This window comes from Accumulibacter sp. (genome assembly GCF_029255145.1).
Classification (GTDB): Bacteria; Pseudomonadota; Gammaproteobacteria; order Burkholderiales; family Rhodocyclaceae; genus Accumulibacter.
Map to the genome: position 1 here is coordinate 1 of NZ_JAPUVQ010000118.1, position 50768 is coordinate 50768.

45 protein-coding genes and 3 pseudogenes are annotated in these 50768 nt (G+C 64.8%); 13 read left to right on the forward strand and 35 right to left on the reverse strand.

All coding sequences use genetic code 11. The features are described 5' to 3' along the window. The first annotated feature begins 35 nt into the window (after nt 1-35). On the forward strand, nt 36-962 hold the full coding sequence (locus Q1L50_RS13540; protein ID WP_300339601.1) for a PEP-CTERM sorting domain-containing protein: 927 nt from the start codon (nt 36-38) through the stop codon (nt 960-962). Nucleotides 963-1467: 505 nt separating this feature from the next. Continuing rightward, nucleotides 1468-2805 carry an NYN domain-containing protein gene (locus Q1L50_RS13545; protein ID WP_300339602.1) on the forward strand — a complete coding sequence of 446 codons (1338 nt, stop codon included), beginning with the start codon at nt 1468-1470 and terminating at the stop codon, nt 2803-2805. A 98-nt stretch (nt 2806-2903) separates the two neighbouring features. Here the strand turns inward: Q1L50_RS13545 and panD are convergent, their stop codons facing one another. The 5 genes from panD to Q1L50_RS13570 all read right to left on the reverse strand — a co-directional run bounded on the left by panD (nt 2904) and on the right by Q1L50_RS13570 (nt 6950). Beyond that, the gene (gene panD, locus Q1L50_RS13550; RefSeq protein ID WP_300339604.1) at nt 2904-3287 is read right to left on the reverse strand and encodes an aspartate 1-decarboxylase; all 384 of its coding nucleotides are present in this window, start codon (nt 3285-3287) and stop codon (nt 2904-2906) included. 56 nt (nt 3288-3343) lie between these two features. Next, nucleotides 3344-4189: a pantoate--beta-alanine ligase gene (panC, locus tag Q1L50_RS13555; RefSeq protein WP_300339606.1), complete on the reverse strand. Its 846-nt coding sequence runs from the start codon at nt 4187-4189 to the stop codon at nt 3344-3346. A 132-nt stretch (nt 4190-4321) separates the two neighbouring features. Further along, nucleotides 4322-5134, reverse strand: coding sequence for a 3-methyl-2-oxobutanoate hydroxymethyltransferase (gene panB / locus Q1L50_RS13560; RefSeq protein WP_300339609.1), 813 nt, complete (start codon nt 5132-5134; stop codon nt 4322-4324). Between the two features lie 6 nt (nt 5135-5140). Continuing rightward, nucleotides 5141-5794 carry a deoxynucleoside kinase gene (locus Q1L50_RS13565; RefSeq protein ID WP_300339611.1) on the reverse strand — a complete coding sequence of 218 codons (654 nt, stop codon included), beginning with the start codon at nt 5792-5794 and terminating at the stop codon, nt 5141-5143. A 34-nt stretch (nt 5795-5828) separates the two neighbouring features. After that, nucleotides 5829-6950, reverse strand: coding sequence for a methyl-accepting chemotaxis protein (locus tag Q1L50_RS13570; RefSeq protein WP_300339613.1), 1122 nt, complete (start codon nt 6948-6950; stop codon nt 5829-5831). A gap of 343 nt (nt 6951-7293) precedes the next feature. On the opposite strand from Q1L50_RS13570, the gene Q1L50_RS13575 reads away from it, so the two are divergent. Then, nucleotides 7294-7491, forward strand: a complete 198-nt coding sequence (locus Q1L50_RS13575; protein WP_300339615.1) for a hypothetical protein — start codon at nt 7294-7296, stop codon at nt 7489-7491. Nucleotides 7492-7518: 27 nt separating this feature from the next. Here Q1L50_RS13575 and Q1L50_RS13580 read toward each other — a convergent pair whose 3' ends face one another. From Q1L50_RS13580 to Q1L50_RS13640, 13 genes and pseudogenes are all read right to left on the reverse strand, one after another. After that, complete coding sequence (locus Q1L50_RS13580; protein WP_300339617.1) at nt 7519-8289, reverse strand: pentapeptide repeat-containing protein; 771 nt, start codon at nt 8287-8289, stop codon at nt 7519-7521. Nucleotides 8290-8330: 41 nt separating this feature from the next. After that, on the reverse strand, nt 8331-9233 hold the full coding sequence (gene asd, locus Q1L50_RS13585) for an archaetidylserine decarboxylase (protein WP_300339619.1): 903 nt from the start codon (nt 9231-9233) through the stop codon (nt 8331-8333). A 141-nt stretch (nt 9234-9374) separates the two neighbouring features. Beyond that, a complete protein-coding gene (locus tag Q1L50_RS13590; RefSeq protein ID WP_300339621.1) occupies nt 9375-10430 on the reverse strand; it encodes a 2-oxoacid:ferredoxin oxidoreductase subunit beta in 1056 nt (351 codons plus the stop codon). 1 nt (nt 10431) lies between these two features. After that, nucleotides 10432-12270: a 2-oxoacid:acceptor oxidoreductase subunit alpha gene (locus Q1L50_RS13595; protein ID WP_300339623.1), complete on the reverse strand. Its 1839-nt coding sequence runs from the start codon at nt 12268-12270 to the stop codon at nt 10432-10434. Between the two features lie 138 nt (nt 12271-12408). Then, nucleotides 12409-14202: pseudogene (locus Q1L50_RS13600) on the reverse strand (FAD-dependent oxidoreductase); the annotation flags it as partial. Nucleotides 14203-14567: 365 nt separating this feature from the next. Further along, nucleotides 14568-14750 (reverse strand): annotated as a pseudogene (locus Q1L50_RS13605) (IS3 family transposase); the annotation flags it as partial. Between the two features lie 71 nt (nt 14751-14821). Then, on the reverse strand, nt 14822-15079 hold the full coding sequence (locus tag Q1L50_RS13610) for a MoaD/ThiS family protein (RefSeq protein WP_300339627.1): 258 nt from the start codon (nt 15077-15079) through the stop codon (nt 14822-14824). A gap of 12 nt (nt 15080-15091) precedes the next feature. Then, nucleotides 15092-16378 (reverse strand): glycosyl hydrolase, encoded by a 1287-nt coding sequence (locus Q1L50_RS13615; RefSeq protein ID WP_300339678.1) that lies wholly within the window; start codon nt 16376-16378, stop codon nt 15092-15094. A 76-nt stretch (nt 16379-16454) separates the two neighbouring features. Further along, entirely contained in the window at nt 16455-16823 is a 369-nt protein-coding gene (locus Q1L50_RS13620; RefSeq protein WP_300339629.1) for a YciI family protein, read from the reverse strand. Nucleotides 16824-16853: 30 nt separating this feature from the next. Beyond that, nucleotides 16854-17252 (reverse strand): VOC family protein, encoded by a 399-nt coding sequence (locus tag Q1L50_RS13625; protein WP_300339631.1) that lies wholly within the window; start codon nt 17250-17252, stop codon nt 16854-16856. Between the two features lie 150 nt (nt 17253-17402). Beyond that, nucleotides 17403-17833 (reverse strand): annotated as a pseudogene (locus tag Q1L50_RS13630) (YciI family protein). Between the two features lie 242 nt (nt 17834-18075). After that, nucleotides 18076-19368: an RNA polymerase sigma factor gene (locus tag Q1L50_RS13635; RefSeq protein ID WP_300339632.1), complete on the reverse strand. Its 1293-nt coding sequence runs from the start codon at nt 19366-19368 to the stop codon at nt 18076-18078. Between the two features lie 287 nt (nt 19369-19655). Next, complete coding sequence (locus tag Q1L50_RS13640) at nt 19656-21731, reverse strand: site-specific recombinase (protein WP_300339634.1); 2076 nt, start codon at nt 21729-21731, stop codon at nt 19656-19658. A gap of 87 nt (nt 21732-21818) precedes the next feature. Here Q1L50_RS13640 and yaaA point away from each other — a divergent pair, with 87 nt between their 5' ends. Beyond that, a complete protein-coding gene (yaaA, locus tag Q1L50_RS13645; protein ID WP_300339635.1) occupies nt 21819-22586 on the forward strand; it encodes a peroxide stress protein YaaA in 768 nt (255 codons plus the stop codon). 46 nt (nt 22587-22632) lie between these two features. Here the strand turns inward: yaaA and Q1L50_RS13650 are convergent, their stop codons facing one another. From Q1L50_RS13650 to Q1L50_RS13665, 4 genes are all read right to left on the reverse strand, one after another. Further along, on the reverse strand, nt 22633-23064 hold the full coding sequence (locus Q1L50_RS13650; RefSeq protein ID WP_300339637.1) for a putative toxin-antitoxin system toxin component, PIN family: 432 nt from the start codon (nt 23062-23064) through the stop codon (nt 22633-22635). 4 nt (nt 23065-23068) lie between these two features. Then, complete coding sequence (locus tag Q1L50_RS13655) at nt 23069-24202, reverse strand: NAD(P)/FAD-dependent oxidoreductase (RefSeq protein ID WP_300339639.1); 1134 nt, start codon at nt 24200-24202, stop codon at nt 23069-23071. 123 nt (nt 24203-24325) lie between these two features. Further along, nucleotides 24326-25813 carry a sensor histidine kinase gene (locus tag Q1L50_RS13660; protein ID WP_300339641.1) on the reverse strand — a complete coding sequence of 496 codons (1488 nt, stop codon included), beginning with the start codon at nt 25811-25813 and terminating at the stop codon, nt 24326-24328. Nucleotides 25814-25850: 37 nt separating this feature from the next. Then, nucleotides 25851-26534: a response regulator transcription factor gene (locus Q1L50_RS13665; protein ID WP_300339643.1), complete on the reverse strand. Its 684-nt coding sequence runs from the start codon at nt 26532-26534 to the stop codon at nt 25851-25853. Between the two features lie 328 nt (nt 26535-26862). Here Q1L50_RS13665 and Q1L50_RS13670 point away from each other — a divergent pair, with 328 nt between their 5' ends. The 6 genes from Q1L50_RS13670 to Q1L50_RS13695 all read left to right on the forward strand — a co-directional run bounded on the left by Q1L50_RS13670 (nt 26863) and on the right by Q1L50_RS13695 (nt 31192). Next, nucleotides 26863-27180 carry a DUF485 domain-containing protein gene (locus tag Q1L50_RS13670; RefSeq protein WP_300339645.1) on the forward strand — a complete coding sequence of 106 codons (318 nt, stop codon included), beginning with the start codon at nt 26863-26865 and terminating at the stop codon, nt 27178-27180. Further along, a complete protein-coding gene (locus tag Q1L50_RS13675) occupies nt 27177-28865 on the forward strand; it encodes a cation acetate symporter (protein ID WP_300339647.1) in 1689 nt (562 codons plus the stop codon). The genes Q1L50_RS13670 and Q1L50_RS13675 overlap by 4 nt, the downstream gene beginning before the upstream one ends. Before the next feature lie 217 nt (nt 28866-29082). After that, nucleotides 29083-29664 (forward strand): DUF1415 domain-containing protein, encoded by a 582-nt coding sequence (locus tag Q1L50_RS13680; RefSeq protein ID WP_300339679.1) that lies wholly within the window; start codon nt 29083-29085, stop codon nt 29662-29664. A 7-nt stretch (nt 29665-29671) separates the two neighbouring features. Continuing rightward, on the forward strand, nt 29672-30085 hold the full coding sequence (arfB, locus tag Q1L50_RS13685) for an alternative ribosome rescue aminoacyl-tRNA hydrolase ArfB (protein ID WP_300339649.1): 414 nt from the start codon (nt 29672-29674) through the stop codon (nt 30083-30085). 73 nt (nt 30086-30158) lie between these two features. After that, the gene (locus tag Q1L50_RS13690) at nt 30159-30698 is read left to right on the forward strand and encodes a DUF924 family protein (RefSeq protein ID WP_300339651.1); all 540 of its coding nucleotides are present in this window, start codon (nt 30159-30161) and stop codon (nt 30696-30698) included. A gap of 80 nt (nt 30699-30778) precedes the next feature. After that, on the forward strand, nt 30779-31192 hold the full coding sequence (locus tag Q1L50_RS13695) for a secondary thiamine-phosphate synthase enzyme YjbQ (protein ID WP_300339652.1): 414 nt from the start codon (nt 30779-30781) through the stop codon (nt 31190-31192). Between the two features lie 102 nt (nt 31193-31294). Here the strand turns inward: Q1L50_RS13695 and Q1L50_RS13700 are convergent, their stop codons facing one another. The 7 genes from Q1L50_RS13700 to Q1L50_RS13730 all read right to left on the reverse strand — a co-directional run bounded on the left by Q1L50_RS13700 (nt 31295) and on the right by Q1L50_RS13730 (nt 41226). Beyond that, nucleotides 31295-31513: a hypothetical protein gene (locus Q1L50_RS13700; RefSeq protein WP_300339654.1), complete on the reverse strand. Its 219-nt coding sequence runs from the start codon at nt 31511-31513 to the stop codon at nt 31295-31297. A gap of 203 nt (nt 31514-31716) precedes the next feature. Beyond that, the gene (locus Q1L50_RS13705) at nt 31717-34584 is read right to left on the reverse strand and encodes an Hsp70 family protein (protein WP_300339655.1); all 2868 of its coding nucleotides are present in this window, start codon (nt 34582-34584) and stop codon (nt 31717-31719) included. A 5-nt stretch (nt 34585-34589) separates the two neighbouring features. Then, the gene (locus Q1L50_RS13710; protein ID WP_300339681.1) at nt 34590-36437 is read right to left on the reverse strand and encodes an Hsp70 family protein; all 1848 of its coding nucleotides are present in this window, start codon (nt 36435-36437) and stop codon (nt 34590-34592) included. An 11-nt stretch (nt 36438-36448) separates the two neighbouring features. After that, nucleotides 36449-37009: a DUF2760 domain-containing protein gene (locus Q1L50_RS13715; RefSeq protein ID WP_300339683.1), complete on the reverse strand. Its 561-nt coding sequence runs from the start codon at nt 37007-37009 to the stop codon at nt 36449-36451. Nucleotides 37010-37518: 509 nt separating this feature from the next. Further along, on the reverse strand, nt 37519-38142 hold the full coding sequence (gene lolA / locus Q1L50_RS13720) for an outer membrane lipoprotein chaperone LolA (RefSeq protein ID WP_300339657.1): 624 nt from the start codon (nt 38140-38142) through the stop codon (nt 37519-37521). Continuing rightward, nucleotides 38142-40493 (reverse strand): DNA translocase FtsK, encoded by a 2352-nt coding sequence (locus tag Q1L50_RS13725; RefSeq protein WP_300339658.1) that lies wholly within the window; start codon nt 40491-40493, stop codon nt 38142-38144. The genes lolA and Q1L50_RS13725 overlap by 1 nt, the downstream gene beginning before the upstream one ends. 22 nt (nt 40494-40515) lie before the next feature. After that, a complete protein-coding gene (locus Q1L50_RS13730) occupies nt 40516-41226 on the reverse strand; it encodes a Crp/Fnr family transcriptional regulator (protein ID WP_300339660.1) in 711 nt (236 codons plus the stop codon). A gap of 163 nt (nt 41227-41389) precedes the next feature. Here Q1L50_RS13730 and trxB point away from each other — a divergent pair, with 163 nt between their 5' ends. Further along, a complete protein-coding gene (gene trxB, locus Q1L50_RS13735; protein WP_300339662.1) occupies nt 41390-42358 on the forward strand; it encodes a thioredoxin-disulfide reductase in 969 nt (322 codons plus the stop codon). 185 nt (nt 42359-42543) lie between these two features. Continuing rightward, the gene (locus tag Q1L50_RS13740) at nt 42544-43008 is read left to right on the forward strand and encodes a Smr/MutS family protein (RefSeq protein WP_300339664.1); all 465 of its coding nucleotides are present in this window, start codon (nt 42544-42546) and stop codon (nt 43006-43008) included. Between the two features lie 62 nt (nt 43009-43070). Here the strand turns inward: Q1L50_RS13740 and Q1L50_RS13745 are convergent, their stop codons facing one another. From Q1L50_RS13745 to Q1L50_RS13765, 5 genes are all read right to left on the reverse strand, one after another. Continuing rightward, nucleotides 43071-43409: a P-II family nitrogen regulator gene (locus Q1L50_RS13745; protein WP_300339666.1), complete on the reverse strand. Its 339-nt coding sequence runs from the start codon at nt 43407-43409 to the stop codon at nt 43071-43073. A gap of 75 nt (nt 43410-43484) precedes the next feature. Beyond that, a complete protein-coding gene (locus Q1L50_RS13750) occupies nt 43485-45095 on the reverse strand; it encodes an NAD+ synthase (protein WP_300339668.1) in 1611 nt (536 codons plus the stop codon). A gap of 74 nt (nt 45096-45169) precedes the next feature. Beyond that, complete coding sequence (ppa, locus tag Q1L50_RS13755) at nt 45170-45718, reverse strand: inorganic diphosphatase (RefSeq protein ID WP_300339670.1); 549 nt, start codon at nt 45716-45718, stop codon at nt 45170-45172. Between the two features lie 169 nt (nt 45719-45887). Continuing rightward, on the reverse strand, nt 45888-46736 hold the full coding sequence (locus Q1L50_RS13760) for an alpha/beta hydrolase (RefSeq protein WP_300339672.1): 849 nt from the start codon (nt 46734-46736) through the stop codon (nt 45888-45890). Nucleotides 46737-46935: 199 nt separating this feature from the next. After that, nucleotides 46936-47646, reverse strand: coding sequence for a glutathione S-transferase N-terminal domain-containing protein (locus Q1L50_RS13765; RefSeq protein ID WP_300339674.1), 711 nt, complete (start codon nt 47644-47646; stop codon nt 46936-46938). A 196-nt stretch (nt 47647-47842) separates the two neighbouring features. On the opposite strand from Q1L50_RS13765, the gene Q1L50_RS13770 reads away from it, so the two are divergent. Further along, entirely contained in the window at nt 47843-50167 is a 2325-nt protein-coding gene (locus Q1L50_RS13770) for an SUMF1/EgtB/PvdO family nonheme iron enzyme (protein ID WP_300339676.1), read from the forward strand. Nucleotides 50168-50188: 21 nt separating this feature from the next. Here Q1L50_RS13770 and Q1L50_RS13775 read toward each other — a convergent pair whose 3' ends face one another. Further along, nucleotides 50189-50704: an EAL domain-containing protein gene (locus Q1L50_RS13775; RefSeq protein ID WP_366145241.1), complete on the reverse strand. Its 516-nt coding sequence runs from the start codon at nt 50702-50704 to the stop codon at nt 50189-50191. Nucleotides 50705-50768: the final 64 nt, after the last annotated feature.

Consider the following 50768-nt stretch of genomic DNA (forward strand, 5'->3'; position numbering starts at 1 on the left):
GTCCGGTTCGATGAGCGGGATGTGGAAACGAAGCTATGGCCAGGCTACTTGGGCACCGTCAAACGAAAGGGACGGAAACAGACAAGCCGAACCTACGGCTATCGCGCCACATCTCGACTCTACCCGAGATCAGGAAATCTGAAGTTATTCAGGACACGGTGGACATGTTCGCTAACGGTCAATCCAACGTCAACAGCGCGGCGGCTGCCGGGAACCCGGGCTTTCGTGGCGGGTGGCGGTATACCCCTTCAACCGAACAGTCGGACGGGTCCACGGCTCAGTGGCCGGCGATTGGCATGTTGTTTGCGGAGCAGGTTCCCGGGGTCACCGTACCGCTGTTCGTCAAGGATGAATTGCGGTACTGGATCGACTATATCCAGTGCAGCAGCAACGGCGGTTCGGGTTACGACTCCCCCTGTGGCGGCGGCGCGCCGGTCAGCGAGTCGAAGACTGGCGGTCTGCTGGTCGAAATGGCCTTCACCGGCTACAACGGCAGCAGTAGCGGCGCAGCGGACCTCAGCGACAAGGCCGGCGCCCTGGCATATCTGGACGCCAACTGGCAAAATGGCCCTAACGGCTGGAATGGCAACATGGGTCAACCGTACGCAATGTGGTCGGTCTACAAGGGACTGGAATCGACCATCGGCCTGACCGGTTCTCAAATTACCAATTTCTTCTACACCGGCGCGAATCAGATAAAGGACGATCCCAACGATATCTGGAACTGGTGGGAGGATTACAGCCAGTACCTGGTAAACAGCCAGAATGCAGGCGATGGCAGTTGGCCGGGATACTACTATTGGCCACAGGATCTGGCGACCGCCTGGAACATCAATATCCTCAATGCCACTCAGGTCGGGCCCGGTCCCGACCCGAACCCGACTCCCGAGCCGGCGACGCTGTCTTTGTTGGGCTTGGCTCTGATTGGGCTGGCGGGGAGCTTGCGCCGCAAGAACGCCTGACGACCGACAGTTGAGCGGACACGAGTAGCTCCGGTCCCGGAGCTGCTTGCCACTTTCTCGGCCGGCCGCTCAGCCAGCACCGCACGCTGTTCCGCCGGAGGGGTGAAACCGGCCGAGACGCAACGGCTCCTTGGTGGGCTCCTTGGTGTTTTCCATCCGCGTTCGGAGACGGCCTGCGCCTTAAGAAATGGCACTCTGATGTCAAGCAGCGGCGACGCGGAGCCTGGCAAGCGGCCGCACGGCACTGCGCCAATTCGTCCGAGCTAACCTTTTCCTTGCTTCCTGCAGGCATTTGTTTACCATCCCGAAAGAACTTTAGGTTCCGACCTCGGCAAGTGTTCCGAGCGAACGTCGACTCCGGATCATTGGTCACTCGCCTGTCGCGGAGTTTCGGGCAGGCGCGAGTGCCGCAAGAGAAGACCATTCCGACGCTTTATACCGCCTTCCGGCGACATCAAGCCGCCACATCGAAGCGTGGCGCAGCCATCTGTGGAGAGAAAGAACCATGGCCGTAGCGCCCGAAACCGCCATCATGGCGCTCTATTGTGACTTCGAGAACGTCGCCCTTGGCGTTCGCGATGCGAAGTACGAAAAGTTCGACATCAAACCGGTACTGGAGAAGCTGTTGCTCAAGGGCAGCATCGTCGTCAAGAAAGCTTATTGCGACTGGGAGAGATACAAAGGCTTCAAGGCGGCGATGCACGAGGCCAACTTCGAGCTGATCGAAATACCGCACCTGCGTCAGTCAGGCAAGAACTCGGCCGACATCCGGCTGGTCGTCGATGCACTCGATCTGTGCTATACGAAGTCGCATGTCGACACCTTCGTGATCATCAGCGGCGATTCCGATTTCTCGCCGCTGGTTTCCAAGTTGCGCGAGAACGCCAAGTCGGTGATCGGCGTCGGGGTCAAGCAGTCAACTTCGGACCTGCTGATCGCCAACTGTGACGAGTTCATTTTCTATGACGATCTGGTGCGCGAGATCCAGCGTTCGGCGCGGCGCGATTCGAAGGAAGCGCAGCCGGTGGCCAGGCGCTCGCCCGAAGAGGATGCGCAGCGCAGGGATGAACTCGAGGCGCGCCGAACCAAGGCGGTCGAACTGGCGGTGGCCACCTTCGACGCGCTGGTCGGCGAGCGTGGCGACAGCAGCAAGATCTGGGCGTCGATGCTCAAGGAGGCGATCAAGCGGCGAAAGCCCGATTTCAACGAGTCGTATTACGGCTTCCGCGCTTTCGGCAACCTGCTCGAGGAAGCGCAGTCACGCGGCCTGCTCGAGATCGGTCGCGACGAAAAGTCGGGCACCTACGTTCATCGGAGCAATGGCGTTGGCGTGCGCGCCGAGTCTGTCGGCGAGCCGCTCACCGCGTCGGAGCCGGTGGCACCACTGATGACGGCAACCGAAGAGAGTGTCCTTGCCGACGGGCAGGCCGATCAGGCGGATGCGCGTCGCAAGGCGCCGGGCCGGCGGAAGGCGGTGGACAAGGGCGTCAAGCGACTCCGCGAGGCGAAGGTGCTCAAGGCAGCAGAAACGGCGGTCGAAAGCGCCGAGGTGGCGCCGGAAGCGGCGCCGGAAGCGGCGCCGGCGGGCGTAGATCTGTCGCCTGTGCCGAGCGATTTGCCAGAACCGTCTGAGCCAGCACGCTTTGTCGCGACGGTGGCGAGACCAGCGAGCGAGCCGCAGCCTGGCGCGCACGACGGGGCGGTCGCCGAGCCGGGCGACAGCGGCGACGATCCAGAGTCGAGCACCGGCGCTGTCGATGGTGAAGGGATAGCGCCGGCCAGGAAACCGGCGGCGCGCGCTCGCCGGCCACGCAAGCCTAAGGTGGTAGGGGACACGGTCTGATTCGTAGCTGCCGCGATTTCTCGTCGCGATCCACAGCGCGCTGAAAACGAAGAAGCCGCGACGCGAGTCGCGGCTTCTTCGTCAGCAGGCCGGTGCCTTCAGGCGGCTGCCTGCGTCGGGATCGTGCCGGCGACGCGGACAATCCGGTTCTGGGTATCGACGTAGATCAATTGCGGGGCGTACTTGGCGAGTTCGACTTCGTTATACACCGCGAAGCTGGCGATGATCAGGATGTCTCCCGGCGCGGCGCGGCGCGCTGCCGAGCCGTTCACCGAGATCACGCCCGATCCGCGCTCGGCGCGTAATGCGTAGGTTGTGAAGCGCTCGCCGTTATTCACGTTCCAGATGTCGATCTGTTCGTACTCACGAATGTTCGCCGTATCCAGGAGGTCCTCGTCGATCGCGCATGAACCTTCATAGTGGAGCTCGGCGTGCGTCGTGCTGACGCGGTGCAGCTTCGACTTCAGCATTGTCCTCTGCATGGAATCACCGGGGTTTTGAGTTGGGGAAGGGCATTGTAGCGGCTAATGGCTGCCTGTCAACGGCCACTGCCGGCATTGATTTCGACATTGTCGATGAGCCGCGCCGCTCCCAAACGGCTGGCTGCGAGGACCACCAGCGACTGCTCTGCCGGATGCCTGGGAGGTTGCAGGTCGGCCTGCCGACGAATGGCGACATAGTCTGTTTTCCAGCCATGCTGATCGAGTTCGGCTGCGGCTTCGCGTTCAAGCTGAGCAAACTCCCTTTCGCCGGCGCGCACCGCGCTGCAGATCCGCTGGAGGACGTGCTGCAGTCGTGGTGCCTCGGCACGCTCCGTGGCCGACAGGTAGGCGTTGCGCGAGGACAGTGCCAGACCATCGTCGGCGCGGACCGTCTCGCCGCCGACGATGGCGATCGGCAGAGCCATCTGGCGCGTCATATTGCGTAACACCAGCAGTTGCTGGTAATCCTTCTTGCCGAACAGCGCGACTTGTGGCTGCACAATGTTGAACAGCTTGAGTACCACCGTCGCTACCCCGCGAAAGTGCCCCGGACGGAACTCGCCGTCGAGCTGATGCTGGATCTGCGGCGGTTCGATGTAGTATTCCTGGGGCTCGGGGTAAAGCTCGGCCTCGTTGGGTGCGAACAGCAGGTCGACGCCGGCTGCGGCGAGCTTGTCGCAGTCGTCCTGAAAGGTGCGCGGATAGCGCTCGAAGTCGTCACTGGGCCCGAACTGCAGGCGATTGACAAAGATGCTGGCGACCACGGTGTCGCCATGCGCGCGCGCTTGCGTCATCAGCGCGATGTGGCCCGCGTGCAGGTTGCCCATTGTCGGCACCAGGACGATGCGAGGACGGTTCTTGAGCGCGAGGCGCAGGTCGGAGATCAAGGGGTGAATCTGCATGGTTTGCCGGACCTCTAGTGAAACTGCCGCGGGGCGATGCTCCGGGGGGAGCGGTCGGCGGGTGGTTGGTGCTGCATCAAGAAATGGTCGGTAAACGCTGGTTTCCGACCGTCGGCGCGGCGCTCCACTCGCTCAGTAGCAATGTTCCGGGCCCGGGAAGCTGCCGTCCTTGACGGCGCTGACGTAGGCGGCAATGGCTGCCGCGATCGATGGCTGGCCGGCCATGAAGTTCCTGACGAAGCGTGCCCTCCTGCCGGCCGAGATATCGAGCATGTCGTGCAGTACCAGTACCTGCCCCGAGCACGCCCGGCTGGCACCAATGCCGATCGTCGGGATCTCCAGCCGGTCGGTGAGTTCTACCGCCAGGGCCTCGGGGATGGCTTCGATGACGATCAAGGTGGCGCCGGCATCCTGTTGGGCGAGGGCGTCGGTAAGCAACCTGGCGGCGCCGGAGTCATCCTTGCCCTGGACGCGATAGCCGCCGATCTGGTGCACCGACTGTGGCGTCAGTCCCACATGCGCGCAGACCGGGATCCCGCGGGTAGTCAGGAAGCGGGTCGTTTCGGCCATCTCGACACCACCTTCGAGCTTGACCATCTGCGCGCCGCCGGCGATCAGCGCCACCGCATTGCGCAGCGCCTGCTGCGGACTCTCCTGGAAGCTGCCGAAAGGCATGTCGGCAATCACCAGCGGCCGGGCGCTGCCGCGGGCGACACTCGCGGTATGGTAGATGACATCAGCGAGTGTCACCGGCAGCGTCGAATCGTGGCCTTGCAAGACCATGCCGAGTGAGTCGCCGATCAGCAGCGCGTCGACGCCGGCGGCATCGCAGAGCTGCGCAAAGCTGGCATCGTAACAGGTGAGTACGGCGATCTTGTCGCCCTTGGCACGCATCCTGGCGAGGTCAAGGTGCGTCAGGCGGCGCGTCGCAACGTGAGTGGACATGGGTTTCTACTCTCCCCGGTTGAAATATTCGCGGTGTCCGCGCATCGCCTCGATGCGCTTGACGAGCAGCTGAAAGTCTTCGTCGGAGTCGACGAAATTGAGGTTTTCCGAGTTGACCACCATCACAGGCGCTGCGTCGTAGCTGTGAAAAAAATGCATGTAGCTCTCGGCCAGGACGGTGAGGTAAGCGTCGCCAATCCGTCGCTCCATGTCGACGCCGCGTTTGCGCACGCGGGCGATCAGCGTTTCCGGTCTGGCCTGCAGGTAGATCACCAGATCCGGCGTCGCGGCCGTTGGCGAGAGCTGTTCGTAGACCTTGCGGTAGAGCCCGTACTCTTCGTCGCTGAGGGTCAGCAGGGCGAACAGCGGATCTTTTTCGAGCAGGTAGTCGGCGACCACCGGACGGCTAGAGAGATCGGGTTGCGTGAGCTCGCGTAGCTTGTCGAGGCGCTGAAACAGGAAGAACAACTGCGTCTGCAGCGCAAAGCGCTGCTGATCCTGATAGAAGCGACTCAGGAATGGGTTCAGCTCGGGTTGCTCGAGCAGCAGTTGCGCGTCCACATGCGCACCCAGGCGTCGGGCGAGAGCGGTCTTGCCTGCGCCGATCGGTCCTTCGACGACGACGTGGCGGGCTACGGTAAGGGTATTGCGTGCTGACATGAAGAGGCGGCAAGAGGCGGCCAGGAGTGCCGGATCAGTGTTCGACGAAAAGGGTGTCTGGTCTGGCTTCGCCGTCCTGTGCCATCTCTTCCAGGCTCTGGAGCACGGTCATGCTGGCGGCTTCCATCTTTTCGACGGCGTCCACCCCGGTCGCAAGGTCGCCCCCGCGATACGCTTCGACGGCAGCGCGGCCAAACCGGTGAACATCCACGTGCGGCGCGTCGATTGCCTGGAAACCATCAAGTTTCGAGCAGCAGGTCTGGCCTTCGCCTTCGTAATACCATCTACCCAGCCGGCAGGCGGTGTGGTCGGGAACGTCAACGGCGTTCTTGCTGGAAGTGCCCATCAATACCTCGTAGATGTCGAACTTGAACAACAGATGATCGATCTTGGCCAACTCTACGAAGCTGCGCAGGGCAGCGACGCCGACGGTTCTTTCCACTTTGCTTGCCAGACTGGTAATGCCGCCGATGGCCACCGACGCCTGCTGCCCCTGGTCGCTGAACGAGTCTGATTGCTCGGCCAGCCCGTGGATACTCGCCTGCGCCGAGACAGTCTCGTCCTGAATGCGGGTCACCAGTCTTGAAATGTCGCTGGTGGCGTGCGTTGTGCGGTCGGCGAGCTTGCGGACCTCGTCGGCGACGACGGCAAAACCGCGGCCGGCTTCGCCCGCGCGGGCCGCTTCGATGGCTGCATTGAGCGCCAAAAGGTTGGTCTGGTCGGCGATTTCCTTGATTAGTTTGACGATCCCGCCGATCTGCTTGGTGTTGCCCTGTAGGCTGATGACCTTGTCTAGGGCGCTTCGTGAGTCAGCAGCGAGTTGGTTCAACTCGGTACTGATAGTGTGCACGGCCTGGCGACCGCTTGAGGCGATTGCCGCGGCGGCGACTGTCGCTTTCTTTTCGTCTCGCAGGCGATTGGCCAGCGCGGCGAGGGTCTGTTGTGACTTGGCAAGCGATTCGCGATACGACTGGAACGAGACAAACAGTCGCCGCAGTGCGCTGCTGGCTTGCGCAGCGGTGTTGGCAGCTTGCACGTACTCGTTGCGCTGAGTCTCAACTGAATTGAGCTGATCGCGCAGGCTCTGATTCTGCCTTTCCAGCTCCGTGACGCGCCGCTCGAGGGCACGAACTTTCTCGCCACTTCCGAAAATCACTGGGTTCTCCTGATTGCAAGAAGGTTGATGCCAGGGGCTGCGCGGCTGTCAAAACAGCCGCCGAAGTCAAACGGGCTCTAGGATACACAGAGCAAGGCCCGGATGGTCAGGTTTGAGCGCCTGCCGGGTGCAAAAAAGGGCGCCAACGAGCAGGCCTGGCCGGGAACCGGTGATCGGAGCCTTGCCTCAATCGTTCGCTGCCGACCGTCGCGACAAAGTTCTTGACACAGCAGTGCGGCTCGAGGGTCTGCGCGCGGTGCCGGTCGGCAAGCTGGTGCTCCCGCCTGGTCGACACCGATCGGCTGCTGGCGCGTTAGTCAGCCATAACTCCCTGGAGATTCACATGAAGACCTCGATTGTGGCGCTGGTCGTCATTGCCGGTTCGACCGGCTGTGTATTCGTTCCTGCCGAACCGGCCGTCTTTGCCGGCGGGCCGCGCGCCTATGGCGCCTATGCCTACCCGCCAGCAGCCGTTGTCGTTCCGGCCAGGCCCTACTATGGCCGGCACTACTGGAATCCCGGTTATCGTCGCCATGACTAGCCGCTTCCACCGGTCCGGAGTCGCTGTTCAGCGACCCCTGACCACGAAGGGTTCGGCAAGTGCGGCGCGCACCGAATCGTCGAGATTCCGCGCGTTGGCGAAGTTGGCGTCCCAGAGGTCGGCATTGGCAAAGTTCGCAGCGTCGAGGTTGGCGCCATTGAATACCGCGTGCCGCAAGGTTGCACCGGCTAGCCGGGTGCCCTTGAGCGTCGCGTTCGAGAAGTCGACCTGATCCATGGCCGCGCCAGTCAGGTCGGCTCCGGACAGGTCGGTGCCAACCAGGCGTGCATCTGAAAAGACGCCGCGCAGGGCGTAGCAGTCACGAATCGAGCCACCGGAAAGGTCAATACCTTCCATCAAGGTGTCCTTGAGGTAGGCACCGGAAAAGTCGGCCCGCTGGGCACTGGCGTTGATCAGGTTTGCGCCGAACAAATTGGCGCCACGCAGGGTGGCGCCGGCGAGCCTGGCGTCGTCGAAGGTGGCGTGAAACAGGTCCGCATCGCGCAGGTCTGCACCGGTCAGGTCGGCGCCGGCGAAATTCGCCCATTTGGCGTTGCTTCCATGCAGATCGGCGCCGCCGAGGTCCGCTTGTCGGAAGTCCGCACTCTCCATCTGGGCTCCGGCCAGGCGCGCGCCGCGCAAGTTCTTCCCGATCAGCTTCTGGCGTGAAAAATCGCACTGCGAGAGGTCGGTCGCCGCTTGCGGCGCCGCACAGTTGCCGGTCGGCAAGGCGTCCGCGACCGCGTCGGCAACGGTCGCGGCGAGAGACAGCACAGCGAGGACCTGGATGGACTTCATCAGGCTCGGCCTCCAAGCTGGAAAGATGGCCGATTCTATGCCTAACGTCGGCAAGCCGGTAGTTCTTCCGCCGGGTCCGGGATAACTTCTCGGGGCTGCGGAGGCCGGTTTGCCATGATTTCGCCCATCCGGATCGCACCGGCCGGCGCCCACTCTGAATTGAAGGTCAGAACGTCTTTCGGGAAGAGCATCACCACCGTCGAACCGAGCAGGAAGCGACCCATCTCCTCGCCTTTCCGGAGAATGATCTGCTGGCCCTGGTACGACCATTCGCGAATCTCACCGCCGCGCGGCGGGTTGACCCTGCCGTGCCAGACGGTCGCCATGCTGCCGACGATGGTGGCGCCAACCAGCGCCAGGACGAAGCTGCCGAAGCCTGCTTCGAAGACACAGACGACACGCTCATTGCGTGCGAAAAGCCCTGGAACTCCGCGTGCGGTGGCCGGGTTGACCGAGAACAGGTCGCCGGGAACATGGATCATTCGTGTCAGGCGCCCCGCCACCGGCATGTGAATCCGGTGGTAGTCGCGCGGGCTGAGGTAGAGCGTGGCGAAGGTGCCATCAGCAAAGCGAGCGGCCAGTTCGCGGTCGCCGCCGACCAGCGCTGTGGTCGAGTAGCGGTGGCCCTTGGCCTGGAAAATCTGATCGCGTTCGATGGCTCCGTACTGGCTGATCGCACCGTCCACCGGGCACAGGAAGTCGGCGTCGTCGAGTGGCCGCGCGTCGGCGCGCAGGGGGCGGGTGAAGAAGTCGTTGAAGCTCTTGTAGCTGGCCGGGTCGGGATCGACGGCTTCGCTCAGGTCGACGCCGTACCGTCGAATAAACCAGCGGATGACGGCGGTGGTCAACGCGCCCGCTTCGCTGCCGGCGAGCGATCCGGCGAGGGTGGTGAGAGCCTGTTTGGGTAGCAGGTACTGCGCCAGTACGGTGAGACGATCGGACACGATTGAGCCAGCTAGACGATGAGGCGCAATTATACCGGTTCGGCCTGGCCACGGCGCTGCGGCGAGAGCCGAGGTGCGCTCCCCGCTCCCGGAAAGTTCGAACGAGCAGGGCGGGGGCGGGCGATTACAGTGACATCAGCGCTAGCGCAAGGAGGCGTTGATCTGCTCGAGCACCGCCGACCCCGGGCACAATTCGGCAGCGCCCAGGGTGTTCAAGGGCTCGTCGACGGTGTCGAGCTGACGGTGCAGGTCGCAGGCGTCACTGTCGACGTAGAGCAGCCCGGTCACCACTTCGCCACGCGCAGCGTGCTCCTGAATGTAGGCCATGGCGCGGACGCGGTCGGTTGGGTCGTACTCGGCGTGCAGCTTGCGCAGGCGAATGAGCGACCCGTCATGCTGGCGAACTTCGATGACCTCGCCTTCACCGTATTCGGCGGTGATTTCCTCGCGGTGCGGCCAGAAATCGAGCCGGTTTACCGCCTCGTTGTGCTCGCGCACATAGTCATAACTCTTGGTGCTGCCGGAGTGGTTGTTGAAAGCGATGCATGGCGAAACGACGTCGATTACTGCCGCGCCGGGGTGCGCGAGTGCCGCGTGGATCAGCGGCACCAGTTGGGTCTTGTCGCCGGAGAAGCTGCGCGCCACGAACGTTGCGCCCATCACCAGTGCCAGGCTGGCAAGATCGATCGGTGTGTCGTTGTTGGCGAGCCCGCGCTTCGACTTCGACCCCTTGTCTGCGGTGGCCGAGAACTGGCCCTTGGTCAGCCCGTAGACGCCGTTGTTTTCGACGATGTAGGTCATGTTGACGCCACGGCGCAAGACGTGCGCGAACTGCCCGAGGCCAATCGACGCCGAGTCACCGTCGCCCGAAACGCCAAGGTAGATCAACTCGCGGTTGGCCAGGTTGGCACCGGTCAGTACCGATGGCATCCGTCCGTGCACGGTGTTGAAGCCATGCGAGTTGCCGAGGAAGTAGTCCGGGGTCTTCGATGAGCAGCCGATCCCCGACAGCTTGGCGACGCGGTGCGGCTCGATGTCGAGCTCCCAACAAGCCTGGATGATCGACGCCGAGATCGAGTCGTGGCCGCAGCCGGCACACAGCGTCGAGATTTTTCCCTCGTAGTCGCGGCGCGTATAGCCGACGCGGTTCTTGGCCAGCGTCGGATGGTGGAGTCTGGGTTTTGCGAGGTATGTCATGTCAAGCGACCCTGCCTTCCCGGAGCGGACGAACGTTGAGATGCGAAACCAGATCGCGAATTTCCTGGGTTATGAAGCGCGCGGTGATCGGTGTGCCGTCGTAGTGGCGCAAGGCGATCAGGCTCGCCGGATGGACTCCTGCCTCATTGACCAGCAGCGTCATCAGCTGCCCGTCGAAGTTCTGTTCGATAACGATCACCTTCGAATGCGACGCGACGAAGTCGGCGATCTCGTTCTGGAACGGGAAGGCACGCACGCGCAGGGCGTTGATGTAGATGCCATGCCCGGCCAGGGCGTCGAGTGCCTCGTGCATCGCTGGACTGGTCGAGCCGTAGAAGATGGCGCCAAAACGCGCCGGGTAGCGGGCGGCGGTGAGCACCGGCAGCGGCACCAGTGACTTGGCCGTCTCGAACTTCCGCTTCAGCCGCTGCATGTTGTAGACGTAATCGGCGCCGGCTTCGGAGTAGCCGGCGTAGGCGTTCTTGGTCGTGCCGCGGGTGAAGTAACCGCCTCTGGTAGGATGCGTTCCCGGATAAGTCCGGTAGGGAATGCCATCGCCGTCTACGTCAAGGTAGCGGCCGAAGTCTGCACCAGCGTCAAGCGCGTCGTGGCTCATCACTTTGCCGCGATCGTACTCGACGCTGTCGTCCCAGGTGAAGGGGCGACACAGCCGCTGGTTCATGCCGATGTCGAGGTCGCTCATGACGAAAATCGGCGTCTGCAGCCGTTCGGCGAGGTCGAGCGCCTGCGCTGACATCTCGAAGCACTCGTAGGGGTCCTCGGGGAACAGCAGGACGTGCCGGGTGTCGCCGTGCGACGCGTAGGCGCAGGAGAGCAGGTCGGATTGCTGGGTGCGTGTTGGCATGCCGGTCGACGGCCCACCGCGCTGGACGTTGATCAGCACCGCCGGAATTTCTGCAAAGTAGGCCAGGCCGATGAACTCGGACATCAGCGAGATTCCGGGCCCGGAGGTCGCGGTAAAGGAGCGCGCGCCGTTCCAGCCGGCGCCAATGACCATTCCGATCGACGCCAGTTCGTCCTCGGCCTGGACGATCGCACAGCGACGTCTGCCGGTCTCGGGGTCGACGCGCAGTTTCTGTGTGTAGCGCACGAAGGCCTCGGCAACCGACGATGAGGGGGTGATCGGGTACCACGCGCAGACCGTCGCGCCACCGTAGACGCAGCCCAGCGCGGCCGCGGTGTTGCCGTCGACGAAGATCTGGTCGCCAACCTTGTCGCGCCGCTCGACGCTCAGCCCGATCGGCTTGAGGTGCTCGCGCGCGTACTCCCGCCCCAGATTGAGGGCCTGGACGTTGGAATCGAGGAGCTTCTCCTTGCCCTTGAACTGTTCGCCGAAGAGCTTTTCGATCTCTTTGGGGTCAATGCCGAGAAGTTGCGCCAGGGCGCCGACGTAGATGATGTTCTTGAACAGCGTCCGCTGCCGCGGGTCGGCGTAGCTGTTGTTGCAGATCTCGGTGAGCGGCATGCCCAGGACATGGATGTCGTCGCGCGACTTGGCACGCGGCAGCGGCCTGGTACTGTCGTAGAAAAGATAGCCGCCGGGCTCGATCTCCCTGACATCCTGATCCCACGTTTGCGGGTTCATGGCGACCATCATGTCGACTCCGCCGCGGCGCCCGAGATAGCCATGCTCGGTGACGCGCACTTCGAACCAGGTTGGCAGCCCCTGGATGTTCGAGGGAAAGATGTTGCGCGGCGACACCGGCACGCCCATGCGCAGGATGGCGCGGGCGACGAGTTCGTTTGCCGACGCCGACCCCGAGCCGTTGATGTTGGCGAATTTGACGACGAAATCATTGACCGCTTCGATTTTCTGCATGGTCGTTCCTCAGGCGGCTTGCTGGTCGGGAGCCGGCGCTGGCTTCGGCTTTTGTTTTGCCTTTGGCTTGTGCTCGGGCGAAGGGGGGTGCGGTGGCTCGGGCAAGGGTGGCAGCGAGCCGGCATTGCGGCAGCCGGGTCCGGCGTGGGTCGTTTCGAACAGAAACTTCTGCATGTCCCACGCACCCGTCGGACAACGCTCCGCGCACAGTCCGCAGTGCAGGCAGACGTCCTCGTCCTTGACCATTACCCGCCCGGTTTTCAGCGAGTCCGAGACGTAGAGATCCTGCGTCAGGTTGAGCGCCGGTGCCAGCAGCCGTTGCCGCAGGTCCTCCTCGTCGGCGTTGGCGGTGAACGAAATGCAGTCCATCGGGCAGATGTCCATGCAGGCGTCGCACTCGATGCACAGCTTGGGCGCGAACACCGTCTGCACGTCACAGTTCAGACAGCGCTGCGCTTCCTGGAAAGCCAGTTGCGGGTCAAAACCGAGCTCGACTTCGATCTTGATGTTCTTCAGCGCCGCGCTGAGGTCGCGTAGGGGCACCCGCAGGCGGCGGTCGTCGGAGACGCTGTTGTCGTAGATCCACTGGTGGATGCCCATCTTCTGCGAGATCAGCGACGTTTGCGACGCGGGTCGGCTGGCGATGTCCTCGCCGTTCAGCATGCGGTCGATCGAGACCGCAGCCTCGTGGCCGTGTGCCACGGCCCAGATGATGTTCTTCGGCCCGAAGGCGGCGTCGCCGCCGAAGAACACGTTCGGGAGCGTCGATTGCATGGTGCTGGGGTCGATCGCCGGCAGTCCCCACTTGTCGAACTCGATGCCGATGTCGCGCTCGATCCACGGGAACGAGTTGTCCTGGCCGACGGCAACGAGCACCTCGTCGCAATCGAAGTGCGCGTCCGGTTCACCGGTGGGTACCAGGCTACGGCGGCCTTGTGCGTCGAAGACCGCGCGCACCTTCTCGAAGGTGGCGCCGGTGAGACGGCCGCCGATGTGCGTGAACGCCTTGGGGACCAGGTTGTTGAGAATCGGGATGCCTTCGTGCATCGCGTCCTCCTTTTCCCAGGGGCTCGCCTTCATCTGCTCGAAGCCCGAGCGGACGATGACCTTGACGTCTTCGCCGCCCAGCCGGCGAGACGAGCGGCAGCAGTCCATCGCCGTGTTGCCGCCGCCCAGCACGATTACCCGTTTGCTGATCGAGGTGGTATGGCCGAAAGCGACGCTGGCCAGCCAGTCGATCCCCAGGTGGATCGACTTGGCGGCCTCCTTGCGCCCGGGAATGTCGAGGTCGTGGCCGCGCGGCGCGCCCGAACCGACAAAGATCGCATCGTAGCCTTCGGCGAGCAGCTGCTTCAAGGAACTGACGTACTGGCCACTCCGGAAGTCGACGCCAAGGCCGAGCACATAACCCGTTTCCTCGTCGATAACTTCTTCAGGCAGCCTGAATTTCGGGATCTGGGTGCGCATCATGCCGCCGGCGAGGGCATCGCCATCGTAGATCACCACCTCGTAGCCGAGCGGTGCCAGGTCGCGGGCGACGGTGAGCGACGCCGGCCCGGCGCCGACGCAGGCGACGCGCTTGCCGTTTTTCTGCGCCGCCGGCGGTGGCAGGCGATGGCGGATGTCCTCCTTGTAATCGGCGGCGACACGCTTCAGCCGGCAGATGGCCACCGGTTCCCTGCGTTCGCGGCCATCGGCGGTCTCGTCCTCGACGCGGCTCCGGCGGCACGCTGGCTCGCACGGGCGGTCACAGGTGCGTCCGAGGATGCCGGGGAAGACGTTCGACACCCAGTTGACCATGTAGGCATCGCTGTAACGCCCGGCCGCAATCAAGCGGATGTACTCGGGAACGGGGGTGTGGGCCGGGCACGCCCACTGGCAGTCAACGACCTTGTGGAAGTAGTCGGGCGCGCCGATATTGGTGGGCTTCAAGGCAAGGGTATCCTTTCGTCGGTACGAGTTCGGGGCCACGACTGCCGAGCCCGAAAGAGGATCAATACTAGCGCGCCATGGCAGGCCTGAAAAGGGTTGTCTTTCAGTACGATCAATGTCGCCTGCCGGTGCGCCCGCTGCCTTACGCCCTTGCTCCGAAGGCGCCGTGCGGGGCAATGGCGGTACGGCCGCGCTTGTTCCCCGAGTTTTCCAATTCAGGTATGAGTCTGGAGGAGGGCGGGAGAGGGTGATGCGCTAAGCGGGTTGATCGGCCGCCGGATCGACCGGGTATAGTGGTCCCGGAAATCAGACAGTCGTTTACGCTGTGCTCCGTCATAGGGAGCACGAAGCGAGGAGTGAAGTAGCTTGCCTTCAAACAGCGTCTTGGCATTCTGCTGGCTGGCCTTCTTCCATTGCCCAACCTGCACAGGATGCACGCCGTATTCCCGCCCGGTTTCATAGATCGTCTTGACCCCGCGTACAGCCTCCAGATCAACCTCGGCCTTGAACTCCGGCGTATGTACCTTCCGTGTCGTTACTTCACTCATCGCTTCTCGCTCCTATGGTGGAGCACAGCGTAAACGACTGTCTGATTTCCGGGGACCACTTTTGTGCGGCATCAGCCGCCGCTCAGTGCTTGTACGATGATCAGCTCGCCGCTCGCGCGCAGTGGCCGCGAGAGTTCGCGCAACTGCTCACCGTCAAGGAAGAAGCGGATGTGCGGCCGCATCTGCTGCTGCTCGTCGATCATCCGGAAGCGAATTCCCGGATACCGCTGGTCGAGGTCGGCGAGGACGGCGGCAAGCGTCGTGCCGCTGGCCTCGACCTCGCCACGCTCGGTGTAGGAGCGCAGCGCGCTGGGAATGATGACCTTCATCGGGCGAGCGCGCTAGGCCGCTGTGGCGGCGTCGGCCGCTTCGGCCGCTGTCGTCGCTGCGCTGATTGTCCCTGTCTCGCTCATCTTGGCGATCGCGCTGGCCATGGCTTCTTCGACTCCCGGCATCCCATCAGCCGCTTCAGCAACCTCGACGGCATAGATTTCCGGCAGGTGGCGCGCGATGCACTGCCACCGCAGGCCTTCGTCGCGGCTCATCCACAGCTCGCCGCTGCTGGTGCCGAAGTACAGACCCACCGGGTCGAGCCGGTCGGCGGTCATTGCCTGCCGTTTCACGGTCCACCAGGCCTGGCTCGCCGGCAAGCCGGTGTCAAGACGCTGCCAGCTGGCGCCGCCGTCGCAGGTCGCGTAGACGGCGGGCATCCCATCGGGGCTGGTGCGCGGCCAGACCGAGGTGCCGTCCATCGGAAAGACCCAGGCGGTGTCGGCGTCGCGCGGGTGCACGGCCATCGGGAAGCCGACGTTGCCGACCGTTGGTGGCATGCTCGTGCCGATGTTCAACCATACCTCGGACGGCCGGTCGAGGCGGTAGATGCCGCAGTGGTTCTGCTGATAGAGACGATCGGGATTGCTCGGGCAAAGGCGGACGCAGTGCGGGTCGTGGACCGTCGGGTCGGTACGATCGAAGCCCTCGACCACGTCCAGCCCGTCGAGCAGCGGCTTGAAACTCCCGCCGCCGTCGACGCTCTCGTGCACGCCGCCGCCCGACATCGCCAGATATAGATGCCGGGAATCGCGTGGATCGACGATGATCGAGTGCAGCTTCGGACCGTCGGGCGTGCCATCCTGTGCGCTGCCCATCCATTTCCGGAATTGCGGGTCGTCGTTGATGGTCGAGAACGGTGCCCAGCTGAGGCCGCCGTCGTCGGAGCGAAACAGCCCCTGCGGCGATGTGCCGGCGTACCAGACGTCGGCCTCGTCGGCGTGTCCCGGCGTCAGCCAGAAGGTGTGATCGACGGTGCGGCCGGGCAAACCTTCGCTGTCGGAAGCCGGAGCGAAGGCGGGCGGGCGTGCGGCTTCCTTCCAGCTGCGCCCGAGATCGGTTGAGCGAAAGAGGGTCGGGCCGAGGTGGCCGGTCTTGGCCGCCGCGAGCAGGGTGCGTCCATCGCGCGGGTCGAGCACCAGGTGGCTGATGATGTGGCCGAGAAAGTGCGGGCCGTCGACCCGCCAGCTCTCGCGCGCCGGGTCGCCGTGATAGATCCACGCGCCCTTGCGCGTGGCGACCAGCAGCACCAGATGGCGCGAATCCGCCGTGCCGGCCGATCGGTGCTGCGCTTCCATGACTGTTTGTTCCTTGTTGTCCATCATCGCTTGCTCCTTCCCGCAGCTTGCTTGTTGATTGGTAAGTGTGTGCTGCTCAGCGCGCCCGGTGTTGCCCCTCGGCCTCGGCGACGCTTTCCCGAATTGGCCTGATTGGTCGTACTTCGATGCTGCCGACGCGCGCCGGCGGAATCCCGGCGGCGACCTGGATCGCTTCGTCGAGATCCCGGGCCTCGATCATGTAAAAGCCGGCAAGCTGCTCCTTGGTCTCGGCGAAGGGACCGTCGGTGACCCCCAGTTTGCCGTTGCGGACCCGCACCGTGGTCGCGCTGTGCACCGACTGCAAGGCCTCGGACGCGAGGCAGTGGCCGCTCTGCCGGATGGCCCGGTCGTAGGCGACGCATTCGTGGTCGGGCAGTTCGTCGAGGCGATTCTCGTCCAGATAGACCAGGCACAGGTATTTCATCTTCGGCTTCCCTTGGTCAGTGTTGGTCGGTCAGCAGGCGCCGCCCGCTTGCGCGTCGGCAGGCATCGAATGCAGGCCGAAGGTATTGCCTTCGGTATCGACCGCCAGGACGATGAAGCCGTACTCGTTGATCGACATTTTCTCCTGCTCGATGCGGCCCCCCGCCTCGCTGACGCGCGCCGCCTCGATCGCGCAGTCGTCGCAGGCGAAGTAGATCAGGACGCTGTTGCCGCCGGAGGCGACGCCGTCGATCCTGACCAGCGACCCGGCCGCGCCATATCGCTCCTTCTGCATCGGAAAGGCCCACATTTCGCCTGCCGGCGCGTTCAGTTTTTCGAGCTTGAGCTGCAGGACGGACTCATAGAATTTCTTCGCGCGGTCCATGTCCTGCACGTAGATTTCAAACCAACGGATGGGGTTGTGGGGCATCGTCGTTCTCCTTCGGGAATGAACTGCAGGACAATAGGTCGTGGCTGCACGGCGCTGCGCCTGGCAGGCGAGCCGTCGTCTGCCAGGCGCCCGGCCCCGTCAGGCATTGTTGTACGCCTGTCGCTGGACGGCGGTATCGAGCCTGGTCATCTACAATATGCCGCTGATCGCGCGCTGTGACTCGCCGATCTCGCGGAAGCGATCGATCGCCTCGCCGCAGGCGAAGTCTTCCCGCTCGAAGAACTGGCGCACTTCGATCTCGGTCTCCCGGCCCTCGCCGGCGGGATTGGATAGCGCATGCTCCAGCCGACTGCTTCTTTCCTGGATGTGACCTGGATGATGGTGTCGCCGGCGATCAGTTCCCTGGTCTCGGCGAAGGGTCCATAGACGAAGCTGCGCCGGTCGCCGGCGTAGCGGATTCGCCAGCCCTTGCTGCTCGCTTGCAGGCCCGAACCATCGACCAGGACGCCGGCGGCGGCCAGTTGCTCGTGATATTGCGCCATCGCCGTCAGCCGCGGCTCGCCTGGCATGACGCCGGCTTCGGTGTCGGCGGTCGCTTTGACAATGATCAGGTATCGCATGTGATGACTCCTGTGGGTGGCTGGCCGGAACACGCGAGCGGCCCAGCGCAAGCTGCGCCGTTGCTGGTCCGCCTGGGGATTCGCAAAGACTCCGCGACGCAGACGTTCGGACAGCAAGAAGCCTGTTCCTGCTCCCTGGTCGATCGGCCGGGCGTCGAATCGACACGCGGGCGAGATATTTTCGGTGGCCAGCGTTGCCGCGGCCCCGTGCGGGGATCGTGCCGTCCGATGATGCCGCTTCGTCAAGCACTCAATTCGCCCAGCCGTCGCTCCAGGAAACGCCGCTCGGGCGCCTGGCTGGTCAGGCTCAGCGCCCGCAGGTAGGCGGCTCGCGCGTCATCGTGTCGTCCCAGGCGGCGACAGAGGTCGGCACGGGCGGCGTGCGCGAGCCGGTAGTCGGCGAGTTCGCCGCGCGCCAGGATCGCGTCGATCAGCGTCAGCCCGGCGGCGGGCCCGTCGCGCATGGCCACCGCCACCGAACGGTTCAATTCGACCACCGGCGAGGGCTCGACCCGCAGCAGCACGTCGTACAAGCCGACGATCTCGCGCCAGTCGGTGGCGGCGGTGCTCGGCGCTTCGGCCAGCACCGCCGCGATCGCCGCCTGCAGCGCATACGGACCGAAGCGCCGCGAACTGAGCGCGTGCTCGACCAGCGCCACACCCTCGGCGATCTGTTCGCGCTCCCAGAGCGAGCGATCCTGGTCGTCGAGCAGAATCAGATCGCCGGTCGGCGAAGTGCGCGCCGCACGCCGCGACTCGTGCAGCAGCATCAAGGCCAGCAAGCCTTCGACCTCCGGCTCCGGCAACAACTCGCGCAGCAGGCGACCCAGACGGATGGCCTCGCCCGAGAGGTCGTGTCGGGTCAACGCTGCTCCAGACGATGCCGAGTAGCCCTCGTTGAACACCAGGTAAATAACCCGCAGCACGCTGTCCAGCCGGGCCGGGAGGTCGTCTGGCGACGGTTCCTGGTAGGGGATGCGCGCATCGCGGATCTTCGCCTTGGCGCGGACGATACGCTGCGCCAGCGTCGGAACCGGCGTCAGGAAGGCGTTGGCGATTTCCTCGGTGGTCAGGCCGCAGACCTCGCGCAAGGTCAGCGCCACCTGCCCGTCGGGCGATAGCGCCGGATGGCAACAGGTGAAAATCAGGCGCAGCCGATCGTCCTCGAGTTGCTGGTCGTCCGTCGGCGCCGTGGCATCGGAAAGCACCGCCAGCCGCTGCCCGGCCTCGTCCAGATCGTCGAGCGCTTCGAAGCGCGCGTTCCGGCGCAGCGCGTCAATGGCCTTGAAGCGACCGGTGGACACCAGCCAGGCGCGCGGACTGGCCGGCACGCCAGCTAACGGCCACTGCTCCAGCGCCGCTCTGAAAGCGTCCTGCAGCGCCTCTTCGGCAAGGTCGAAATCGCCGAGCAAACGAATCAGGGTGGCCAGCACACGGCGCGATTCGGCGCGAAAGACCGTGTCGATCAGCTCGCTTGTCTTCGCCGGCGCTGCGTCGATCGCTTCGCGCGGCTGCTCGGTCGGAGTAATGCTCATTAGCGTTCGGCCGAAAGAGTGGTCACAGGGAGCAGCATCGTCGTGGCGCAGTAGCCGTGGATTGGGTCAGCCCGGCGCACTTGGGCCAGCGTTCCGGGCCATCCACTGCGGGTCGTGGTGGGCAATACGGCCCATCGGCTGCTTGTCCCTGAGCACCGCTTTCCCTTGACGCTTGGTGACACGCACCAGCGCCGGAGTGTCGGTATCCGCGGTGGAGAAGGCCGGTCGCCAATGCGCGACTCCGTTCAATGCGATCGCGAAAGTCCGTTCGGATGACGTCTTGCACCTCACGCGCCACCTGTCCGGGGCGGCAGGAAGAAATCCATGGGCCGGCGCAGCAGATGTGCAAGGACCGATCGGCCCAGCGTCCTCCACTGCGCGTCGGAGACCTGCCGGGAGCGCAGCGCGACGTCCATGGCCAGCGCAAAACTGACACTCAGGTTGATGAAACCGATCATGCCGACACCCAGCGCTGCCCAGACGACGGCCGACAGGTGCGCCGAGAAATCCAGACCGACCAGGGCGACGCCGACGAAAGCCGACGAAAAGGCGACGTGACGGATGTCGATCGGCAGCCCCAGCAGGAGGCCGAACAAGGTCGTTCCCCCGAGCAGAACACCGAACAGGAAGTTGCCGGCCAGCGCGCCGAGGTTGTCGCCGACGTAGGTTGCAAAATGGCGGCGGCGCGATTCGCCGAACAGGCGCCTGGGCCAGTCGAGTTGCAGGATGCGCTCGGGAATCCGGTTGTAGGCCGCGTAGTTGTCATAGTAGCCGCTGATCAACCCGGAGATGAACAGGCAGACGCCGGCAATCGCTGCGTAGAAGACGGCGCCGCCGTGCACCGGACTTTGTGCTTCGAGCAGGTAGAGCGCTTCCTCGGGACTGGCGAAAGGCGTGCCGCCAATTTTGAAAACGGTCCAGGCGATCAGGGCCGCGAGCGGGATGGCGATGCCGATATTGCCGAGAATGGCGACGATCTGGCTGCGGCAGGTGCGTGCGATCAGGTCGGTCATGGCCTCGATATTGCGTAACTTGCCGCCGGCTTCCTCGATGCTGGCGGCAATGGTGTTGGCGGTCATTGCCGGCTGTTTGGTGGATACCGTGCCATGCAGGATGTGGATCAGGCAGAAGCCGAGTCCATAGTTGAGACAGAAGAGGATTGCACCGGTCAGCGGCGGCATCTGGGTTCCGACCAGCAGCAGCTTCAGGCAGGCCATGAAGGCAATGACACCGCCGCCAATCATCGCCGAGCGCGCCATCGACCAGTATTCGCGGGGGGTGTTGGTGATGTAGTGGTCGCCACGGTGGCTGGCGTTATCGGTCACCCGCAGGGCGATCAGCTCGGTGTTCTGGCGCATGTGCTTGCGCAGGTTGTCACGCAGGCATTCATCGCAAGTCAGCTGCATCGACAGCTTGACGATCGGCGGGTACGCGGCGACGCCGCTGCGGTCGTTCTGCACTCCCTCCAGGATGTCCAGGAGCTGCTCGCTGCGGCGCAGCAGTTGCCGCAGACGCTGCAGGTGATAGGTCAGGCGGATGCTGGTGCCGTCTCGGGCCGCCGTGTTGCGAACCCGCTCGATCACGTCCTGGCACTGGCCAAACAGGACTCGCAGGTGCCGCTCATCGGCGTCGCCAGGTGCTTTGCCCCAGTGCTCCGGGGTGGCCTTGAGGTAGGCGGTCATCTCGACGTTCTGGGCGAGGAAAGGCGACTCGTAGGTTTCGAGCGAAGGTTCCAGGCGCAGCAGTTCGGGCTCGACACCGCCGGCGGCTATCCAGTACGAGAGCACGCGCAGCGAGCGCAGGATCTCTGCCGCCGCCGGCGGCATCGTCTCGCTGGCCGCAACTTCGTCGAAACGCATGGCCGTAATCAGTTCCAGCCAGGCGTCCTCGCCGACGCCGCCCACCCAGTGCCGGTCACTGGCCTGGTGGTACATCCTGCGCAGGACCGTGCGCAACAATCCGCGGTCGAGCACTTCGGGCAGCAGTTTGTGGCCGATGCGGCGCACCAGTTCGGCGACGAAACCGGTATTCGGCAGGATTCCGGTCACCGTGTACAACTCGATGTGACGGTGTGTCTGCGCCAGTTTCGTGATCGCGTCGCGCAAGGCCGCCCGCAGCTCGGGGCGGTCGCGCAGGATCTCGCTGAGCCTCGCCATATGCAGCCGGGCAGTATCGATGTCGTGCGCGTCGGCGGGGCGAATTTCGTCGATCAGTTGCGTGAGCAAGCGCGTCGTGTTGGCGTTCGGATCGGCAAGTTGGCAGAGCAGTTGTTCCATGGTGATGGTGCCTTTGCCGAGTTCTTTCCGGATGGATGGGTCGAGCTGCGCTTGCGGCGCGCGCAGGCTGCGGCGAATCGGAGGCAAGGGTCGTGCCTCTGTCGCGCCGTCGTTTACAATCGCGGCATACTAGCAAACATTCGTGCCGGGAATCCCCCTGGCTGGAGCACGCCGATGATCATCGTTCTTTCACCCGCCAAAGCGCTCGATTACCAGACGCCGCAGACGCTTCACGAGCATTCGCAACCTCTTTTCCTCGACCAGTCACAGGCTCTGATCGAGCGTCTGCGCGAGTTGTCGCCATCCGAACTGGCTAGTCTGATGAAGATCAGTGACCGGCTCGCGGTGCTCAACGTTACCCGCTACGCCGAGTGGGCGCAGCCGTTCACGTTGGATAACGCCCGGCAGGCGATATTGGCTTTTGACGGCGACGTCTACGCTGGCGTCGACGCCGCGACGCTGTCGGCGGCGGACCGGCAGTTCGCGCAGCAGCGTCTGCGTATCCTCTCGGGGCTCTACGGCGTGTTGCGTCCGCTCGATCTGATGCAGCCGTATCGGCTGGAGATGGGCAGCCGTCTGACAAGCCCGCGCGGCAAGGACCTCTATGCCTTCTGGGGCGACCGGATCACCGAAGCCCTTGACGCGGCGCTGCGCGAAGCGGCCGCGCCGGCCTTGCTCAATCTGGCTTCGGAGGAGTACTTCAAGGCGGTCACGCCGAAGAACCTGTCGGTGCCGGTCATTCAGCCGGTTTTCCAGGATTGGGGCAATGGCAAGTTCCGCGTTGTGAGCTTCTTCGCGAAGCGCGCCCGGGGCCTGATGGCGCGCTTCGCGATCATCAATCGGCTGGTCGAACCGGCCGGCCTGAAGGACTTCACGACCGCCGGCTACGCCTATGCGGCGGACGCGTCAAGTGACAAGGTCTGGGTCTTTCGGCGCCGCTAGGAAGCGGCCAGCAGTCGCCACCCGACGCGGCCGCTGGCGGCGCCGCTCAGCGGCTGGCGAGCCGGGCGCACGCCGCGGCGGCGGTGAGAATCGCACAAGGCGGCGGTGGACGCCGACGGCTGGCGAGTCGGAGCAACTGCCGGTCACGAGTAAGCAGCATGTCGGCGCGGCAACGGACAGCGAGGATCAGGAATTTCTGGTCGTCGGCGTCGCGACAACGAGGGAGCGGGTAATCTTCGTCGGTGTCGGCGTCGCAGATCGTGACCAGGCGACGGTAGGCGTCGATCAGCGTCGCCCGGGCTGCGCCGTCAAGAGCCAGTCGCGTGTAGGCGGAGACCCGCCGCAGCTCGTCGAGGCAAGACCGATCGCTGAAACACTGCAGCGCGCCGTCGACGATCGCTCGGCGCAGGGCCAGCGTCTGCGGGTCAGCAAAGTGCAGCAGGTCGAGAACCACATTGGTGTCGAGAACCGCGCGCATGCGCTCAGCGGCGATGCAGCGCGGCGGCCACCTGGTCGGCGATCGCCAGGCACGCGGTCAGCCCCGGCGACTCGATGCCAAAAAGGTTGACCAGACCGGGAACGCCGTGTTGCGCCGGCCCCTGGATCACGAAATCGCCTGCCGGCTGCCCTGGGCCGGCGATCTTCGGTCGGATGCCGGCGTATGCTGGGGTCAGTGCATCGTCCGGCAAGGCTGGCCAGTAGCGGCGGATCTTGGCGTAGAAAGCATCGGCGCGCGCCGGGTCGACGCGGTAATCGAAGTCGCCGGCTGGCGGATTCGGACACCGCGTTGCCAGCCATTCGACATCCGGGCCGAAGCGCGCCTGGCCGGCAAGATCGAGCGTCAGATGAACCCCCAGACCGCCAGCCTCCGGCAACGGATACACCAGCCGCGCGAAGGGTGCGCGGCCAGCGAGCGCGTAGTAGCTGCCTTTGGCGTGGAAGCTTGCCGGGATCAGGGCGCTCGGAAAACCGCGCAGCGCCGCGGCAACCTGCGGTGCCCACAAGCCGGCGGCGTTGATCACCATCGCCGCCTTGAAGCGCAGGCTCTCGGCACCGCCGCTTTCCAGCACCATCCCGCCCGTTGCGATCGACCCGCCGTGCAGTGGACTGCGCAGCGCCAGCGCGGCGCCGTCGAGCTCGGCGTCACCGAGCAGCGCGCGCATCAGAGCGTGACTGTCGATAATTCCGGTAGACGGCGAGAGCAGGGCGGCGGTGCAAGTCAGTTCGGGTTCGAGCGTTCGGGCGTCGGCGGCGGTCAGGAGCTGCAGGTCGTCGACGCCGTTTCCCTCGCCCTGCCGGTACAGGGCGGCCAGCTGCTCCGCCTGGGACGCGGAGGTGGCGACGATCAGCTTGCCGCAGCGTCGGTGAGCGATGCCGTGGGCGCTGCAGAAGGCGTAGAGCCGGTGCCGGCCAGCGACACACAAACGCGCCTTGAGCGAGCCGCGCGGGTAGTACAGGCCGGCGTGGACGACCTCGCTGTTACGCGCGCTGGTCTCGCATCCGAAGGCGGCGTTGCGCTCGAGAATCACCGTCTCGATCCCTCGCCGCGCCAGCGCGCGTGCGCAAGCCAGGCCGACCACGCCGGCTCCAATCACTACCGCTGCGATACTCTCCATGGTCTGCTCTCCGGCTACCGATGGCGAATTCTGATCATGGCACGAGCAGTCGCTCCGTTCATCGCGGCGGCCGGGATCGGGCAGCGCGGCTGCTGAACGGCACCGCCGCTGTCCTTTCCTCGGTCAGGCCGCTGCCTCGTGAAGCGATGCCGGCGACGCCGTTGCCGGCAAGCGGACCTGCACGCAGGTGCCGGTGCCGTCGGCGGCGCTGGCAATGGTTATTGAGCCGCGGTGACCGGCAACGATCTGTCGAGCGATCGGCAAACCGAGACCGCTGCCGGGAGCCGTTGCATCGGGCAAGCGGTGAAATCTCTCGAATACCCGTTCGCGCTCGTGCTCCGGAATGCCGGGACCGTTATCGCTGACGTCAATCTCAACGACCTCGCCGACGAGTTCGCAGCGCAGGGTGACCTGGCCTCCGGCCGGAGTGTACTTGAGTGCGTTGTCGACCAGGTTGGCGACCAGTTCCCTGAGCAGCGTCGGATCGCCGGGGATTGTCGCCGCTTCGCGTTGCATGCCAAAGTCGATTCTTTTTTCATCGGCGATGCGCAACCAGTCTTCCAGCATTTCATCGATCAGCTTCGCCAGATCGACCGACGATGGATTGGCCGCCAGAGGTTGACCAGCCTCGGCGCGAGCCAACGCCAGTAACTGGTTGGCCAGTCGAGTGACGCGTTTGACGGACTTGCGCAGATTGTTGGCCGCCGTCTTGTCGGTCTGCTCGCCATGCAGCAATTCGATCTGCACCTGGAGACCCGCGAGCGGCGTGCGCAACTGATGCGCGGCATCCTGCAGAAACTCCCTTTGCGCGGCGTTGGCTTCTCGCAAACGCGCCAGAAGGGCATTCAGAGCGCGTACCACCTCGCGAATTTCGAGCGGCACCTGGCGCAAGTCTACCGGAGCCAGGTCCTGCCCGGAACGTCCGGCGAGCTGCGCTTCGAGCTGATACAGCGATCCCAGGCTGAAGGTAATCCCGTAGCGTACGACCGCTGCCACGGCAGCCAGCACCAGCAGTACCGCAAGGCCAAAACCAAACAGCAGGTCGCGAATCGCGCCGCGGCGCTTGCCGAGCGTTTCAGCGACGGTGACGTATACGCCATGGCCGTCGACCAGCGGGTGGAAGCGCACGCCGCGTATGGCTTCGCCACGGAAGTGCCCGTCAAAGAATGAAAAGACCGGTTCAGCAGCATTCGGGCGACGGTCGTCCGTCGGCGGCGGTTGCGGCGGAAGGCTCGACAAGCCGGCCGAAACATCACTGGCCGGAACTTCTGGCGGTGGCAGATCGGCGTCGCCGGCGATGATTCGGCCAGAGTCGTCGCGAACGCGGAAGTAGATGTGGTCTACCGTGTCCGTGCGTAGCAGTGCTTCTGCCTCGGCAGTCAGACCGATCGTGACCTGGCCATTTTCGACCCGCGCCCGGTTGACGATGCCATTGGCAAGGTTCAGCAGGCTTTGATCGTAGGCGGTGCTGACCACTCTTTCCGCCACCCCATAGCCGACCACCCCGCCGGTGAACAGCGCGGCCAGGATCGGGGCGGCCAGCGCTCGCAGCAGGCTGCGCCGGAGGCTGGTGCCGGCCTCGTTTGCCGTGCTGCCGCTAGCCCCCGTCAACTCCGCGGCCCGGGGTCCAGCCGCGGAGTTTGTGGCGCTACTCGTTCGCATGGTGCTGCGTCCTGCCGGTGGCGGGATGGGTGATTTCCAGGCGGTAGCCGAAGCCGCGCACGGTGCGGATATTCAGACCCGCCGCTTCCAGCCGCCGGCGCAGGCGATAGACGTACACTTCCAGGGCATTGACGCTGCCGTCGCCTTGCAGCCGTTCCTTGGGTACCGTGTGTCCGTCGGCCTCGGCGAGTACGCTGAGCAGATCCCATTCCCGGCTGGAAAGGATCAAGGGCTGCTCGGCCAGCGAGGCGTGGCGACCCGCCATGTCCATCGACAGCGGGCCGAACTCGATGCGGCGGGCAATGGCGTTGGCGCCACGACGGGTGGTCGCCCGCATGCGCGCGGTCAGTTCGGCCAGTTCGAAGGGCTTTGACAGATAGTCGTCCGCGCCGAGGTCCAGACCGTAGATTCGATCATCGAGCGCATCGCGTGCGGTAATCATGATCACTGGCAGCGACTGGCGGCGTTCGCGGATTCGGCGAACGATCTCATAGCCGCCGAGTCCCGGGAGGCCGACATCGACTAGAACGAAATCGAATTTTCTCTCCTGCAGCAAGCGATCCGCGGCCATGCCATCAGACTCGACGACCACGCTGTCGCCTTGCCCGGCCAGGAACGAGGCAATGCCATCGGAGAGTTCCTTGTCGTCTTCTATCAACAGGATCAGCATCAAGCACCTCAATCGTCAAGTTGGTGTCAGTGAATGCAGCGGACGATGTCGTCGAAGGTGCTGCGGCATGGATTGTACCCGGCGGCCACCTTCAAGATCAGGTCGCGATTCGAGCCCGCAGCGTTATGCGCGGGGCCGCTTGTCGTAACCGCGCTAAAAACATGCTGCCGGTAAGACCTCATTCAGCATCTAGCAAGACTCATGTAAGCATATGTTATTAAAAGACAAAGTTTTCATGTTGTAAGCGCGGCGTAAGTTCGTCGCCCTACCGTGGCCTCCGCAGCCATCCTGAGTGGCTCGACAAACCGTCCCTTTGCGAGGAGGCAAAATGAAAGAAGACGATCTGGTTGCGCGCATAGTCGCCAACCCCAAGTACGAAAGACTGGTGCGCACGCGCTCCCGATACAGCATCATCATGACCATCCTGGTGATGGTGATCTATTACGGCTACATCCTGCTGATCGCCTTCGACAAGGAGTTTCTGGCGCAGAAGATGGGCGCCGGCATGGTGACCTCGATCGGTATCCCGATGGGCGTTGGCGTGATCGTCCTGACGATCCTAATCACCAACATCTACGTTCGTCGAGCCAATAGCGAGTTTGACACGCTGAACGGCGAAATCATCAACGAGGCCAACAGACCATGATGGCGAAAACCATACGTAACAGTCCAGCGATCCTGCTCGGCTGCCTGATCGCCGGAGTGGCCGTGGCTGCCGGTGGCGACCTCGGCACGACCGTCAAGCAGGCAACCAACTGGACCGCCATCGCCATGTTTGGCGCTTTCGTCATCCTGACCCTGTTCATTACCAAGTGGGCGGCCAGCAGAACCAAGACCGCCGCGGATTTCTATACCGCCGGTGGCGGGATTACCGGTTTCCAGAACGGTCTGGCGATTGCCGGCGACTACATGTCCGCCGCGTCCTTCCTCGGTATTTCCGGTCTGGTGTTCGCCAACGGCTTTGACGGCCTGATCTTTTCGATCGGCTGGCTGGTCGGTTGGCCGGTGATCACCTTCCTGATGGCGGAGCGCTTGCGAAATCTCGGCAAGTTCACCTTTGCCGACGTCGCTTCCTACCGTTTTGCGCAAACCCCGACGCGCGTCTTTGCGGCGTGCGGGACACTGGTCGTCGTGGCGTTCTACATGATCGCGCAGATGGTCGGCGCCGGTCAGTTGATCAAGGTGCTGTTCGGCCTCGAGTATACCTACGCGGTGATGATCGTCGGCGTGCTGATGATGTGCTACGTGCTGTTCGGCGGCATGACGGCCACCACCTGGGTTCAGATCATCAAGGCGATCATGCTGCTCTTCGGTGCCAGCTTCATGGCCCTGGCCGTGCTCTGGCAGTTCAACTTCAACCCCGAGGCGCTGTTTGCCAAGGCCGTCGAAATCCACAGCAAGCACGACGCGATCATGGGACCGGGCGCGCTGATCAAGGATCCGATCTCGGCAATTTCGGTCGGCATGACCTTGATGTTCGGCACGGCGGGCCTGCCGCACATCCTGATGCGTTTCTTTACCGTGCCTAGCGCCAAGGAAGCCCGCAAGTCGGTCGGCTGGGCAACGACCTGGATCGGCTATTTCTACATCCTGACCTTCATCATCGGTTTTGGCGCGGTGGTCATGCTCACGCAGGCGCCCGAGCTGTACTACGTCGATGGTGATCTGGCCAAGGGTCTGAAGGGTGGCGGCAACATGGCCGCCATCCACCTCGCCAACGCCGTCGGCGGCAACGTCTTTCTCGGCTTTATCTCGGCAGTGGCCTTTGCCACCATCCTGGCGGTGGTGTCAGGTCTGACGCTATCCGGTGCTTCCGCGGTGTCGCACGACCTCTACGCAACGGTGTTCAAGAAAGGGCAAACTGACTCGGCACACGAATTGCGAGTGTCCAAGATCACCACCATTTGCCTGGGCATCGTCGCCGTTCTTCTTGGTATCGCCTTTGAGAAGCAGAACGTTGCCTACATGGTGATGCTGGCTTTCGCCATCGCCTGCTCGGCCAACTTCCCGGTCCTTTTCATGTCGGTGCTGTGGAAGGATTGCACGACCAAGGGTGCCGTTGCCGGCGGGGTAGTTGGCTTGCTCAGCTCGGTGATCCTGACCATCGTCTCGGCTTCGGTGTGGGAAGCGGTGATCGGCAATCCGAAGGGTTCCGCGCTGTTCCCGTATTCGTCGCCGGGCCTGTTCTCGATGTCGGCGGCGTTCCTGACCATCTACCTGGTTTCCAAGATGGACAACAGCGCGCAGGCGCAACTCGAGCGCTCGCTCTACCCGGCTCAGCGGGTGCGTTCGGAAACCGGTCTCGGCGCAGCAGGTGCTTCCGGCCACTAGCCAGGCTGTATCCGCCAGTTCAACGGCAAAACGGCCCGCGGTCTCGCGGGCCGTTTTTCTTGTTCGCCAGACGGCAGTCATCGCGCCTTGCGCCAGAGTCCAAGGCGTACGTTGCGCGGCGGTACCTGGGTCCCAAGACCAGGCTTTGCCTGCTTCGCCGGTAATCGCTACACTTCGGATGCCCGCAGCACGACTGCCAACGACCGCCTTGCCGACCATGAACTCACCAACACCCAGCCACCAGGCAGTGATCGCAGCGACGCGCCGGTGGCTGGAACGCGCGGTGATCGGCCTCAACCTCTGTCCCTTCGCCAAAGGCGTTCATGTCAAGGAACAGCTCCGTTATGTGGTGAGCGACGCTCCGGACGAGGAGACCCTGCTCGCCGACCTCGAGCGCGAACTGCACATGCTGCTGGCGGCGCCGCCGGCCGAGGTTGACACCACGCTGCTCATCCATCCCGCAGTGCTCACCGCTTTCGAGGACTTCGCCGCGTTTCTCGACGTGGTCAATGTGGTGCTCAGAACGCAAGGACTCGAGGGCATTCTGCAGGTCGCCAGCTTCCACCCGGATTACGCCTTTGCCGGCACCGATCCGGACGACATCACCAATTGTACCAATCGCTCGCCTTTCCCGACCCTGCACCTGCTGCGCGAGGACAGCCTGGACCGGGCGGTGGCGGCGTTCCCGGACGCCGCGGCGATCTACGAGCGCAACCTGCGAACGCTCCGCGAGCTGGGCCGCGATGGCTGGCAGGCGCTCGGCGTCGGCGCGCCGCTGCCAACGGCGCGAAGCAAGTAGCTTGCAGATGCCGGCGCTGGCCACCCGCATCGAGTTGCGCGAGGAAGAGGTCGAGTTGATCGCCATCCGCGCGCAGGGCGCTGGCGGCCAGAACGTCAACAAGGTCTCGAACGCCATCCACCTGCGCTTCGCCATCGGTGCCTCGTCGCTGCCCGAAGAGATCAAGCAGCGCTTGCTGCAAACGCGCGATCAGCGGATCAGCGCCGATGGTGTGGTGATCATCAAGGCGCAGGCGCACCGCAGCCTTGAACGCAATCGTCTCGATGCCCTGACCCGCCTGCGCGAACTGATCGCCCGGGCAGCGTTCACCCCGACGCCGCGGCGAGCGACCCGGCCGACGCGCGGTTCGCAACTGCGGCGGGTCGACGACAAGGTGCGGCGCGGGACGGTGAAGCTGCTGCGCGGGAGGGTTGACGAGTAATGCGAGGGTTGATCCTGATAGTGGAGCGACTGACGATGTTGATTCTTTCCCGTTCGACTGCCGGGTCGTGGCGATGACCGCCGCCGCGGTTCTCGGCTTCTGGTTCGACGAGGCGACGCCGGCGCAATGGTGGTCGAAGTCGGACCCTTTCGACCGTCTGATCGAGGCGCGTTTTGGCGCCCTGCACGCGGCCGCGCTGCGTTGCGAGTTGTACCACTGGCGCAGCAATGCCGACGGGAGGCTGGCCGAGGTGATCGTCCTCGATCAGTTTTCGCGCAACATCTTTCGCGATCGTCCACAGGCCTTCGCCGCCGACTCGATGGCTTTGCTGCTCGCCCAGGAAGCGGTAGCCGCCGGTGCCGACCGTGCGTTCGACCCGACGCGCCGCGCTTTCCTGTACATGCCCTACATGCACAGCGAGTCGCCGCTGATTCACTCTGTGGCCAGCAAGCTGTTCGCCGCGCCGGGGATGACCGGGAACCTCGAATTCGAACGGCGGCATCAAGCGATCATCGAGCGCTTTGGGCGTTATCCGCACCGCAACGCGATTCTCGGTCGAGCTTCGACGCCGGCCGAGCTTGAGTTCCTGAAGACGCCTGGATCGGCGTTCTAGACAGGCGGCGACGCCGTCTGCCGCGAGGCGCGAACGCGACTTTGACGGTCAGGCGGGGCTTGAAAAACTTGGAGGCACGCATGGCTTTTCAGCAGAGTTTCGAGCTTCACAGTCGCGGTCGCGGGACCGTCGAGATCACTGCCGAAGTCGCGCGGGTGGTCCGCGCGTCGGGCATAGAGGTCGGCCTGGCCAACGTCTTTGTCCAGCACACCAGCTGTTCGGTGGTCCTGACCGAGAACGCCGACCCCTCGGTGCGGCGCGATCTGGAAACCCTGGCGGCCCGCTGGGCGCCCGATGGCGACGCGGCCTATCAGCACGACAGCGAGGGTGACGACGACATGGCCGCGCACGGGCGTAACATCCTGGTCGGCGCTTCGCTGAACGTGCCGGTCGGCAGCGGCGCCTTGCGACTGGGCACCTGGCAAGGAATCTACCTTTGGGAGCATCGGACGATCGCCCATCGGCGCCGGGTGGTGGTCACCGTCATTGCTTGACTGGCGGGCCCGTCGGTGACCCGGCCGTTGGCCGGCGAAGTCCGGCAGCGAATCAAGGCGCAGATGGCGATTCGCGGCAATCGCTGGGCGGCTGGCGGGCGCTTACTTGAGGGGGATGATCAGCTTGTCCCAGCCGGAGCCTTCCTCGTCCGGTTTGCTCTTTCGGTTGCTGCCAAGCGCGGCCAGGCGCGCTTCCATCTCAGCAATTGATTGGTCGGTAAACTGAAGTCGACGACGATCGCTGCCGCAGCGACGTTCAGCCTGATCGGTCGGTCGGTCGAGCTGCCGCTGGCGGCGGTCTGGTCCTCTTTGCGTGCGCATTGCTTACTCCTCTTAGATCGCCGGCTGCGTGCCGCATGGCAACGCAGCCAGCCAGCTCCGGAAGACACTTGCCGCCCGCCTGCAACAAGCGCTGAGGTGGGCACAAGCCATCGGCAAGTGGCTCCGGCGACTGATTCATGGGCATTATGCGGAAAAGGTCAGCGGAAGGCCAATGCAGCGGATTTATGAACATCATTTGCGGCTTATGAAGCACCGCCGCGGGCTGCCAGCGCGCTTCCGGCTTCGGTCACCAGCCGCAGGCCGGCCGGCAAGGCCTCGCCGAAGGCGCGGCGTTCGTCGGCCTTGTCCAGCGCGACGGCGGTCCGGATCTGTTCGCTCCAGCCGGGCGAGGCATTGATCGCTGCCAGGCGGTCGAGTACCGCTTCGCGGAGCGTATCGGGGAGGTCGCGCGAACGGTCGCCGGTCAGGCGGGTGATTTGCGTCGCCGCGAAAGCGGCCGGCTCGACCTTCTTCCAGTCGACCGCCAGCAGCGCTTCCAGCCAGCGGCCAGCGACATCGGCCGGCACCACCTGGTGAGCGCTGCCGTACAGCGCTTGACGCGCGCCGATTCGCCCGAGCGCCCACCAGCCGAGCGGTTTCTCGGCGCTTCTGCGCAACCTGTCGAGCAGCCAGTCGCCGACCTCGATCTTGCGTTCGACCGGCAGCCTTTCGAGCGAGGCAGCCAGGCGCAGCATGTCGTCGTGACTGCCAGCGATCGGTGCCGGCTGACGGTTGCGGGTCTTCACCGTCGCTTTCGCCGGCTCGCTCTGCAGCGGCGGCAGCAGTTCCGCGAGCAGCGTTTCCTGGGTCGCCTGCGGCAAACCGCCGGCCGCGCGACGCCACAGGGTCCACCATTCGGACCAGTTCTGACTCTCGCCGACGTACTGGATGCCCGGCGCCAGCAGCTCGGACAGTTGCTCGATTCGCCAGTCGTCGAGCGCGTCACCGAGCCCCGGACGCAGGCAATAGCCGGCCAGATTGAGCCACAGCCGTTCGTGCTCCGGCGAGCGGCGGCGGCGGCGCGCGCGCTGCAGCAGCGCGTCGAAGAGCGCGCGCAGCAGCGGCATTTCCCAGTCCTCGCGCTTGCCCAGCAGGTGTTCGAGGTGGCCACGCAGGTGCCGGACCTCCTTGCCATCCACCGCCTGCGAGCGTCCACCAAAAATGTGCTCGATAGCTTTCACGGCGTCGGCGAAGCGCGGTGGCAGGACCTCGGACGAGGCGCTCGCCGTGCTGCCGTCGCCGCGCAGCTGGAATTCGAGCAACCAGCGGCGGGCTGCGTCGTCGATGCTGACGCAGTGGATCTCCAGGCTGCCGACTTCGGTGATGGCGGTGATCAGCCGTACCCGCACTTCGCGCTGGCTGCTGCCGGCGAGGCCTTGCACGACGGTGGCGATCGGTGGCAGGCGGACGAACTCCTCGTCGTCCAGGGCGGCCATCTCGCCGGGCAGATAGGCGGTGTCGGCGACCGACGAAGCCAGGTGAAAGCGCACCGGCTGGCCAAGTCGCAAGCTGAAGGCGCGGTCCGGCAGGTGGATTTCGTGACCTTCCTCGATTCCCCGTGGCAGGATGCAGATGCCGCGTCGCTCCCTGCTGCCATCATCGAGAACCAGGAAGTAGCTGCGCGCCGAGCCGCCACCGATGCGTCGGCCGTGCCCCTGTCGAACCAGCGCGTAGGCGACCGCACCGCGCGCCACGGCGATATCGGGATGGTCGTTGCGTAGCAGCCGCAAGGGCGCTTCGCGCCAGTCGCCGAGGGTGCTTTGCAGGCGTTCGGCAAGCGCTTCGGCGCGAAACACGCCGCCGTTGAACAGCAGCGTATCGGGAACCGGCAGTCGCTGCCGGTCGTCTGCTGCGTCGCCTTCCTGCTGCTGCTCGCCGCGCTGTTCGGCCAGAGCCCGGCGCGCGGCCTGCGCATGCCGTTTGAGAAACGCCGCTAGATGGCGGGTAATCGCCGGGTCGGCGGGGTAGGGCAGGCCGAACTCGACGATCGCCGCCCGCCGCTGCTGCACCGGCTGATCCGCGGTGACGCGTGGCAAGAAGCCGTCGACCAGCAGTTGCCGGACCTCATCGCGCTGCAGTTCGATGGTGCGCGCGCTGCCGATCAGCCGCGAGCCGCTGCCGAGCAGCGTCAGCAGTAGCGATGCCGGCGCATCGGCCGCCAGCAGTTGCTCCTTGGCCGCCCGGCAGCGCGCCGTCAATTGCGAGAAGCGCGCCGCCGACAACCTGCCGTCGCCGGCCGGTAGCCGCGACTCGACGAGATGGGCGAGCGCCAGGTCCATGTTGTCGCCACCGAGCATCAGGTGGTCGCCGACGCCGATCCGCGTCAGTTCGGTTTCGCCGTCCTTGATCGCCACCTGGATCAGCGTCAGGTCGGTGGTGCCGCCGCCGATGTCGCAGACCATCAGCAGCCGCGTTTCGGCGAGTTCGTCGGCCAGGTTCTGCTGATGGCGGAACAGCCAGTCGTAGAACGCCGCCTGCGGTTCCTCAAGCAGGCGCAGCTTCGCCAGGCCAGCCTGCCGCGCGGCTTCCAGGGTCAAGGCCCGCGCACCCTCGTCGAAGGACGCGGGGACGGTCAAAATCAGCTGCTGCTGTTCGAGCGGTGCGTTGGGGAAGCGGTGCAGCCAGGCCGCGCGCAGATGCGCCAGGTAGCTGGCGCTGGCGGTTACCGGCGAAACCTTGGCAACATCGTCAGCGGCGCCCCACGGCAGGATCGGCGCCATCCGGTCGACCGCCGCGTGCGACAGCCAGCTCTTGGCGCTGGTCACCAGACGCCCCGGCACCTGCGTGCCGAGGTCCAGCGCGAAGCGGCCGGTGACCACCGGCTCGCCGCCGTCCCGGGAAGTCTCCGCCGCGTCGACAGGCCACGGCAGTTGCAGGTCGCCGGGGCTGATTTCGCCCGCCGCCGGATGGAAACGGACCGACGGCAGCAGCGGCCTCGCGGCAACCTCGCCGGCAGCGACCAGTTGCTCGATCTCGAACAGCTCGACCTTGCGGCTGCACGGTGCCGCGTAGGCGACGACGGTATTGCTGGTCCCGAGATCGATGCCGACGATGTACTGCTGTTGCTTCACGCCGCTCAGTCCGCGGCGCCGCCGCGGGCGTCAAACTCGACCTTCCAGCGCTCGGGACCGTCGTGCGGCAGCGCTTCGAGTTCGAGCGTGCCGGCCTCGGTGATGCGTGCGTGCAGCCGGACGCGGACCACCTCGCCGGCGGCACGGCCTTCGCTGGGCAGCGTCGTCTGGATCTCGTCGAGTTCCTGCAACTCGTCGGGCTGCCAGTCGTCGAGCAGGGTGCCGACCTGATCCTGACGGCGAACCGACGAGCCGAAGAAGCGAAAGCGCACCTGCTCGCCGACCACCAGCCCGAATTCTTGCGCCGGCAGGGCGGCGTCGCTGCCTTCTTCCATGCCGAAAGGCGCCAGGCACAGCGCCTGCACCGGCGGTTGCATGCCGGGTACGGCGGGCATCACCGATTCGACCGCCACGTAATACGAGCGCGCCGTGCCGCCACGGATGCGAACGCCCTGGCCGCGGCGCACATAGCCGTAATACGCGCCGCCCCGGGCCACCGCCAGATCGAGGTCGGCGCCTTCGAGCCGGCGCGCGGCCGGTGCACCCTCGGCGGTCAGCCAGGAGTTGATCGCCGTCAGCATGCGCTCGGCGAGCAGCTCGGACTTGAAGACGCCGCCGTTGAACAGCACCGCCGTCGGATGCAGGAAGCTGGCGCCGTCCGGCAAGGCGCCACTGAAGCCTTCGAGGTCGGCGGTGGCCGCCACCTGGCGGGCCAGGAAAGCGGCCAGGTGGCGCGTCACCGCGGCGTCCTGGGCGTAGGGCAGGCCGAGCTGCGTCAGGGCACCGCGGCCGCGGCCCTGTGGACGGTCGGCGATCGCTGCCGGTGGGAAGAAACCGTCGAGCAGGGTGGTCGTGAGTTCCGCCCGCGTCAGCTCGCTGCGTACCGAGCCGCCGATCAGCCTGGCGCCGCGGCTGGCGATCAGTAGCGGCACTTCGTTGACCGCCTGGTCGTTGAGCAGCGTTTCCTTGGCTGAACGGCACGAATGCGTCAGCGCCCGCAATTGCCAGGGTTCGACCTTGATCCCCTGCGAACCGAGTTTGCTGGCGACGGTGAAGGCCAGCGCCAGGTCCATGTTGTCGCCACCGAGCAGGATATGCTCGCCAACCGCGACCCGGTGCAGTTCGAGAACCCCGTCGCGTTCGAGGACAGCGATCAGCGAGAAGTCGCTGGTGCCGCCGCCGACGTCGACGACCAGAATGATCTCGCCCGGGTGTACCTGCTTGCGCCAGCCGCCGGCGCTCTTGTGGATCCAGCTGTAGAGCGCCGCCTGCGGTTCCTCGAGCAGGATCATCTGCTCGCAGCCGGCGCTCTTGGCGGCCTCGGCGGTCAATTCGCGGGCCGCCGGGTCGAAGGACGCGGGAATGGTGACGACGACCTGCTGCTCGACGAAAGGCGCCTCGGGATGGGCGTGGTCCCAGGCCGCGCGTAGATGCGCCAGATAGCGCCGCGAAGCTTCGAGCGGTGAGACGCGCGCCACTTCCGGCGGCGCGTCGTTGGGCAGGATCGCCGCGCGCCGGTCGACACCGGCGTGGCAGAGCCAGCTCTTGGCGCTGGAAACCAGCCGGATCGGCGTTGCCGCGCCGCGGCTGCGCGCCATTTCGCCGACCGCGTAATCCTGCTCGGCGGTCCACGGCAGACCCAGGTCGCCGGGCGCAAGTTCGCTGGCGTGCGGCAGATAGATGAACGACGGCAGCAGGCCAGGCGCTTCGACCGAAGCCGGCGCGGTCAGCTGTGGAATCGGCAACACGCCCAACACCACCTGCTCGCCGTCGCTGCTGCCGATGTCGACCCAGGACAGCGCGCAATGGGTGGTTCCGAGGTCGATGCCGATCGAGAATCTTGCTTCGTTTATTGAGGATTCGCTCATAGTTCCACCTCGGCCGGCGCGACGATGTGCAGATCATGGCTGCCGGCAAGCTTCGGCAGGCGCGTCTCGACGACCCGCCAGCCGCGGTGCGTGATGCTGCCCCTGAAGGGCGGCTGACCGACGACGTTGCCGGTGATGCGAATCGCCGCGGCGTCGAAACCTTCCGCCAGGGTAAGCGTGCTGCCTTCGGTTTCCTCGCGGATCGGCGCGATGCTGAAGTTTTCGCTGAGCACCTTGCGACAGCCTTCGTGCACCAGACGGGCGGCAGCGCCGACGTCGGCATCCGGATAGGCCGCGACGTCTTCCTGGATGAAGTCGATGAAGCGCGCCTCCCTTTGCAGCAGGCCGAGCAGTTGCAGCGCGCCGTCGGGCGCCGCTTCCCGGAGCGGCGGTGCGCTGGGCTTGCTCGCCGGCTCGACTTCGGGGGCCGCGCCCGGCTGCGTTCCGCAGCGCACAGCGCGCACGCGGCCGGCAAAGTCGGCGTTGCCAAGGATTCGGAAGAAGCTTCCGCAGGCTATGGCGATCCTGCTGAAGAACGATGGATGGTCTGGTTCCATGAAATGGTCCTTGAAATGATTCTGGTGTTGGCCGCCGAAGCGGCCGGATGACGTGCTCAAGGCCCGCTCGCGGCAGCGCCAGCGAAGGCTGCTGCGGCGGGCGGGGCCTTGTTCGAAGAGGGGGCGTTCCCGGACCAGTGACGGGAAGTCGTTCTGGCTTGCGCATGGTAGTCATGGCCGCAGCGATATGCAACGGCGGCCGGGAGCGGCGATCAGACCGGCAGCGGCGCACCGCAGACCCGCCAGCCTCGCTTGTTGCAGTGCAATATATAGCATTTCGCAAGATTCGGGTAGGGGCGCTGCACCCGCCGGCCGGCGATGCGGCGTTGGCCTTGTCGATCAAGCCGCGAAGGAGCAGCGCTGGCCTGGCCAGCAGCGGCGTCAAGCGCGGCACGCTGGTGATAAGCGGCCGCAGGAGCAAGCGTAGCCGCCGAGGATGTCACGGTGCGGCGTCGACCAAGGCGCGCCACGCGGGCCAGCCATGGTGTCGACGAAACGTTGTTCGTCGCTTACTCGCCAAGCACGTCGGTATGCGCTGGCGGCGTGAAGCGGAACAACGAGGCGGCCACTTGCGGATTGCGTTCGAGGTGGGCGAAAACCAGCGAGCTGGTCTGGCCGAGGCTGTCGAGCAGTTCCATCGCCCGCAGGTCGTTGCCCGAAAAGCCGAGGAGAACCTTCGCGAAGCCACTGTCGGGTGTCCTGGGGATGGCCTCCACCCAGTCCAGGCCGTCGCGCGCGCCCGCTTCGCGCAGGGTGAAATCCTTGTCGATCCGGCTGTCACCGGCGAGCAGCGCGGCCGGCGTGCCGCCCAGCGCGGCGCCTGCCTTGCGGACGGTGACCTGGCGGAGGTCCGGGTCGTGGATCCAGATCTTTTCGCCGTCGCCAACCAGCAGCTGAGCGTACGGCTTGTCGATCTGCCAGCGGAACTTGCCAGGGCGCGAGATGATCATCACGCCGCTCGACACCTGCGGCTTGCGTCCGTTCCGGGCGACGACGGTCTGCGTGAAGTCGGCGCGGACGGTCCGGGTGGTGTCGAGGAACTGGTGCAACTTGTCGATCGCCTGGGCGTGCGCGATCCCGGCACTCAGCAGACCAACTGCGGCGAAGAACTGCAGGCACGCCACCGGCCGCATCAGTCTTCTTCCTTGCGGGCCAGGACTTCACGACCGCCACGGGCGTCCATGGCCGAAACGAGACCGGCCTTTTCCATCGCTTCGATCAGTCGTGCCGACCGGTTGTAGCCGATGCGCAGGTGGCGTTGGACCAGCGAAATCGATGCGCGGCGATTCTTCAGGACCACTTCGACGGCCTGATCGTAGACCGGATCGGCCTCGCCGTCGGGATCGAGTCCGCCGTTCTCGCCACGGCCGCCGCCTTCGGCGTCATCGATGCCGCCAGCGCTACCGGTGAGCACGCCCTCGAGGTACTCCGGCTTGCCCGCCTTCTTCAGATGGTCGACCACCCGGTGCACCTCCTCGTCGGCGACGAAGGCGCCGTGTACGCGCGTCGGATAACCGGTTCCCGGCGACAGGTAGAGCATGTCGCCCTGACCGAGCAGCGCTTCGGCGCCCATTTGATCGAGAATGGTTCGCGAATCGATCTTCGACGACACCTGGAACGAGATGCGGGTCGGGATGTTGGCCTTGATCAGACCGGTGATGACGTCGACCGACGGCCGCTGTGTGGCCAGGATCAGGTGAATTCCAGAGGCGCGCGCCTTCTGTGCCAGGCGGGCGATCAGTTGCTCGACGGTCTTGCCAGCCACCATCATCAGGTCGGCGAGTTCGTCGATGACCACCACGATGTACGGCAGGAGCGCCAGCGGCTCCGGGGTGTCGGGGGTCAGCGAAACCGGGTTGGGAATTTTTTCACCGTTCTTCTCGGCATCGCGGATGCGATGATTCAGACCGGTCAGGTTGCGCACGCCGATCGCCGACATCAGCTTGTAGCGCTTGTCCATCTCTCCGACGCACCAGTTGAGGGCGTTGGCGGCCTGCTTCATGTCGACCACCACCGGCGCCAGCAGGTGCGGGATGCCCTCATAAATCGACAGTTCGAGCATCTTCGGGTCGACCAGAATCAGCCGCACCTGGTCGGGCCCGGCCTTGTAGAGCAGCGACAGGATCATCGCGTTGATGCCCACCGACTTGCCCGAGCCGGTGGTGCCCGCAACCAGCAGGTGTGGCATCTTCGCCAGGTCTACGACCAGCGGCTGGCCGCCGATATCCTTGCCGAGAGTCATCGTCAGCGGCGAGTTCAGGTCGTGGTATTCCTTGCTGGCGATGATCTCCAGCAGCCGCACCATCTGCCTTTTCGGATTCGGCAGTTCGAGGGCCATCGCCGACTTGCCGGGGATCGTTTCGACGACCCGCACCGAGATCAGTGACAGCGAGCGCGCCAGGTCCTTCGCCAGGTTGAGGATCTGCGCTCCCTTGACGCCGACTGCCGGCTCGAACTCATAGCGGGTGATCACCGGCCCCGGGTAGGCCGCGGTGACGGTTACCTGCACCCCGAAGTCGGCCAGTTTGCGCTCGATCAGACGCGAGTTGTACTCCAGGGTTTCCGGGCTGACGCGCTCACTCTGCAAGGGCGCCGGTTCCAGTAGATGCAGTGGCGGCAGGATGCCGCCGCTGATCGCCTCGGGAAACAGCGGCACCTGCCGCTCACGGTCGATGCGCTTCTCGACTTTTGGCGGCAGTGGCGGCGCGCTGACTACCGGTTCGCGCCTTTCGATCAGGATCGGCTCGTGCGTTTCGCCGCGCTTCTTCTCGACCTCCACCACGGCCTCGCGCTCACGGGCCACCTCGCGGCCGATGCGGCGGTCCTGCCAGCGCTCGAAGACGCCGTGGACAGCCAGGATCGCGCTTTCGAACAGTCCACCGACACCTTCGGCGGCCGAGATCCAGGAAACCCCCGCGAAAATGCTCCAGCCTAGCGCCAGCAAGGCAAACAGCGCCAGTGTCGCGCCGGTATAACCGAGATTGCGCACCGTGAACGCAGCGAGTTCGATGCCGATCATGCCACCGGGACCGATTGGCGTCGCCGCCTTGAGCGTGTAGAAGCGCAAGGTTTCGAGGCCGCTGCTGGCGACGATCAGTACCATGAAGCCAGCCAGGGCGATGTATCGAGGGCGCCGGTCGGCGGGCCGCGGGCTGTCGAGGCGACGGTAACCCCACCACACGAAGGCCAGCAGCAGAACGACCCACCACCAGGCGGAAAGGCCGAAGATGTACAGCAGCAGGTCGGCCAGCCAGGCGCCGCTGCGACCGGTCGGGTTATGCAGGCTGGTGGTGTAGACCGCGTGCGACCAGCCCGGGTCGTCGCGACTGTAACCCCACAGGGCGAGCGCGAGAAAGCTGGCGACAACGATCAGAATCAGCCAGCGCGATTCCTCCAGGAGCACCGCGATCTTTTCGGGCAGCGGACTTGTTGGCGCTCGTGACGGGTACGAAAAGCGGCCGGCAATCTTGTTCAGCAAAGCCATCAGCGGGGTCGCAATCGGTGAGCTATGGTTTGGCCGCGGCCGCCGTCGGGGAAGGCACGCGCTTCTCGAGGATGACAATCCGGCCCTCTTCAACGCGGAAGTATCCCTGATTTTCCAGGTCCTTCATCACCCGGCTGACCATCTCGCGCGAGGCACCGATCATCTTGGCGATATCCTGCTTGGTGAGGCGCCGTCGGATGACGCGCTCGCCGCGTTCGTCTTCGGAGAAATCGATCAGCAGCTTGGCGACGCGGCCATAGACGTCCATCAGCGCCAGACTCTCGATGTTGCGGTCCGCTTCGCGCAAACGCTGGACCAGACTCTTCATGATGTTCAGGCAGAGATCGAAGTTCTCTGCCAGGCAGCGCTTGAAGTCGTTCTTGGTGATCACCAGCAATTCGCAGGTCTCGGTGGCCATCACGTCGGCTGAACGAGGGCTGCCGTCGATCAGCCCCATTTCGCCGAAGAACTCTCCGGGGCCGAGCAGGGTCAGAATCACTTCGCGTCCTTCTTCGTCGCTGTTCAGCACCTTGGCGCCACCGCTGATCAGGACGTAGAGCGAATCGGTGCTGTCGCCGGCACGCACGATGGTCGTCTGGCGCGCGACCCGGCGATGAAAGGCAACCTTCGCGATCTGTTCGAGTTGGGCGTCCGGGACCCCGGCAAAGATCGGAATGCTGTGCAGCAAAGTCAGGCTTGGTCCCCTCCTGGGTTGCTCGACCTGAGTGTTCATGAGGCATTCCTTCATCAAGTGAAGTTATTTCTATCAAGGGCTTGGGCGGCGATTATAAGGCACTTTGCAGCTTTCAAGAGCAAACCAGGCACAAACTTGCCGCTGGGAGGGCTGGCGTTGCCGGTTATAATTTTTTCATCACCCACCATCAGAGCACCTCAACATGACCCAAGCTACTCGCCACTGCCGCCTCCTGATCCTGGGCTCGGGCCCTGCCGGCTACACGGCAGCGGTTTACGCGGCGCGCGCCAACCTGAAACCGGTTCTGATCACTGGCATCGCTCAGGGTGGGCAGTTGACGACCACGACCGACGTCGACAACTGGCCGGCCGATGCGCAGGGTGTGCAGGGTCCGGAGTTGATGCAGCGTTTTGAAGAGCACGCCCGCCGCTTCGATACCGAGATCGTCTTCGATCACATCCACACCGCCAGACTGACCGAAAAACCGTTCACGCTGGTCGGCGATTCGGGTACCTACACCTGCGACGCGCTGATCATCAGCACCGGCGCTTCGGCACAGTATCTGGGCCTGCCGTCGGAGGAAGAATTCGCCGGCCGCGGCGTTTCGGCCTGCGCGACCTGCGATGGCTTCTTTTATCGCGACCAGCCGGTGGCGGTCATCGGTGGCGGCAATACGGCCGTCGAGGAGGCGCTCTACCTGGCGAATATCGCCAGTCACGTGACGCTCGTGCACCGGCGCGACAAGCTGCGCAGCGAGAAGATCCTGCAGGACAAGCTGTTCGCCAGGGAGCGGGCGGGCAAGGTCACCATCCGCTGGAACTGCACGCTGGACGAGGTGCTGGGTGATCAATCGGGGGTCACCGGCATGCGCATCAGGGACAAGTTGACAAATCGCAGCGAGGATCTCGCGGTCACCGGCGTGTTCATCGCCATTGGTCACAAACCCAACACCGACCTGTTCATCGGCCAGCTGGCGATGGAAGGCGGCTACCTGACGACGCAGTCCGGGCTGCAGGGCAATGCGACGGCGACGTCGATACCGGGGGTGTTCGCGGCCGGCGACGTGCAGGACCATATCTACCGTCAGGCCTGCACTTCGGCGGCCAGCGGCTGCATGGCCGCGCTCGACGCCGAGCGCTATCTCGACGACAACGTCGACGTGACCGCTTGACAGCTTCTCGACCGCCTCGCAGAGTCGCCAGCGAGGGCGTCCGCGGCTGCCTACGGCCGGCATGAACACGGTTTCCTGCGATGACTCAGAGACATCGACCCAACGCGGACGATTCGGAGGACCTGGCCGCTTTCCTGGCGGCGGTTCACGGTGCGCGGCCGCTTGTGCAGCCCGGCCGAGTCACTTTGGAAGCTCCGAAGCCCAGTCCCCGACCGCGGCAACGGGAACTCGACGACGCCGCGGTGATCGTCGAACTGCTGCACGCACCGCTGGCGATCGACGACTGGCTCGACCTCGGCGGGGCTGATTCCTTCCTGCGCAGCGGCTTGCCGCGGGTGCTGCTGCGCGACCTGAGGCGCGGCCGCTGGAGCATCCAGGATCACGTCGACCTGCACGGCATGAACCGCCATGAGGCGCATCAGCAAGTGGCCCTTTTCCTCGCTGATTCGCTGGCCGTCGGCAAGCGCTGCCTGCGCATCGTACACGGTCGCGGCAATGGCTCGCCGGGTCGGGAGGCAATCCTGCGCCAGCTGGTCAAGGTCTGGCTGGGTCGCTGCAAGGACGTCCTGGCCTTCTGTCACGCGCCGGCGTGCGACGGCGGCGACGGCGCCCTGTGGGTGTTGCTGAAAGGCCGCGGCAAGCCGCGCTAGCGTCCAGAGCGCCCGGTCAGCCAGCTGCTCGCGGTTGGTGCGCTGCAGCGCCGAGCTTGCGCTCAGATCGCCGATTCGTCGAGTTCACCGGTGCGGATGCGGATTACCTGCTCGACGGGGGTGACGAAAATCTTGCCGTCACCGATCTTGCCGGTACGCGCCGCCTTGACGATCGAGTCGATGGCGCCCTCGACCACGGCGTCGGAAACGACGATCTCGATCTTCACCTTGGGCAGGAAATCGACGACATACTCAGCGCCGCGATAGAGCTCGGTATGCCCCTTCTGGCGGCCGAAACCCTTGACCTCGGTGACGGTCAGCCCGGTCACACCCATCTCTGACAGCGCTTCTCGCACTTCGTCGAGCTTGAAGGGTTTGATGATTGCTTCGATTTTTTTCATGGCCTCTACTCCGCAGGAAGATCGTAAGGAAATCGTATCAGAAATCGGCCATCGATAAACGATTCGTACGGAGCATCAATACGGATCGCGGTAGCGGTTGGTGATCGGATAGCGCCAGTCCTTGCCGAAGCCGCGCTGCGTCACGCGGATCCCCACCGGCGCCTGGCGTCTCTTGTATTCACTGATCTTGAGCAGGTGGACCACCCGGCGCACGTCGGCTTCGGCATGACCGCGGGCGATGATCTCGCGCGGACTGATGTCCTTTTCCATGTACGCCTCGACGATCGCGTCGAGCACTTCGTAGGGGGGAAGACTATCCTGATCGGTCTGGCCGGGCTTCAACTCGGCCGACGGCGGACGGCTGATGATCAGCTCGGGAATCATCTGCGAGCAGGTGTTGCGCCAGCGTGACAGGCGATAGACCCAGGTCTTGGCGATGTCCTTGATGACCGCGAAGCCGCCGGCCATGTCGCCGTAGAGCGTGCAGTAACCGACGGCCATCTCCGATTTGTTGCCGGTGGTCAGAACCAGCGCGCCGGTCTTGTTCGACAGGGCCATCAGAATCATGCCGCGGATCCGGGCCTGCAGGTTTTCTTCGGTGGTGTCGGCCGGCAGACCGGCGAACTGTTGCTGGAGCATCGCGGCGAAGGTCTTCATTGCCGGCTCGATGGCGATCTCGTCGTAGCGAATGCCGAGCAGGCGGACCATCTCGCGTGACTCGGAAAGGCTGATATCGGCGGTATACGGCGAGGGCATCATCACCGCACGCACCCGCTCGGCGCCCAGCGCGTCGACCGCGATGCACAGCGTCAGAGCCGAGTCGATGCCGCCCGACAGACCGATGATCGCGCCGGGGAAGCCGTTCTTGCCAAGATAGTCGCGGACGCCGAGAACCAGCGCCTGGTAGACTTCGGCTTCAATGCCGGGTGCCGCAACGATTGTTCCCGGGCGTGGTTCGCCATCGACGAAGTCCACGATCGCCAGCGCCTCCTCGAACTGCGGCAGTTGCCAGCACACCGTGCCGTTCGAGTCGAGGACAAACGAGCCGCCGTCAAATACCAGTTCGTCCTGTCCGCCGGCCAGATTGACATAGACCACCGGCAGACGGGTGCTGGCGACGCGCTGGCGCAGGACTTCGGTACGTCGCTCGCGCTTGCCGATGTGGTAGGGCGAGGCGTTGAGGACCAGCAGGATCTCGGCGCCGGCTGCGCGGGCCAGATCGGCGGCCCCGGCTTCCCAGACGTCGGCACAGATATTCACGCCGCAGCGCACGCCCTTGAGCGTCAGGACGCAGGGGCCCTCACCGGAAGCGAAATAGCGTTCTTCGTCGAAGACCTCGTAGCTCGGCAAGCGCTGTTTGTAATAAGTTGCTACCCGCGCGCCGTCGCTGATCAGCGTCGCCGCGTTGTAGCAGCGCTCGCCGCGCCGCTCTGGGTGGCCGACCAGGACGGCAATTCCCTTGATCCGGGTGACCAGGGCATCGAGCTCACTTTCGCAGGCGGCGCTGAAATCCTCGCGCAGCAACAGGTCCTCGGGCGGGTACCCGCAGAGCGCCAGTTCCGGCGTCAGCAGCAGGTCGGCACCTTGCGCCCGGGCGCGTTCGGCGAAGTCGAGGATCCGCTCCGCGTTGCCGGTGAAGTCGCCGACCGTGGCGTTGATCTGGGCAATGGCAATCTTGAGAGACATCGGTGCAGGCCCCAGCGAAAAGGGCGCTTGCGCGCCCCTTGGTCAAAGTGAGGAAGAGTCAGGAAGAGACCCGTCTAATAGTTCGGCTTCTCTTTAGCTGAATTGTAGCGCGCCACACCTTCCATGATTTCCTTCTTGGCTTCGTCGCTACCGAGCCAGCCGGCGACCTTGACGAACTTGCCCCGCTCCAGATCCTTGTAGTGGGCAAAGAAATGAGCGATCTGATCGAGGATCACCTGCGGAAAGTCGCGCGGTGACTCGATGTCGCGGTACATCGCCGTCAGGCTGTCCACCGGAACAGCCAGCAGCTTGCCGTCCTGTCCTGCCTCATCTTCCATCGCCAGCATGCCGATCGGCCGGCAGCGTACGACGACCCCGGGGTGCAGGGCAAACGGCGTGACGACCAGGACGTCGACCGGGTCATCGTCACCAGCGATGGTGTGCGGAATGTAACCGTAGTTGCAGGGGTAGTGCATGGCGGTGGCCATGAAGCGATCGACGAAGACCTGCCCGCTCTCCTTGTCGACTTCGTACTTGACCGGATCGGCGTGCATCGGGATTTCGATGACGACGTTGAAATCATTGGGGAGCGATTTGCCGGGGGGCACGCGATCTAGGCCCATGCGAGTTCCCTTTACTGGTTGCGGAAGAGCGCATTATACGCGCCAAACGTTGCACGGGTTACTCTCTGGCGGAGCGTGGACATGGCTGGCGAGACCTCGCAAACCATCGGTCACAAGGACTGCGTGGCAGGCGCGCGCGGCCGACGGCGGGGTTGCCCGGTGAACTTCTTCAGACCCCGCAGGGCAACTGCTGCGCCGATCCGGAGAAGCGTGCCTGTGCCGTGTCGAGTCCTTGCAGCCAGCCGAGAACGCCAGCCGCGCCGGTTTGCCAGTGCTCGTCGAGAATCAGCGCGTGGCCGGTATCGGCAACGATCTGCAGTTCGGCGTTCCAGCGCTTGGCTACAGGCAGGATCATCGATGGCGGAAAGACCGTGTCCAGTTCGCCGGTGACCACCAGGACAGGCAGCTCCGGCCGCCTCGCGGGCCACCTCCAGCCGACCAGCGTCAGGTCGCAGATCGCCCGCACAGATTCAGGCTGAACCAGTTCCGTAAAGCGCAGCAGCGTTTCCGGCGTCGTGGTGGGCGAGAAATAGACCTCCTTGAGCAGGCGCAGCGCCTGCGCGCTGACCCGCCCCCTGCCTATATTCGCGACTTCGCGAAGAAACTGCGGGTAGCGCAGCAGGAGTTTCATCGCAGACTCCAGCGTCCCGTTGGCCGGCACCGGCGAGATCAGGACGCCGGCCACTGCTTGCGACCGTTCCAGGATACGTTCGGCGATCAAGGCGCCCATCGAATGCCCGATGACCACCGGTTTCCTGCCGATGGCACCGATCACCTGCAGTGAGTCGGCCAGGTAATCGTCGACACTCAGCGCGTCCCGATCGGCATGCCCGTCACTCCGGCCATGCCCCGAGAAGTCCAGCGCGTGGCAGTGGTGGCCACGTTCCGCAAAATAGGGAAGGAAGTGCGCGTCCCACGACCGGCTGTCCATGTAGCCACCGTGCAGAAAGAGCAGCGGCGGGCCGTTCGAGGGGGTGCGCGGTGGGCGCTGGATGGTGTGGATCTGGCGTTTGGTCATGCGTAGTCTCCGAAAGCGCGTGGCTACTTTCCATATCCGGGCTGGGGGCGAGGGGCTCGGCGATCACAAGCAGGTCTCGGTGCGGATTCGGACGCGCGTGCCGGGACGACTGGTTTCATGATCGTCACGCGGTGGCGACGAGAGCAAACAGGGTGGCCCATTGAGCACGACCGCGTGACGCCCTGCCGTTCGCTTGCGCTCAGCAGCCCCTGCTCTGGCGTGACTCTCCCATTTCGACCATCTGACGCGCCTCGGCGGCAAACTTCTGCGCCTGCTCGCCGTCGCTGTCGCGGTCGATGGCCGCAGGGGGGGAATTGATCCCCTTCTGCACGGCCGGACGCTGGCGGATTTGGTCGCGCCAGCGTTGCAGATGGGGCAGATCATCGATGTCCACGCCCGACCAGCGATGCGTGCGCACCCAGGCCCAGTTGGCGATGTCGGCGATCGAGTAGTCGCCGGCGAGAAATTCGTGATCCTTGAGACGACCGTCGAGGACGCGAAAAAGCCGCCTGCACTCACCCTGGTAGCGGTCGATGGCGGGCTGGATCTTTTCCGGAAAGTAGCGGAAAAAGACGTTGGCCTGGCCCATCATCGGCCCGATGCCGCCCATCTGGAACATCAGCCACTGGATGACCAACGAGCGGCCCTTGCTGTCATCCGGCATCAGCTGACCGGTCTTTTCGGCCAGGTAGATCAGAATGGCGCCGGATTCGAAGACCGCGAAATCGTCTGCCGCGCGGTCGATGATCGCCGGGATGCGGCCGTTAGGATTGATCGCCAGGAACCACGGCTGCTTCGGTTCTCGCTCCGAAAGGCTCAGCATGTGCAGCTCGTAAGGCAGCGCGAGTTCCTCGAGCGCAATCGAGATCTTGTGTCCGTTCGGTGTTGCGGCGGTGTAGAGATCGATCATTCCGGTCGCCTCCTGAGTGATGTTCGAAGTGGGTGTGGGGAACGCGCAACAATGGTCGTGGCCATCTTACAGCAATCGCCGCTCGCCACCGATGCGTGGCGCGCTCGGCGCCCCGCTCGTCCGCTGTGGTCGGCTTTCGAACGTGCGGCATTCGGCTTATGATGTTTTCAGGATGTCGCCAGGGACTGGATGTGAAATGACTCACGGTTCACCCGCACCACACCGCGGCAAGGTGCTCGACGAAATCGCCGCGCCCGGGAGCGAACCGTCGGCGCCGATTGCCAATCCCTATCCAGGGCTGGCGGCGTTCAAGCCCGAAGGACACCGCTTGTTCTTCGGGCGCGACGACGATAGCAAGCGGATCCTTGCCCGCCTTGCCGAGACGCGGCTGATCAGCGTTGTCGGCCGTTCGGGTACCGGCAAGTCGTCACTGGTCGCCGCCGGCGTCGTCCCGCGCCTGGGCGAGCAGATCAGGCACTTGAGCTACCTGCGTTTCGAGCCACAGGGCAGTCCTTTCCGGCAGCTTGCCGACGCGCTTTGTCGCGAGGTGCTGGCCGGGGAGCCTGGCGAAGCGGCCGAATCCATGCGCCCGGCGGCTGATCGTCTGCAACGACTGCTCGCAGACCCGGTCGAGTCGCCACAGGTCGACGAGCAGCTGGCCGCCGCCAGCGTCGATCTGCTGGGGCAATGGGGTCGCCCGGTGCTACTGCTGGTTGACCAGGCCGAGGACCTGTTTACGCACACCTCGCCGGCAAGCGCGCTTCGCTTCCGCCTGCTGTGCGCACGCCTGCTCGAGCGTGACGATCTGTACCTGGTGCTGACGCTGCGCAGTGAATTCACCGCCCGGCTGCTGGAGTGGCTCGGCGAAGACCTGTTTCGGCGCTCCCTGGTGGCTCTTGAAGCGGTCCGCTCGGACGAGCAGCTGCAGGCGATCATCACCGGTCCTGCCGGTGCCTATGGCGTGCCGGTTCAGCCCGAACTCGTTGCGACTCTGATCTCGGCGTCGAGCGCCACCAAGGGTGCGCTACCGCTGATCGCCCTGACCCTCGAACAACTCTTCCACCAGCGCGACACCGGGCAGGGACTGACCCTTGCTGCCTACCAGCGCATGGGCGGCCTGGAAAGCATCGTCGATAGCGCAGCCGCCGGAATCGAACGATTGATCGCTAGCGAACCTGAACTTGAACTTGCCTGCGGCCGCCTTTTTGCCGAACTGGCGACCGTGATCGACGAACTGCCGAGACGTCGGGCGGCCGCGATTGGACCGCTGCGCGCGGACCGGCAGGTCGGGCGTCTGGTCGATGCGCTGCGCCGCCAGGGCTTCCTAAGCGACCCGGATGATCAGCACGTCGAACTCGCCCACGAAACGCTGCTTGGTCACTGGCCGCGTCTTCGTCAATGGTGCGCCCGCTACAGCGACAGTCTTTCGCTGAGCTGGCAGGCCAAACAGGCGGCGCGAGAATGGCAGAAAGCGGTCGCCCACGACGGGATCCAGTCGCCGGGTGCTCAGACCAGGGACGCTGACCTGCTGCGCTGGAGCTGGGAGCGTCAGAAGCCGGCCCTGCTGGCCCTGCTCGAGCTCAGTCACCTACCCGCGCCAGCCGACCCTGACTTCCACGATCCGGGCATCGAGGCCTGGCGGGTGCTGTCCGGCAAACTGGGAGATCCGCTGCGCGCTTTCCTGCGGCCTGAGCCGCTGCAGCTACTCGAAGAGCTGGCCGATGATGCGGCGCAGCATCATCGGCGCGAGGAGATTGGCCTGCGGCTCAATCAGATGGGGGACCCCAGACGAGGTGTTGGCGTGGCCGCCAACGGACTGCCGGAAATAGTCTGGGTTGACGTGCCGGCGGGCGAAGTGCATCTCGAAGGGCGGGGTGGCGAGCTATTCCCGGTCCGGCCCTTCAGAATGTCTCGGTACGCCGTCACCTGGCAGCAGTACAACGCTTTCCTCAACGCCGAGGATGGCTACCACGACCGCCGCTGGTGGCGGAAGCTGGTACAGCGCAAGCAGCCTGGAGAAGAGCGCTGGAGCTTCCAGAACCATCCGGCGATCCACGTCTCGTGGAGCGATGCGGTCGCCTTTTGCCGCTGGCTGAGCGAACGGTGGCAATTGCCGGGGCCGGAGACCGTACGCCTGCCGACCGAGTGGGAATGGCAGTGGGTTGCCCAGGCCGGCAACGAAAAGCGCAAGTACCCATGGCCCGGCGACTGGAACCCGGCGCGCGCCAACGGCCATGAAAGCGGAGCCGGCAGAACGATGGCGGTCGGGATGTATCCGCTCGGCGCGCCGGGCGAAGGGATGGTCGCCGATCTTGCCGGAAACGTCTGGGAGTGGTGTCTCAACGAGTACCATCTTCCCGCCAACACGCAGATCGGTGGTGACAACCCGCGGGCGCTGCGCGGTGGGTCGTGGCTCGATTTCCCGGGTGATCTGCGTGCTGCCAAGCGCGACTACTTCCCTCCTGGCGACCGTGACGGCGACATCGGCTTTCGGGTGGTCCTTGCCGCTTCGCTGGAATAGGCGGCAGGCAGCGCCCCGGGCTCAAACGGGAAGGGCGAACCGGAAACCGGCAAGGTCCGCCGCCGGCAGCGGCGGGCTGAACAGGAAGCCCTGAACCTCGAAGCAGCCGTGTGCCTGCAGAAACTGCAGTTGCTCGACGGTCTCGACGCCCTCGGCAATGACTTCCATCCGCAGGCTAGCGGCCATCGCGACGACGGCTCGGACAATCGCCGCGTCGTTGGCATCGCTGCACAGGTCGCGGACGAACGATCGATCGATCTTCAGGCGCGCGACCGGGAAGCGTTTGAGGTAGGCAAGGCTCGAGTAGCCGGTGCAGAAATCGTCGATCGCCATCCGGATGCCCAGCCCGGCAAGCGCGCGCAGGAGCGTCGAGGCGCTCTCCGGGTCGTCCATCAAGAGGCTCTCGGTCAGTTCGAGTTCAAGCGCCGACGGCGGTAGGCCGGACTCGGCGAGCGTGGTGGCGATCATTTCGCACAGGTTCAGATTTCCTGATCCCGGCCGGGAATGTAGGTAGAATTCCGGAATTGCGAGTAGCACTTTATTTCGAAGGCCATAATTTTCGTATGGCATAGACCAAGCGTCGCTAGGAGTGCAAGGAGGA

Coding starts and splice junctions, on each gene's coding strand:
- Q1L50_RS13675 (WP_300339647.1), top strand. CDS start 27,177: ATGATGGCGAAAACCATACGTAACAGTCCAGCGATCCTGCTCGGCTGC.
- Q1L50_RS13770 (WP_300339676.1), top strand. CDS start 47,843: ATGACTCACGGTTCACCCGCACCACACCGCGGCAAGGTGCTCGACGAA.
- Q1L50_RS13565 (WP_300339611.1), bottom strand. CDS start 5,794: ATGTCAGCACGCAATACCCTTACCGTAGCCCGCCACGTCGTCGTCGAA.
- arfB (WP_300339649.1), top strand. CDS start 29,672: ATGCCGGCGCTGGCCACCCGCATCGAGTTGCGCGAGGAAGAGGTCGAG.
- Q1L50_RS13725 (WP_300339658.1), bottom strand. CDS start 40,493: ATGGCTTTGCTGAACAAGATTGCCGGCCGCTTTTCGTACCCGTCACGA.
- lolA (WP_300339657.1), bottom strand. CDS start 38,142: ATGCGGCCGGTGGCGTGCCTGCAGTTCTTCGCCGCAGTTGGTCTGCTG.
- Q1L50_RS13745 (WP_300339666.1), bottom strand. CDS start 43,409: ATGAAAAAAATCGAAGCAATCATCAAACCCTTCAAGCTCGACGAAGTG.
- Q1L50_RS13670 (WP_300339645.1), top strand. CDS start 26,863: ATGAAAGAAGACGATCTGGTTGCGCGCATAGTCGCCAACCCCAAGTAC.
- Q1L50_RS13695 (WP_300339652.1), top strand. CDS start 30,779: ATGGCTTTTCAGCAGAGTTTCGAGCTTCACAGTCGCGGTCGCGGGACC.
- panC (WP_300339606.1), bottom strand. CDS start 4,189: ATGCAGATTCACCCCTTGATCTCCGACCTGCGCCTCGCGCTCAAGAAC.
- Q1L50_RS13615 (WP_300339678.1), bottom strand. CDS start 16,378: ATGGAAGCGCAGCACCGATCGGCCGGCACGGCGGATTCGCGCCATCTG.
- trxB (WP_300339662.1), top strand. CDS start 41,390: ATGACCCAAGCTACTCGCCACTGCCGCCTCCTGATCCTGGGCTCGGGC.
- Q1L50_RS13750 (WP_300339668.1), bottom strand. CDS start 45,095: ATGTCTCTCAAGATTGCCATTGCCCAGATCAACGCCACGGTCGGCGAC.
- Q1L50_RS13635 (WP_300339632.1), bottom strand. CDS start 19,368: ATGAGCATTACTCCGACCGAGCAGCCGCGCGAAGCGATCGACGCAGCG.
- Q1L50_RS13665 (WP_300339643.1), bottom strand. CDS start 26,534: ATGCTGATCCTGTTGATAGAAGACGACAAGGAACTCTCCGATGGCATT.
- panD (WP_300339604.1), bottom strand. CDS start 3,287: ATGCAGAGGACAATGCTGAAGTCGAAGCTGCACCGCGTCAGCACGACG.
- Q1L50_RS13765 (WP_300339674.1), bottom strand. CDS start 47,646: ATGATCGATCTCTACACCGCCGCAACACCGAACGGACACAAGATCTCG.
- Q1L50_RS13620 (WP_300339629.1), bottom strand. CDS start 16,823: ATGAAATACCTGTGCCTGGTCTATCTGGACGAGAATCGCCTCGACGAA.
- Q1L50_RS13580 (WP_300339617.1), bottom strand. CDS start 8,289: ATGAAGTCCATCCAGGTCCTCGCTGTGCTGTCTCTCGCCGCGACCGTT.
- Q1L50_RS13730 (WP_300339660.1), bottom strand. CDS start 41,226: ATGAACACTCAGGTCGAGCAACCCAGGAGGGGACCAAGCCTGACTTTG.
- ppa (WP_300339670.1), bottom strand. CDS start 45,718: ATGGGCCTAGATCGCGTGCCCCCCGGCAAATCGCTCCCCAATGATTTC.
- Q1L50_RS13690 (WP_300339651.1), top strand. CDS start 30,159: ATGACCGCCGCCGCGGTTCTCGGCTTCTGGTTCGACGAGGCGACGCCG.
- Q1L50_RS13590 (WP_300339621.1), bottom strand. CDS start 10,430: ATGACATACCTCGCAAAACCCAGACTCCACCATCCGACGCTGGCCAAG.
- Q1L50_RS13760 (WP_300339672.1), bottom strand. CDS start 46,736: ATGACCAAACGCCAGATCCACACCATCCAGCGCCCACCGCGCACCCCC.
- Q1L50_RS13680 (WP_300339679.1), top strand. CDS start 29,083: ATGAACTCACCAACACCCAGCCACCAGGCAGTGATCGCAGCGACGCGC.
- Q1L50_RS13545 (WP_300339602.1), top strand. CDS start 1,468: ATGGCCGTAGCGCCCGAAACCGCCATCATGGCGCTCTATTGTGACTTC.
- Q1L50_RS13625 (WP_300339631.1), bottom strand. CDS start 17,252: ATGCCCCACAACCCCATCCGTTGGTTTGAAATCTACGTGCAGGACATG.
- Q1L50_RS13715 (WP_300339683.1), bottom strand. CDS start 37,009: ATGGAACCAGACCATCCATCGTTCTTCAGCAGGATCGCCATAGCCTGC.
- Q1L50_RS13540 (WP_300339601.1), top strand. CDS start 36: ATGGCCAGGCTACTTGGGCACCGTCAAACGAAAGGGACGGAAACAGAC.
- Q1L50_RS13700 (WP_300339654.1), bottom strand. CDS start 31,513: ATGCGCACGCAAAGAGGACCAGACCGCCGCCAGCGGCAGCTCGACCGA.
- Q1L50_RS13650 (WP_300339637.1), bottom strand. CDS start 23,064: ATGCGCGCGGTTCTCGACACCAATGTGGTTCTCGACCTGCTGCACTTT.
- Q1L50_RS13655 (WP_300339639.1), bottom strand. CDS start 24,202: ATGGAGAGTATCGCAGCGGTAGTGATTGGAGCCGGCGTGGTCGGCCTG.
- Q1L50_RS13575 (WP_300339615.1), top strand. CDS start 7,294: ATGAAGACCTCGATTGTGGCGCTGGTCGTCATTGCCGGTTCGACCGGC.
- Q1L50_RS13595 (WP_300339623.1), bottom strand. CDS start 12,270: ATGCAGAAAATCGAAGCGGTCAATGATTTCGTCGTCAAATTCGCCAAC.
- yaaA (WP_300339635.1), top strand. CDS start 21,819: ATGATCATCGTTCTTTCACCCGCCAAAGCGCTCGATTACCAGACGCCG.
- Q1L50_RS13610 (WP_300339627.1), bottom strand. CDS start 15,079: ATGAAGGTCATCATTCCCAGCGCGCTGCGCTCCTACACCGAGCGTGGC.
- panB (WP_300339609.1), bottom strand. CDS start 5,134: ATGTCCACTCACGTTGCGACGCGCCGCCTGACGCACCTTGACCTCGCC.